Source organism: Hymenobacter glacialis, from assembly GCF_001816165.1.
Taxonomy (GTDB): domain Bacteria; phylum Bacteroidota; class Bacteroidia; order Cytophagales; family Hymenobacteraceae; genus Hymenobacter; species Hymenobacter glacialis.
The window spans coordinates 1-57,671 of the sequence record NZ_MDZC01000021.1; the positions used below are offsets into that span (position 1 = coordinate 1).

Consider the following 57,671-nt stretch of genomic DNA (forward strand, 5'->3'; position numbering starts at 1 on the left):
GCCTGGCCACCCGCTACGAAAAAACCGTTGTGTCTTTCTTAGCCTTCTGGCACGTGGCCGCCGCACTCGATTGGTTGCGCTGATTGTCCTCACGCTCTAATGTCCCATAGTTCTTAATGCTTTCTTCAGTCGGCCATTTTGGCTGGTCATCAGCGCGCCTCTATTTGTTCAACTCTGCTGAAATGAGTATCTTATCCCGCGCTTAATTAGCTAGAAGGTTGCAAAAAGGAAGAATACTTTTGTAAAATAACTTCGAGTACTTTTTTTATAAAAATAAGTACTATTCTATTTATTAATCCTTGCTGTCGAGCTTGCTTTGTTGATTATAAGGTGTCATATTTGAATTACTAACCTTTAAAATCGATGTGCCATGGTTGACAACGATTCGCTCCTAACCACCGAATGCGGACGCCGCCGCATGGTTGAGGTTATCCTAAGGGTTACGAAAGGCACCCGCATCGAGCCCAAGCCCTATGAAAAGATGCTCCTGGACCAGTTCGTGCGCGGCGAACTGACAGATGACCACGTCCTCACCTTACTCAACGCCGTCAACTTCCGTTGACGCGGGACGATAATAGCTTATCCAGACAGGCCACCGCAGCATCACAGGGCTTGTTTGGACAAGCCATTGGCAGATTCTTTTGACAATTCCGTTCCTGCCGCACCGACCCACATAAAAGTGCCGGGAATAAGCAACACAATAAAGCCCGTTTTCAACAAAGAGATGGGCTTTTATGTGAGTACGAAATACTGACCATTGATTTAGCTCACTCAGTCGCCGGCGGCTTCGGACTGGCGCAAAATGGCCTCCATCTAGTAGTCTGAAACGCCTTCGGCTTATAAGTAGGCGGCCACTACAACCACCAGATACACGGCTGCGATCAGCAAGTCGGTAGATTGCCGCACGCTCAGGAAGGTTGTCATGAGTAGGGGGGCACGCCGTTCCGCAGTTGCTCAATCGGGCTGTGAAGGACTGACCCCAGTGTTAAAAGGAGATGAGAAGCGTAGGAGAAATGACGCAAGGAATCCGGCGCCCGAATGGCTACCTACTGCCAGCCGCCGCCCAGGGCCCGGTACAGGCCCACGCTTTGCTGCAGCTGCGCCTGGCGCGACTCGGCCAGGCTCAGTTCGGCTTCCAGCACGCTCCGCTGCGCTGTGATTACTTCGAGGTACGTAGCGTAACCGGCCAAAAACAGCTTGTTGGACGTGGCCACGGCCTTGGTTAGCAGCTCTACTTCCTGCTGGCGGGCGGCGGCGGCGGCGCGGTAGTTTTCCAGCCCCTGCAGGCCGTTCACCACTTCGCGGAAGCCGGTTTGCAGCGACTGCTGGTAGCGGTAGTAAGCCTCGCAGCTACTGGCAGTGGCCAGACGGAAGTCGGCTTTGAACTGGGCGCGGTTGAGCAGCGGCCCGGCCAGGCCGGCCAGCGCCCCGTAGGCCAGCGAAGCCGGGTCGAAGAGGGTGCTGGTGCGGTAGGAGTTGAAGCCCACGTAGGGCGTAAGGGTGAGCGCGGGCAGGAAGGCGGCGCGGGCGGCGGCCACGTCGGCGCGGGTGGCCTGCAGCTCCAGCTCGGCCTGGCGCACATCAGGCCGGCGCAGCAGGGCCGTGGCCGGCACCCCGGCGTGGAGGCGCTCGGGCAGCACCTGCCCGGGCAGCGGCTTCCCCCGGGTAATGGGCTGCGCGTAGCGCCCCAGCAACTGGTTGAGGCCCGTTTCGGCTTCCGTCACGCGCTGCCGGGCCTCGTGGGCCAGGCTTTCGGTGCGCGCCACTTGGGCGGCAAACTGCTGCACGGCCAGCTCGGTGGCCCGGCCGGCCTGCTTCTGCACGCGCATCAGGCCCAGGGCCTCGCGCTGCAGGGCAGAGTTGCGCTCCAGCACGGCCAGCTGGCTGTCGGCCGTCAGCAGCTCATAGTAGAGGCGGGCTGCTTCGGCCACCACGTTGGTCGTGACGAGGTGGCGACCCTGCTCCGAGGCCAGCACGCGTAGGTAGGCGGCCTGGCGGCGATTGCGCAGCTTGCCCCACAGGTCAACTTCCCAGGAGCTGCGCAGCCCCATATAGAAATCCGGTGTCACCGGGCCGGGAATGCGCTGCTGGCCCTCCACGTTGGGCGACAGATTGGTGTCGTAGTTGCCCACGCCGTTGAGGGTGTAGCGGCCGTAGCGGTCGGCGCTGGCCGAGGCGGCGGCCGACACGGTGGGCAGCAGCGCCCCGCGGCGGGCCAGGTACTGGGCCCGGGCGCTTTCCACGCGCTGCAGGGCCAGCTGCAGGTCCAGGTTCTGGCGCAGCGCCGTGTCGATGAGGGCTGCCAGGGCCGGGTCCTGGAAAAACTGCCGCCACGGCTGGCGGCCGGCATTGAGCGTGTCGGTGGCAGCCCCTGTCCCGGTGAATGCAGCCGGCATGGCCGGGCCGCTGGTGGGCTCGACGGGCGCGGCCACCCGGCAGCCGGTGGCTAGTAGGAGGGTAGCAAAGACAAGAAGGGGAAAGCGCATTGGGTTTGGTGGTTTTGGGGTTTGGGCGGGGAGCAGCGGGTTGGCCCGACCGTGCGCCTCACCCCTAGCCCCTCTCAAAGGAGAGGAGAACTAGTTTTTAAATGCTAAAAATTTAGCAACCAGCACAGTGAAATGCTAGAAGCTAGTCCCCCTATCCTTTTCGGAGAGGGGTTAGGGGTGAGGCGCACGGCCGAGGCTAGCATCACGCTACCAGCTCCCGTTCCCGCACTTCCTCTACTTCGGCTTCTTCCGCGGCTGCATCCAGGCTTTTTACCTTTTCAAATGAAGCAAACAACACGTACAGCCCCGGAATGAGTACCATGCCGAACAGTGTGCCGATAAGCATGCCGCCCGCCGCGGCCGTGCCAATAGAGCGGCTACCCAGCGCCCCGGCTCCGGTAGCAATAACCAGCGGCACCAGGCCGGCAATGAAGGCGAAGGAGGTCATCAGGATAGGCCGCAGGCGCGACACGGCCCCTTCCACGGCGGCGGCCAACACGGTGGCCCCGGCCCGGCGCCGCTGCTCCGCGAATTCAATGATGAGAATGGCGTTTTTACCCAGCAAGCCCACCAGCATCACCAGGGCTACTTGGGCGTAAATGTTGTTTTCGAGCCCCAATAGCTTGAGGCTGAGGAAGGCGCCGAAGATGCCGGTGGGCAAACTCAGCAGCACGGGCAGGGGCAGCAGCAGGCTTTCGTACTGCGCGGCCAGCAGCAGGTACACGAATATGAGTACCACGCCGAATACGTACAGGGCCTGGTCGCCGCTCAGGATTTGCTCCCGCGTCATACCGCTCCACTCGTAGTCGTAGCCGCGGGGCAGGGCCGTGGCGGCCGCTTTCTCAATGGCCGCAATGGCATCGCCCGACGAGAAGCCGGGGGCGGCGTCGCCGTTGAGCATGGCCGAAGTGTACATGTTGTAGCGCGTGAGCTGGTCGGGGCCGAACACGCGCTCCAGCCGCACGAAGGTGGAGAAGGGCACCATCTCGCCCCGGTCGTTTTTCACGTGCAGGGCCAGCAGGTCGTTGGGGCGGCTGCGGTACTCGGGGCCGGCCTGCACCATCACCTTATACATCTGCCCGAAGCGGATGAAGTTGGAGGCGTAGTAGCTGCCCATCAGGGTTTGCAGGGTGCTCATGGCCGCGTCCACGATCACGCCTTTCTTGGCGGCCATGTCCTGGTCTACGTGAATGAGGTACTGCGGGAAGTTGGGGTCGAAGCTGGTGAAGGCGCCGCTGATGGCCGGTTCCTGGCGCAGCGCCGTGAGGAAAGTCTGCGACACGGCGGCGGTTTTCTGCAGGTCGCCGGCGCCCGACTTGTCCAGTAGGCGCAGCTCAAACCCGCTGCTGTTGCCGAAGCCCGGCACCGTGGGCGGCGGCAGAAACTGAATGTCGGCGTCGCTGATGCCCTTTGTTTTCTCTTCCAGCTCGGCAATAAACTGGGCCACCGACTGCTTGCGCTGGTCCCAGGGCTTGAGGTTAATCATGCCCATGCCGTAGCTGGAGCCGGCCACCTCGTTCACCAGGCTATAGCCGGCCAGCGTGGACACCGATTCCACCGGGCCCAGCTGGCTGGCAATGCGCTGCACTTCGTCCAGCACGGCCTCGGTGCGCTCCACGGTGGCGCCGGCGGGCGTGGTCACGTTCACGTACACCATGCCCTGGTCCTCAGTGGGGATAAAGCCTGACGGCAGCACCGCATTCACGCCCCAGGTGGCCACGCAGAACCCCACCAGCACGGCCAGCGTCAGCACGCGGCGCCCGGCCACGGCTTGCAGCAAGCCCTGGTAGCGGCCCGCCAGCGCATCGTACCGTTTATTGAAACCGGCAAAAAACCGGCCCATCAGCCCCTTGGGCTTGGCCCCGGCCTCGGCCGGCGTGTGCTTGAGCATGAGCGCGCACAGGGCGGGCGTCAGGGTCACGGCATTAATGCCCGAAATGACAATGGCAATGGCCAGCGTAAGCGAAAACTGCTGGTAGAACACGCCCACCGGCCCATCCATGAAGGAAACCGGGATAAATACGGCCGACATCACCAGCGTAATGGCAATGAGCGAGGAGCTGATTTCGCCCATCGCCTCGAAGGTGGCGGCGCGGGCCGGCAGGTGCTTTTCCTGCATCTTGGCGTGCACGGCTTCCACCACCACAATGGCGTTATCCACCACAATGCCAATGGCCAGCACCAGCGCAAACAGCGTGAGCAGGTTGATGCTGAAACCCAGCATCTGCATAAAGGCCAGCGTGCCAATGAGGGCCACCGGCACGGCCAGTGCCGGAATAAGCGTGGAGCGCCAGTCCTGCAGAAACAGGTACACAATCACAAATACCAGTAAAAAGGCCTCCAGCAGCGTCACCATCACTTCGTGAATACTCGCGTCGAGAAAGCGCGACACGTCGTAGGCAATGCTGTACTTCATGCCGGGCGGGAAGCTCGTGCCCTGCAGCTCGGCCATGCGGGTTTTCACGTTGGCAATCACATCGGAGGCGTTGGAGCCGGGGCGCTGCTTGAGCATGATGGCCGCCGAGGCTTTGCCGTCGGTCTTCGATGACATGCCGTAGGTGAGCGAGCCAAACTCCACGTCGGCCACCTCGCGCAGGCGCAGCACCGAGCCGTCGGCGTTGGCCCGCACCACAATGTTGCGGTACTGGTCGGGCTCGAAGAGCTTGCCGGTGTAGCGCAGCACGTACTGCATGGACTGGGCCTTGTTGGCGCCCGAGCTTTCGCCCGACTTGCCAGGGGCCGCCTCCACGTTCTGGGCCCGAATGGCGGCCACTACTTCATCGGTGCCCACGTCGTAAGCCGCCATGCGGTCGGGCTTCAGCCACACGCGCATGGAGTACTCGCGCGAGCCCATGATTTCGGCAAAACCCACGCCGTCAATGCGCTTGAGCTCCTGCAATACGTTGATGTCGGCGAAGTTGTAGATGAACTTCTCGCCCGCCGCCTCGTCGTCGCTCGTGATGTTGAGGTAGAGCAACATGGAGTTTACCTCCTTCTCCGTGGTCACGCCGGCCTTGATTACCTCCTCAGGCAGCTCGTCGAGAATGGTCGTCACACGGTTCTGCACGCCCACGGCGGCCAGGTCGGGGTCGGTGCCCACCTTAAAGAACACCGTAATCAGCGTCACGCCGTTGTTGGAACTCACCGAGTTCATGTAGGTCATGCCCGGCACGCCGTTGATGGCACGCTCCAGCGGCGTCGCCACGGCCTTGGCGCACACCTCGGCGTTGGCGCCCGTGTACTTGGCCGTCACCGTCACCGAAGGCGGCACAATGTCGGGAAACTGCGTGATGGGCAGCGTCACCAAAGCCAGCCCGCCCAGCAGCACCAAAAACACCGAAATTACCAGCGACAGAATAGGCCGGCGAATGAATATATTGAACATGGAATTGGGTTATGGCAAAAGGGCCGTCATGCTGAGCGAAGCAGCGCGCAGCCGAAGCATCTCTACCGCTTCGTTGGGTCGATTTGATTACTCCTGCGGTAGAACTGCTTCGACTGCGGCTGCGCCTTGCTCAGCATGACCTTCTATATAATCAGGTCAAAAGCTAGTAGCCAGCAGCTATTGGCTGATAGCTATCAAGGAGTCCAGCGCCACGGTGCGCGGGCTGATTTTCTGGCCGTCTTTGAGGCCAGCCGCGCCCTCGTACACCACCCGGTCGCCGGCTTTAAGGCCATCTTTCACCACGTAGAAGTCGCCGGTGCGGGTCTGGGGCACGAAGTTGCGCATGTGCACCACGCCCTGCCGGTCCATCACATACACGTAGTTTTTGTCCTGAATCTCGAACACCGCCTTCTGCGGCAGCAGCAGGGCCGCCGGTAGCGTAGTAGTCAGCCGGATGCGGCCCGAGGCCCCGTGCTTGAGCATGCGCTGGGGGTTGTTGAACCGCGCCCGAAACGCCAGCGAGCCGGTATTGGGGTTGAACTCGCTTTCCGTGGTTTCGATGTGGCCCATCTGCGGGTAAGTCGAGCCGTCGGCCAGCGTAAGGCGCACCGAGTCGGAGTGGCGGTCGGGGTGCTGCTGCCGGGCCTTCACGTACTGCAGGTACTCGCCCTCGCCCACGTTGAAGTAGGCATGCACCTCGTGCAGGTCCGACACCGTAGTCAGCAGCGTACCCTCCTCCACAATGCTGCCGCGCTTGAGCGGAATCCGGTCAATAATCCCGTCAAACGGCGCACGCACCAGCGTGTAGCCCAGGCTGAGGCGAGCGGCCGCTTCCCCGGACCGGGCCTCGGCTACGCGGGCTTCAGCGTCTTTTACTTTGTTGGTAGCCAGGGCCAGTTCGGTTTTGGCAATGATGTTCTCAGCCACCAGCAGGCGCACCCTCTCGCGCTCCAGCCGGGCGGCGCTGGCCTGGGCCTGAGCGCCGGCCAGGGCCGCCTGGGCCTGGCTCAGCCGGTTCTTGTGAGCGCTGGCGTTCAGCTGAAAAAGGGGCTGGCCTTATTTCACGGGCCGCCCCTCGTCCACAAATATCTGCTCCAGAAAGCCCGGCACCTGGGCCCGTACTTCCACGTTCCGCACGGCCTGCACATCGGCCACGTAGTTATGAAAAAGCTGCTGGTCAGCTGGCTTGAGGACCACCACGGGCAATACGTCGGGAGCGGCAGCTTCGCCCGGCGTCTTGCCATCCACGGAGCAGCCGCTGAGGCCGGCTACCAGCGCGGCCAGCAGCGCGCCACCCCAGAGCCGTTGGCGCAGTGCGGCCGACGGGTTGGTCCATAAAGTGTGCATGCGGGCTGTAAAAGAAGAATGGTACATTGAATTGGTGCGTGGCAATTATTGGGAGGTCAGAACCAGGCCGGCGGCCGGGTTGCGGGAAATGGCAAGCAGGCTGTCCTGCCGCTGCTGGTGCAGCTGGCAGCTGGTGAGCTGGCGCTGCGTTTGGTGCAGGTCGGCGGTGGTAGCGGCCAGCTCGGCGCTCACGTCATCGGGCCAGTCTTCAATCCGCGCGGCCAGCAGCAGCCCGTTCAGGCCCAACGACAGCGCCAGGGCCCCGCCCAGCAGCAGCGCCATAAAATTGAGAGAGCGAGATTCTAAGCGGGTCATCGCAGTCGGGCAGCCGAAAACAGGTGAAACGTGCCACAAAGGACCCTTTCCGACATGAAAATGAGATGAGAAACAGATGAGAAAACATGAGAGTCCGCCCCGGTGGCACCTGCCGCCCGGGGTTTTAGCTTTCCCTCAAATTGTGTTTCTGGCTTCGGCTTGCCTGCTTAAGGAAGCGCGCCCGGCTACAGGGGCGTGGCTGGCAGCCACACCGTGGCCGTGGTGCCCTGCCCAGGAACCGAGGTAATTTCGAGTCGCCCGCCGTGGCGCTGCACCACCCGCTGCGTGAGGGGCAGGCCCAGGCCGTAGCCGGGGCGGCCCAGGGCGCCCGTGGCGCGGTACAGGGGCTCGTAAATCAGCTGCAGCTCCTCCGCCGAAAGGCCGGGGCCGACGTCCGTCACGCGTACCCGCAGCGTGTGCGGGTCGCTGTAGGCCAGCTCCGTGCGCACCGGCCCGGGCGAGTATTTGCCGGCATTGTCAAGCAGGTTGAGGATGGCCGTGGTCAGCAGCTCGGCGTTGCCGGGCAGCATAAACAGGTCGCCCTCGGTATCGGCCGGGAAATCACCGATGGACAGCCGCCACTCCCGGCCGGGGTAGTGGGCGCGGGCAAATTCCAGGGCCTGGTTCAGGCACTCGTCCAGCCGCACCGGCGCAAAGGCCGGCAGGGCACCATCGGCCCGGGCCAGGTTGAGCAGGCCGTTGGTGAGGGCGCTCAAGTGGCGGGCCGCCTGCAGGCCCTGGGCCATGCTTTTTTGGGCTTCGGGCAGGGTTTTATCGTATTCCAGGGCCGTTTCCAGCGTGCCGGTGAGCGTGGTGAGCGGCGTGCGCAACTCGTGCGAGGCGTGCGAGAGAAAGCTCCGCTGCACTTCAAACGCTTGCTCCAGCCCGGCCAGCATGGCGTTAATCACCCGGCTGAGCTGGGCCAGCTCGTCGCGGCCGTTGCCTTCGGACAGGCGCCGCCCCAGGTTGGTGGCCGAAATCCGCCGGCCTTGCCGGATGATGCGGGCAATGGGCCTCAGGGCCGAGCCGGCAAAAAACCAGCCGGCCACAATGGCAATGGCCAGTGCCCCAATGTTGCCCACCAGCAGCAGCAGCCCCAGCTGCCGCTGCTGCGTCCAGCCCACCCGGTCCTCGGCCGAAACGAAGATGCGGTAGTGGCCGTGGGGCGCGTGGGCAAAGGACAGGCCCACGGTTTCGCGGCGGTCCTGGCGGGGGTAGGTGGTTTGCTGGCCGGGCGCCAGCGCGGCCAGGCGGGCGCGGTTTTCCCCCTGGTCAATGTGGTCGTCGCTGCTGTAACGCAGGGTATTGTCAGGGCCGTAAATGCTGATTTGCTCGCGGGGCAGGATGAGCAGGTCGCTGCGGCGCAGCGAGCCCAACAGGCCCTTTTCTACCTTGTGGGTGCGCACCAGCAGGCGTCCGGCCAGCGTGGCGCTGTTGGCTAGCCGGTGCTCAAAGCGGTGGCTGCGGGCGTTGGCGTGGAAGAAGTAGACGAAGGTGGAAAAGCTGAGCTGGATGGCGAGCACCAGCAGTGTAAAGCGCAGCATCAGCTTGTTGCGAATCAGCATAGGGCTTCGGCGTTACTGGTCCCGCATCACATAGCCCATGCCCACCACCGTGTAAATGAGCTTGGGCTCAAAACCCCGGTCCACCTTCTTGCGCAGGTAGCCGATGTACACGTCGATGATGTTGGTGGTGGTGTCGAAGTCCACTTCCCACACCCGCTCGGCAATGTCCACGCGCGACACAATTCGGCCCTGGTTGAGCAGCAGGTGCTCCAGCAGCGAGTACTCGCGGGTGGTAAGGTCGATGCGCTGCCCGGCGCGGGTCACTATTTTGGAATCCAGGTTCAGCTCCAGGTCGGCCAGCTGCAGCAGCTGCGGCGCGCCGGTTTCGGCGTAGCGCTTGGTCAGGGCCCGGGCGCGCAGCAGCAGCTCCCGAAAGGCAAAGGGCTTGGCCAGGTAGTCGTCGGCCCCGGCTTCAAAGCCCGCTTCCTTGTCGGCCAGGCTGTCGAGGGCCGTGAGCATGAGCACCGGCACCCGGTGCCGGCCCGCCCGAATGTGCCGGCACAGCTCCACCCCGTTGAGGTACGGCAGGTTCACATCCAGAATAACCAGGTCGTAGGGCTGCTGCTGGTACAGGGACCAGCCCGCGCGCCCGTCGTAGCCCACGGTCAGTTCGTAGCCTTCGTGCTCAAACCCTTTTTTGACAAAAGAAGCCAATTGGGGCTCGTCTTCAACCAACAGAACCTTCATGCGTGGAGAGAATGTGCGTGAGCCCGAAGGCGGAGCAAAAGTACGCAACGGCCGCAACGAGCCCAGTCCACGGGTCCGGGCGCCTGGCAAACGACCCCGTGAGCAGGCCTCCAGGCCTGGTTTTACAGGCCGAGTAGTCGCTCAAAAGCAATCGGGGCGTCAGGTATTTGCGGGTGGTTATAGGTCAGGCAATTATATTTTTCTGACAACTGACTACAGGTACCTAATTACCGAACCCCAGCTTTCTCCTTTATTTTCGCTATCTAGCTAATAACCGGTTTCACCTAGCTTTTGCACCATGAACATCCTGTCTCGGATTCATAACAAAGCCAAGCCCTTATTGCTGTTTTTGGTAGTCATGGTAGCCATTCTGGGCAGCAGCGTGCTCGAAAAAAATATGATGCGCGACCTGAAGGTCTCCGTGTCCTCCCTGTACCAGGACCGGCTGATGCCGGCTACGGGCCTGTTCCAGCTCAACGACCTGATGTATACCAAGCAACAGCTGATGCGCGGCTACCTCGCCGACTCCGGCGGGGTCCGGCTCCCGGGTACGCAGGCGCAGCTGGCGCGCCACAACCAGGAGGTGGTCGCGCTGGTGGCTGGTTATCAGGCTACTTACATGGTGGCCGATGAAGGCCGGGTGTTCCAGGACTTCAAAGCTCACCTGCGGCACTACAATGCCCTGGAGGCCCAGCTGCTGGCCACGCCGGCCGCCAGCCCAGCGGCGCAGACCCGCGCCCTGGAGCAGGAGTTCAACCGCATCCACAGCGACCTGAGAAGCCTCAACCTGATTCAGCAGCGGGTAGGACAGGAGCTTTCCCAGAGCTCAGTAGTGACCGAAGGCAACGCCACAACCCTGAGCAACCTGAAAATTGCCCTGCTCATCATATTTACGCTGGTTATCCAGCACGCCCTGCTCACTTCCCGCCACCCGTTGGTACCCAAAAGCATGCAGAATTTCAACCTGAACTAAACGGGACTACATTGGGGTGCGGGCCGGCTACAGCGGTTCCCAAGTTGGGGTACAAGTTTCGTTCAAACGTGCGCCTCACCCCCTGACCCCTGCCGGGCCGGTGTCCCCTCTCCTCTTCGGAGAGGGGGCTGGGGGGTGAGGCGGGCCGTTGAACGAGCATGTACAACTATCCTGAAATCTGCTCTAGTATAACAAGTGCCAGGTTACAGCAATGCAGTGAATGCGTCTCGTTGCAGACATTATCCCACAAGCGGAATATCACTGAAGTTATTTAAAAACACCATGATATGGGGGGGGCAAAGCGCCCATGCCCGCTGCCGCGGCAGTCTGCTACTGTTGCCCCGCAGTGCGCTGCTGCTGTATTTGGTAGGCGAGGTGCCATTCTTTTATTGCCTGCACCAACTCCCCACTGCCAAGACCTGCCACCTTGCGTCGCGGATATTGCCTTTCATTCGGTATAACCCGTAGCCAATTGGTGAGGGAAATGGCGGCTCTCTGCACCAGCTTAAGGCAGTGGCGCTGGCCATGTTTGTAAAACAAAAAGGCCTTCCTAGTGTCAGGAAGGCCTTTTTTTGTAGTCCGTAGGGGAATCGAACCCCTGTTGGTAGAATGAAAATCTACTGTCCTAACCCCTAGACGAACGGACCGTTTTTTGTTTTGGTGATGCAAAGGTACGGCGGCTGGCTTTCCCTGCAAGTGCTGGGACGAAAAAAAGAGCATTCTGAAGCAAAGTGCATTGTTTTTCAGGCGGAAAGATTTTTTCGTCCCCGTGCAGGGCGAGCTCGTCGCCTGCCCAAAGTGCCGTATGGTGGTGATTTCGGTGATAGTAACGGGCAACATGAAAGCGTTTTGGGGCCTGCAGGCGTAGGTTGCTGGCGAAGCCGGGTTAGCCTGCTATCTTCGCACCGCGTTTTAACTGGGTGCCACATTGGCCACTCGTCACTACTTTTTCCTGTTTTAACAATGGCAAAAATTAAAGTCGCCATCAACGGTTTCGGCCGCATTGGCCGCCTCACTTTCAAGTCGCTGCTGGGCCGCGACAACGTGGAGATTGTCGCTATCAACGACTTGACCGACAATAAGACGTTGGCCCACTTGCTGAAATACGATTCCGTACACGGCCGTTTCGATGGCACCGTGAGCTACGACGAGGAAAGCCTCACCGTGAACGGTGTGAAAATCGCTGCCCTTGCCGAGCGCGACCCCAAGCTGCTCCCCTGGGGCAAAATGGGCGTGGACGTGGTGCTTGAGTCGACCGGTCGCTTCGTGGACGAAGCCGGTGCCGGCCAGCACCTCACGGCTGGTGCCAAAAAAGTGGTGATTTCGGCCCCCGCTACGGGCAACATCCCCACCGTGGTGCTGGGCGTAAACGAAGACATCCTCACCGGTTCCGAAACCATCCTCAGCAACGCCAGCTGCACCACCAACTGCCTGGCCCCCATGGCCAAGGTGTTGGACGATGTGTTCGGCATTGAGAAAGGCTACATCACCACGGTGCACGCCTACACCTCGGACCAGAACCTGCAGGATGCGCCCCACAAGGACCTGCGCCGCGCCCGCGCCGCTGCCTACAGCATCATCCCCACCAGCACCGGCGCCGCCAAGGCAGTGGGCCTGGTGTTGCCCCAGCTGAAAGGCAAGCTCGACGGCCTGGCCATGCGCGTGCCCATTCCAAACGGCTCGATGACCGACCTGACCGTGGTCCTGAAAAAGGAAGCCACCAAAGAGCAAATCAACGCGGCGCTGAAGGCTGCGGCCGAAGGCCCCATGAAGGGCATCATTGAGTACACCACCGACCCGATTGTGAGCATCGACATCGTGGGCAACCCCCACAGCTGCATCTTCGATTCGGAGCTGACCTCCGCCAACGGTACGCTGGTTAAGGTTATCGGCTGGTACGACAACGAAACCGGCTATTCCACCCGCACGGCTGATTTGATTCAGAAGCTCGGCGAGCAGATGAACGGTTAACTGTTGCGTTCGTAAACTACGCCGCCTGCTTTGCCTCCCGGGGCCGAGCGGGCGGCGTTTTTTGTTGCCTTCCCGCGCTATATCAGCATCGGGAGGCCCTTCTTTCCTCATTCGCCTGGCACCCACCGGGCGTTGCCCATGCCCAAAACCTGCTTCATCCTCAACCCCACGGCTGGCCCGAGCCAGCGGCACGACATGCCCGCGCTCATTGCCCAGCACTTTGGCACGCTGGAGCCCGAGTACGAAATCCGGCTGACGGAACACGCGGGCCACGCCGTAGAGCTGGCCAGAACGGCCGCGGCCGAAGGGTTCCAAGTAGTGGCGGCCATTGGCGGCGATGGCACCGTGAACGAAGTGGGCCGGGGCCTGCTGGGCACCGCCACGGCGCTGGGCATTGTGCCCCAGGGCTCGGGCAACGGCCTGGCGCGCCACCTCAAGGTGCCGCTGGGGCTGCCCGCGGCCCTGCAGCGCCTCGCCACTCCCGACTTCAGCCGCATGGACGTGGGGGTGATAAACGGGCACCCGTTCTTCTGCACGGCCGGGCTGGGGTTTGATGCGCACGTGAGCCAGCATTTTGCCCAGGCCGGCTCGCGCGGCCTGAGCACCTACCTCCGCGTCACGCTGCGTGAGTACGGCAGCTACCGCGCCGTGCCCATCCGGGCCGACTTAGACGGCCGCGTGGAGGAAACCGATTGCTACGTGCTGGCTTTCGCCAACGCCTCGCAGTACGGCAACAACGCCTACATCGCGCCCCTGGCCGACCTGCGCGACGGCCTACTCGATGTGTGCCTGATTGACGCCCTGCCCGTGGCCCGGGCCCTGAAGGTGAGCCTGGGCATGGTTCTCGGCACCCTGCCCCAATCCAAGGCCGCCGAGTATTTTCGGGTGCCGCGGGCCCGGGTTACCGCGCAGGACCCCATCGGCTTCCACGTCGACGGCGATTACCTTGGGCACACCACCGAGTTTGAAGTTGACCTCATGCCCCTGGCACTGCACGTGGCCGTGTAATCAGACGAGCTGTTAGCCATTAGCTGTCAGCGTAACTTAATTTACTTTCAGCACTAGTTTTTGCTTTATGAAAGCCGACAAAAACCAACGGCAAGGCGTGGTGTATTCCACCAATCCCGATTTTGCCTACCAGTCTGATGAGCCGGCGGCGGCCACCACGCTGCCGCCCCAGCAGCAGCAGCTGCGCGTGCAGCTGGACAAAAAACAGCGCGGCGGCAAGCAAGTCACCCTCATCACCGGCTTCGTGGGCACCGATGCCGACCTGCAGGCGCTGGGCAAGCTGCTCAAAACCAAGTGCGGCGTGGGCGGCAGCGCCAAAGAAGGGGAGGTGGTGGTGCAAGGCGACTTCCGCGACAAGGTGCTGGAAGTGCTGTTGAAAGAAGGTTATAAGGCCAAAAAAGCCGGCGGCTAACTATTAAGGCTGGCAGCGCAGCCATTCATTCTTTTTGTTACACCCTTTGGGCGCCCCAATGCTTCAACTCTTAGCTCTGCCGGAAACGGCTCCCCATATCTCAGGCTTGCACGGCCAGGCCGAAAGCGGCGTTATCAGCGCGGTGTTGTGGCTGAAGCTGGGAATTGAAACAGTGGGGGCACTCATCATTGCACTGGGCATTCTTAGCGCGGGCTGGTTGTTGCTCAAGGCGTTGGCCAGACGGCAAACGGCGGATTTTACCGCCATCCGGCTGACGCTGGCGCGGTATCTGGCGTTGGCCCTGGAATTTCAGCTGGGGGCCGATATCCTGTCCACGGCCATTGCGCCCAGCTGGGAACAAATTGGCAAGCTCGGGGCCATTGCCGTTATCCGGACGGCGCTCAACTACTTTCTCTCGCGGGAAATGCGGGAGGAGCGGCCGCGGGTGAGCCACGAAGACAAAATAGTGGCGCGGGCTGAAAACTAGCCTTTCAGCCGCGCCCGGGCTTTTTCTACGTCTTCCGGGGTATCTATGCCGAACGTGTCCAGCTCCGTCTCGGCGCACCGGATGCGGAAGCCGGCCTCCAGCCAGCGCAGCTGCTCCAGGCTCTCGGCGGCTTCGAGGGGCGATACCGGGAGCTGCGTGAGCTGCTGGAGCACCGCCGGCTGGTAGGCGTACAGGCCCAGGTGGCGCAGGTAGCGGTGGTGGGCCAGCCAGGCGGCCGGCGGGTACTGGCGCTGAAAGGGCAGGGGGTGGCGGCTGAAATACAGCGCCTCGCCCTGTTGGTTGAGCACCACTTTGGGCAGGTGCGGGCTGAATAATTCCTCTTCGGAAACCACGGGTTTCACCAGCGTGGCAATGGCTGGTGCAGTGGCCGCATCGGCAAATAAATCGACCAATGCGTTGATTTGCGCGGGGTGAATGAAGGGTTCATCGCCCTGAATGTTGACGATGCAGTGCACCTCGGCCGGGTCGTACCCGGTAGGGCCGGTCCCGGCAGGGCTGCCCAGCTGCTGAAACGCTTCCCACAGCCGGTCGGTGCCGCTGGGGTGGTCGGGGCGGGTGAGTACTGCTTCGCCCCCGAAATCCTGCACGTGGCGCAAAATGCGTTCGTCGTCGGTGGCCACCACCACCCGCGCCAGGTTGGCCAGCCGGGCCTGCGCCACCACCCGCTGAATCATGCTTAGCCCACCCAGGTCAACCAGGGGTTTGCCCGGCAGGCGGGTAGAAGCGAAGCGCGCGGGAATGAGACCGATGACCATAGCAAGCACATAGTAACAGCACCAGAATCCCAATGCCGGCCCAAATAACGCAACAAGGGCGTGTTACGGCCGCGGCCTTCCTGCAGTGCGAACACACCGCGACTCCCATCAGGAGCTGAATTTTGTTTCCCTGATGGAATGTTTTTATTCGGCTGGAAGCGGCGCTACTACGGCCCCCGGCTGCTCCTGAGTCGGCAAAATCCACTGCCCCTGTTCAACTGCAATCCCCGGCTCGCCTCGATTTTAAACGACCAGACGCCAATAGCCCGGCGGTTTTTGCGTTATTTTGTCTTTGCTGGCCATTAGGCAGCGTCCCCGGGCGGGGATGGTATGGATTTCGCAAGGTTGATTTTATGACTATAATTCTTTCGCTTCTAACCCTATTAACAGTTGGCGGACTGGGTCCGGAAAACGGCAGCCGGCGCAGCTGGGCTCCTACCGATTCTATTGGGATAGAAATACGGGGCGGCCAGCGCTTCGTGAAGCACCGCGTAGGGCCGGGCGAAACGCTGTCGGCGCTTTCGCGCCGCTACCGCGTCACGCTCAGCCAGCTGCTGGCGGCCAACCCGCAGGTGAATTCCGGGCTGGCTGTGGGCCAGGTGGTGCTGGTGCCCCGGCCTGTGGTGGCAAAGGCGGCGACTTCTTCCCCAGCGGCGGCTAAAGCGCCGGCAGTAGCAGCAGCTCCCGCAGATGCCGTGCCCGCCCGCTACACCGTAGCCAAGGGTGAAACCCTTTTCGGCATCGCCCGACGCTATCAATTGACGCCCGAAGAGCTGATTCTCCTCAACAAGCTGCCCAGCAACGGTTCGGTACGAGTAGGGCAGCAGCTGATTCTGACGGCCGCCACTGGCGCTGCTGCGGCGGCCACAGCTGAGGAAGCCGCCCCCGCGCCTAAAGTCTCCGTCGCGCCCGACAAGCCCGCTCAGATTGCAACCGTGACGCCTGCCGCGCCCGCCGAAGAAAAGGAAGAAGCCGCCCGCGAGGAGCGCACCCCCACCCGAGCCAGCGAGGTACTGGCGCGGGTGGTGGAAAACGGCCTGGGTGCGCCCATCGACAAAAGCGTGACCGACAAGTACCTGGCCCTGCACAAAACGGCGGCCGTGGGCACCATCATGCAGGTTAAAAACAACATGAATGGCCTGTCGGTGTACGTGCGGGTAATTGGCAAGCTGCCCGACACCGGCGAGAACAACAATATTCTGGTGCGCCTCTCGCCCCGCGCCATGCAAAAGCTGGGCACAGGTGATTCCCGCTTCCGGGTAGAGACGAACTACATTCCGCAGTAGCCGGCCAGCGGAATCACCAGGTAAACCGAACGTCATGCTGAGCGAAGTCGAAGCATCTCGCGTGTGGTAGTAATCCAATCGTAAGAAAAGAATTACTGCCCCGAGCGAGATGCTTCGACTTCGCTCAGCATGACGATTTTATTCGTGGCATAGCTTATAAAGAATTCCCTCACGTTGAACATTGCCCAGCTCCGCCGCCAGCTAGACGCCCAGTACGAGCGCTACAACCGTCCGGAATTTATCAAAAACGACCCCATCCAGATTCCGCACCGCTTCACGCAGCGGCAGGATATTGAAATCAGCGCGCTGTTTGCGGCGCTGCTGGCCTGGGGGCAGCGGCCCACCATCATCAACAAATGCAACGAGCTGCTGCGCCGCATGGACGATGCCCCGTATCAGTTCATTATCCAGCACCGGGACGAGGATTTGAAGCGGCTACTGGGCTTTTGCCACCGCACCTTCTGCGATACCGACCTGCTGTATTTCGTGCATTTCCTGCGCCACTGGTACGGGCAGCACGAGTCCCTGGAAACCGCGTTTCTGGTGGGGACCACACAGCGCGAGCGGCTGGAGAACTTCCACAATACCTTCTTCAGCCTGCCCGATGCGCCCGGCCGCACCCGCAAGCACGTGGCCACCCCGGCCCGCAAATCGGCCTGCAAGCGCGTGAACATGTACCTGCGCTGGCTGGTGCGCCGCGACAGCCACGGCGTCGATTTCGGCCTCTGGACCCGCCTTTCCATGGCCAACCTCATCATGCCTATCGACCTGCACGTGGAGCGTCAGGCCCGCCCGCTGGGCCTGCTCACCCGCAAGCTGGTGGACTGGCAAGCCGCCGAGGAACTGACGGCTAATCTGCGTCTGCTGGATGCGGACGACCCCGTGAAGTACGACTTCGCGCTGTTTGGGGCGGGGGTGGATAAGGGATAATAACACCCTGTTTGTCAGTAAATTATGGATAATATTTTTGAACTAGAACTGACAAATCAACGCAAGGTAGGGTGGCTGGCACTTGGCTTCACCCTAATTTTAACTGCCGTTATGGTAGGTGGTATTGCTGCTCTTTTGGATTACGGTGCCACCTTGACCTATGCGGTGTTGCTAAGTTTAGGCGCGAGTTTTCTGTATGGGTTTGTTTGGCTCATGAAAATATTTGCCATCGAGCCGTCGCTGATAACTATTGCAACTGATTGTATAACGGTTTTAAACAAAACTTCAGGCGAGGAGAACCGGCTTTTGTTCAATAAAATTGCCAGCTACCAGTATTCTGTTTATCGTGGAGGAAAGCAATTGCGCCTAAAGCTTAGGGACTCCACTGTTGTGAACCTTTCAGATAAAAGCCAAAGATTTGCTACTATGGTTGGAGAGTTTGAAACGGCCTTGGCTCTTCACCAACAACCGCTAACCACGTCCTTGCTATCATCGGAAAAAGCAGGGGATGATATCATGGGAATTCCCAGTTACGCTGAAAGTCCACATACTACAATTCGGGAAAAGACCTTCTTCGAAAAGCGAATTTCCACAGTCCTAATGGCAATACTGTCAGTGGTGATGGTGTTGCTGACCTGTTCCGTATTGCTGAGTTCCAGGCCCGTAAAAGGAAGCTTGTTTTTGGCCTATAGTGGGTACATTTCTTACGCCACAACTTGGTGGATTGCTCGCAAGCAACGTTGGGGATGAGTAATGGCTACGCCGCCGCAGAAAATTAAACAAGCCGTAATTCCCGCGAATCTTTCCCGGCCCGCCTGCTGTTTACCTTCGCATCCTAACCTGACTATCGAAAGACTACTTTCTTGCTGTTACCCCAACACTTCGAACAAAAAATCGGCTTCACCACCCTGCGCGAGCAGCTCGAAGCCAACTGCCTGAGCGCCCTGGGCCGCCACTACGTGGCCCGCATGGAGTTCCAGACCAAGCACGAGCCGCTGCTGAAGCTGCTGCAGCAGGCCGACGAATTCACCTTCCTGCTGCGCTCCGGCGCCGATTTCCCGGCCTCGCACTACTACGACCCCAAAGCCCACCTCAAGCGCGCCGCCCTGCCGGGGGCGTACCTCGACGTGGCCGCGTTTTTTGAGGTAAAGATGAGCCTGCGCACCATTCGCCAGGCCCTCACTTTCTTCAGCGAGGCCGATGCCACCCTGTACCCCACGCTGCGCCTGCTGGGCATTGGCGTACAGGTAGACCGCAACTTGCTGGCCGCCATGGACAAGGTGGTGGACGACGAGGGCGCCGTGCGCGACGACGCCAGCCCGCTGCTCCGCCAGATTCGGCAGGAGCTGATTGCGCGCCAGGGCCAGCTGCGCAAGCAGATTGCCGGCATCCTGCGCCACGCCAAAACCGAGGGCTGGATTCCCGGCGACGCTGAGCCCACCATTCGCGGCGGGCGGCTGGTGCTGCCGGTTGTTGCCGAGCACAAGCGCAAAGTGAAGGGCCTGATTCACGACGAATCGGCCTCGGGCCAGACGGTGTACATCGAACCGGAAGCTGTTTTTGAGCTCAACAACGACATCAAGGACCTCGACAACGCCTACCACCGCGAGCTGATTCGCATCCTCACGGCCCTCACCGACCAGCTGCGCCCGCACTTGCCGGACCTGCGCCGCGCCTATTCTTATCTGGGCCTGATTGACTTTATCCGGGCCAAAGCGCGGCTGGCCGTCTCGCTCGACTGCCAGCTGCCCGTGCTGCACAACAAGCCGTTGCTGAAGTGGCACGGCGTGCGCCACCCGCTGCTGCAGCTGGCCTTTGCCCAGCACAAGCGCGAAAACGGTGACCCCCGCGAAGTGGTGCCGCTCGACTTGGAACTGAACCACGAGCAGCGGATTCTGGTGATTTCGGGGCCCAACGCGGGCGGCAAGTCCGTGAGCCTGAAAACCGTGGGCCTCGTGCAGTTCATGCTGCAGATGGGCCTGCTCATCCCGTGCGCCGACAACTCCGAAGCCGGCGTATTTGAAGATATTTTCCTGGACATCGGCGACGAGCAGAGCCTGGAAAACGACCTGAGTACCTACTCCTCGCACCTGCTGGCCATGAAGCAGTTTCTGCTGCTGGCCGGCAAGAAAAGTCTGGTGCTGATTGACGAGTTTGGCACCGGCACCGAGCCCAGCCTGGGCGGCGCCATTGCCGAAGCCGTGCTCGACCAGCTGAATAAAGCGCGGGTGTATGGCGTGATTACCACGCACTACACCAACCTCAAAAACTTCGCTGAGCGCACCCCGCACCTCGTGAACGGCGCTATGCGCTACGACCCCGACAAATTGCAGCCCCTGTATCGCCTCGAAGTGGGCAAGCCGGGCTCGTCGTTCGCCATCGAAATTGCCCGCAAAATCGGCTTGCCGAAGGAAGTGGTGGAGCGTGCCACCCAGCTGGTAGGCAAGGACAAAATCCGCTACGACCGCCTGCTCGAAGGACTCGAAAAGGACAAGCTGGAACTGGAAACCCGCACCGCCGAAGCCGCCAAAGCCGAAAAGCGCCTCAAACGCGCCGCCCAGGAATACACCGACCTCAAGCAGCACCTCGAAGACACCAAGCTCGAAACCCTGCGCACCGCCAAGCAGCAGGCCAAAGCCCTGCTGGTGAACACCAACCAGCAAATTGAAGCCACCATCGGCGAAATCCGGCGCGGCAACGCTGAGAAGGAATCCAACAAAGCCGCCCGCGAAAAGCTCGAAACCTTCGTGCGCCAGGAGCTGCAGATTGAGCCGCCCAAGCCCAAAGCCACCCGCGAGCGCGCCGAAGCCGGCGACCTTCGCCCCGGCGATAAGGTGGCCCTGTTCGGCCAGGACGGGCACGGCGAGGTGGTGAGCGTGAAGGGCCAGACCGCCGAAGTCATGTTTGGCGGCATGAAAACCCTCACCAAGCTCAGCCAGCTCGAAAAGTTGGGCCGGGCCGAAATCCGCGAGCGGGAGCTGGCTGCTAAGGCCAAAAGCGGCCGGCTCGGCGGCGGCAGCTCCGGCGGCGGCGGCAACGGCGTGAACATCACCGACCGCATGGCCGGCTTCAGTCCCACACTCGACCTGCGCGGCGAGCGCGCCGAAGACGCCCTCACCAAAACCATGAGCTTCGTGGACGACGCCGTGATGCTGGGAATGCCTGAAATCAAGTTCCTACACGGTCGCGGCAACGGTGTGCTTCGGCAAGTGGTGCGCGACTACCTGCGCTCGCAGCGCGCCGTGGCCAGCGTGGCCGACGAGCACGCCGACCGCGGCGGCGACGGCGTGACCATTGCGGTGCTGAAGTAGTAATGCCAGTGGGGTTAAGCCCTGTCATGCTGAGCGCAGCGAAGCATCTTATCAGGGTAGAACCAGTTGTGCAGCGGTGATAGGATGCTTCGCTGCGCTCAGCATGACAGGAACTATCCGGATGGCTAATCAAAAACAAAAAAGGCGGCTCCTGAATCAGGAGCGCCTTTTTTGTGCCAGGTGGAAAGGACTATTCCACCACTACGCGGCTTACCTGCGTGGCTTCGGGCGTGGTTACCTGCACTAGGTACAGGCCCGCCTTCAGGGCTGTGGCGTCGATGGTGAGGTCGGTGCCGGTCAGGGGCTGGGTTTGGGTAAGGACTACGCGGCCGGTGGCGTCGCGCAGCACCACGGTGGCGGTGCGGGCGGCCGTGCTGGCCAGGTGCAGCCGGAAGCTGCCCCGGGTGGGGTTGGGGTAGCCTGCATGGTGCTGGCCTGCACGGTGCCGGCGCGGGTGGCCAGGGCCAGGCGGCACAACGCGAAGCCGGTGTTGGGTTGGGCCGCAATGCGGGCGGCGTATTCCTGGTAATACTGGTTGGTGATGAGGTTGTCGTGGATAACCAGCGTGTTCTCGTCGTTCTCTATGTCGGCCGAGGCCGTCCAGTTGTGCGAGCCCACGAATACGGTGGGGTCCGACTGCGGCGCGCCGGCATCCACAATCAGGGTTTTGTGGTGCATGATGCCCGGCAGCTTGTCGAGCAGGTAGCGGGTGCCCATGCCCGCCCGAATGGTGCGGAACACAAAGCCGGCCACGCCGCTGGTGTCGTTGGTGAGGCCATCGGAGCACGCGGCAATGTTGCGCTGGGACACCTGCTCGGCCAGGGCGCGGCCAATATCGGTGCGGGTCACCAGCATGGAAAGTACGTGCAGGTCGTTGTCGGCCGTGCGAATGGTTTCGATGAGGCGGGCGTTCACGTTGTCGGTGGGCGAGAACCACGACTCCACCTTCTTGCCGCCAATGACGAGGTAGTGGGGCGTGTTGTCGGTCTTGCGCGAGCCAAACAGCGAAGTGCCGGGCGTGGTAGTGGAGCTGCCCCACATTTCATCAAACTCGATGGTGTACACGAGGGCCAGGCTCTGGTCCTGCACCGCAATGGAGTTGTTGCGGTCGGAATTAAGCTGGTTAGCCGTCCAGTTGGTCGAGCCCGTCCACACCACCGGCACGTTGGGGTTGGTGCTGTTGGCATCAATCACCACAAACTTGTTGTGCATGATGCTGGTGGTGTTCGCCGTGCCGCCGGCGGGGCGAAACACGCGGGCAATGGCGGGCGTGAGGCCGGCAATGCTAAAGTTGGAGTTGTCGTCTTCGTAGATGACGCGCACCTTCACGCCGCGGGCGTGGGCCGCGTTCACAGCATTCAGAATGGTGGCGCTGTTCCAGTTGTAGATGGTGATGTCCAGCGTTTGCTGGGCGCGGCCAATGTACTTGGCCAGGGTGTCGGCAATGCTGCCGTTGGGCGTGTGCGTGGCTTTGTTGTTGGGCAGCGCCAGCGAGTTATCGACGGGCTGGGTGAAGTAGGTTTTCATGCGTCCCGACGAGAGCGACGCCGTAATCATGGGCGTCACGCGCGATTCGGAGCGGCCGGTGGCGTTCACCGAAACCGCCTGCACGTAGTACACCGTGGCGGGCTGCAGGCCGGTGAGCACCACGCTGTGCTGGGTACCGGTGCCGGTGGCGTTCACCAGAAACGGCTGGCCGGCGGGCGGCGTGCTGCCAATGGGCACGGGCACGGTGGTGTAGCTAATCTGGGCGCTGCCGGGGTTTTGGGTAGTGAAATTCACCGTGAAGCCCGTGGTGCTGATGTTGGTGGGGGTGGGGGCCGACGTCAGGTTGGGGGTGTTGCCCTGTATAAAGTCGCCGTAGGTGCGGTTCAGCATCTGGTAGCCGCCCGTGGTGGAGGTAGTGGTGGAAGCGTACTGGCTGATGATGCCCACCGCGTCGAAGGTGCCGGTGGGGCTGGGCTTGCCCACCAGGCCGTTGGGGCCGGTGGAGTTGGCGTTGACGTAGGTCACGAGCGCCGAGTTGTTGTTCAGCCGGTAAGTGGTGTTGGCCGAGAAAGCCGTGACCAGCGCGCCGCCGGTGGTGTTCACCGACGTCAGGCCATTGAGCCGCACCAGCTGGCCTTCGTACTGCTCGGCGTAGGCGGCTGTAAAGTTGGCGGCGTTGAATACCACGGGCGCGGGCAGGGGGCGGTTGCCGGCCAGCACCGTCAACGAATTGACGGGGTCGATTTCGAGCAGGCCGCGAAACATTTTCAGCCCTCCGGTTACCAGAATGCTGTCGCCGGGCACCAGGCTGTTCACTGTAGCGGCCAGGGCCCCGGTGGTGGTGGTGTACACGCCAATGCCGGCCGTGCCGTCCTGAATGTACCGGATGATGCTCACGCCGGAGCCCAGCTCCACGCCGTTGGTCACGATGCCGCGCACCGTCACGATGGGGCCCTGCACGTTGTTGGCGGTAGGGGCCTGAGCCCGCGCCGCCGCAATGGAAATGGAAGTTTGGGCCTTGGCGGCCTGCCACGACGTAGCACAGGCCAACAATGCCAGAAGAGTAAATTTCTTCATAAACGCAATAAAAGGATGAGTGGAACAATCCACGGGTAAGCAGGACTACAAAGATGCCAAATTATGCCCGAACTAACTGGGCATGACCAGCTGCCGCCATCTTAAGTGCTACGCCATCACAGCAGCTCTTTAGAAAGTCAATAGTGCTGTCCTGAGCATGGCAGATGCATAGAGAAGCGAATTGCTGAGCTGATCTACAAAATATTAACCTCGGGATGCAGCTCGATGCCAAACTGCTGGCTCACGGAGGAGATTATTTCCTGGGCCAACTGGCGCAGGTCGTTGCCGGTGGCGCCGCCGTGGTGCACCAGCACCAGGGCCTGGCGGTCGTGCACGCCGTGGGTGCCTTCGCCGGGGCCGCGGCGCAGCCCCTTCCAGCCGGCCCGCTCAATGAGCCAGCCCGCGGGCACCTTCACGCCCCCGGGCACGGGGTAGCCGGGCAGGTCGGGGTGCGCGGCTTTGAGCTGGTCGAACTTGGCCTGCGACACTTCCGGGTTTTTGAAAAACGAGCCGGCGTTGCCCACCTGCGCGGGGTCGGGCAGCTTGGAGCGGCGGATGTGCACCACGGCGCGGCTCACTTCCTGCGGCGTGGGCTCGCCCTCAATGCCCAGCTCGGCCAGCGTCTCGGCAATGGCGCCGTAGCGCACGTTGGGGGCGTAGCCGGCGGGCTGGCCCAGGCGGTGCAGGCGCAGCGCCACGGCCGTCACCACGTACTGGTTTTTGAGCACGTTTTTGAACACGCTCTCGCGGTAGCCGAAGCCACACTCGGCTGCGCTGAACACCCGCCCCTCGCCCGTGGCCAGTTCCAGCGCTTCGAGGTGGTCGAAGGTATCGCGCAGCTCGGCCCCGTAGGCGCCGATGTTCTGGAGCGGGGCCGCGCCCACCGTGCCGGGAATGAGCGAGAGGTTTTCGATACCGCTCAGGCCCTGGTCGAGGGCGTATTCCACGAGGCCGTGCCAGCTTTCGCCGGCGCCGGCCCGCACCAAAGCCGTGTTGTCAGTAGCATCTTCGCTGAGAATCTGCAGGCCGCAAATCTCGTTTTTGAGCACCACACCGTCGAAGTCCTGGGTGAAGAGCAGGTTGGAGCCGCCGCCCAGAATGAGCTTCTCCCGGCGCTGCACCTCCGGTAGCCGCAGGAGCTGGCGCAGCTCATCGGCCGAGGCGAAGCGGGCAAAGTAGCGGGCCCGCACGTCGAGGCCAAAGGTATTGTAGGAGCGGAGGGAGACGTTTTTTTCGAGGAGCGGCATCATGGCCGCAAAGGTAACGCTACGTCCGACGCTGGGCCTTTACCGCACCCGGTAGCCGCTCACGGCGTAGTGCAGCAAGTAGGCGTAGCAGGCTACCGGCACCAGAAACGCCACGCGCAATCCGCCGCCGTGGGTGGCCAGCCAGCCCATCAGCAGCGGTATCAGCGCGCCCCCCACAATGGCCATGATGAGGTAGGAAGAGCCTTTTTTGGTGAAGGGGCCGAGTCCCTTAATGGCCAGCGGAAAAATGACCGGCCACATTATGGAGTTGCACAAGCCGCAGAGCACAATAAGCCAGAGCGAGGCCTCGCCGCGCAGCAAAATGGAACCCAGCACCAGCAGCATGCCCGCGCCACACACCCCCACCAGCATGCGGCGGTCGCTGAGACGGCGCAGCAGCGGAATGCCCACAATGCGCCCCACCATCAGCCCAAACCAATAGGACGCCACCAACACCGCGCCCACGGCCGCCGTGAAGCCGTGCGTGGTATCAATGGGCAGCGGAGCTTGCCCGATGACGAGCAGGCCGTAGTTAGTTACTGCGTTCAGGGACTGCACCAGCGTTTGAGTAAAGGGGCTCAGCTGGGAAATCTGAAGCGACTGGCCGTAGCGAATGAGAAAATCCCCCAGCCCTACTTCGACGCCCACGTAGAAAAAAATGGCCCCCACGCCCAATACCAAGTGCCGGAAGTCGAGGGCCGAAGTCCGGCCTTGCAGCAGAGCGGCGTCGGCCTGCACGGTTTCTTCATCGGCCGGAATGCTTTCGAGCTTGGGCAGGCGCACGATAAAGAAAAGCAGTGCCAGCGCCGCCAAAAAACAAGCCAACCCCAGGTAAGGCGTTTTTACCAAAGCCGCTTCCTGGGTTAGCCGCTCGCCCAGGGGCAGGGCCGCGAGTTGTTTCTTCAGCAGCTCGGCGCTTCCAAAGAGCAGCAGACCGCCCACTAGCGGCGAGAGGGTGCCGCCCAGGCCGTTGGCCACACCCACGATGCTGATGCGGCTGGCGGCCTGCCGGGCCGGCCCCAGCACCGAAACGTACGGATTGGCTGCCACCTGCAGCAGCGTGATGCCGGCGCCCAGCAAGCTGAGGCCGGCCAGAAATAGGCCGTAAGCCCGGGCTTCGGCCGCCGGCACAAACAGTAGGGCGCCGCCGGCCATAATCATCAGCCCCAGCACAATGCCGCGCTGGTAGCCGATGCGTTCCAATACGTAGCCCGCGGGCAGCGACATCAGGAAATAGGCAATGAAAAAGGCGAACGGTATCAGCGACGACTGCAAATCCGTGAGTTGGCACACGTCTTTGAGGTAGGGCATGAGTACGCCGTTGAAGTTGGTGACGGCGCCGAAGAGGAAAAACAGCGTCGTCATCAGCACCATGGGGCCGACGTAGGAGCGAGCGGGCGCGGCGGTGGCAACAGGAGATGTGGAGGAAGGAGCGAGGGCCATAGGAGCAATTTTAGGCGTTAAAGGTACACAACTGTCATCCTGAGCATGCGAAGGATGACAGGTTTTTTCGCCCGACCTTTGCCGGACTATGCACCTTACCGCCACCACCCAGTTTGGCCTGGAAGAACTGCTCGCCGACGAGCTCCACGCCCTCGGGGCCGACATTACGCACATCGGCAGCCGCGCCGTGGAGTTCATCGGCGACCACCGCCTGCTCTACGAAGTGGCCCTGTGGAGCCGCCTCTCCATGCGCCTGCTGCGGCCCTTCGCCGCGTTTTATGCCCCCGACGAGAAGGCGCTGTACCGTGAAGTAAGCCGCATCGACTGGCAGGATTTCATCGGCCCCGGCCAAACCTTCGCCATCACGCCCGTGGTGAACCGCTCCACCTTCGAGCACTCGCTCTTTGTGGCCCAGCTCACCAAAGACGCCATCGTGGACCAGTTTCGCGAGCGCACCGGCGAGCGGCCCAGCATCGACACCCGCACCCCCGACGTCCGCCTGCACCTGCGCATGACGGAAAACGAAGTCATCCTGAGCCTCGACGCGGCCGGCGACTCGCTGCACCGCCGCGGCTACCGCCAGCACACCAACGACGCCCCCCTGAACGAGGTGCTGGCCGCCGGCCTGGTGCTGCTCTCCGGCTGGGACGGCAAACAGCCCCTCATCGACCTGCTTTGCGGCTCGGCTACCATCCTCACCGAGGCGGGCCTCATCAGCCAGCGCATCGCGCCCGGCCTGTTCCACCAGGGCAAGTTTGGCTTCGAAAACTGGTACGATTTCGACCCTGAGCTCTGGAACCAGGTGCGCGAAGAAGCCAAGGCCCAGCGCCTCGAAGAGCCCCAGGCCTATCTTGCCGGCTCCGACGTCGACCCCAAAGTCATCGACATGGCCGCAGCCAACATCACAGCCGCCGGGCTGGAGGACTGCATCCGCCTCTCGGTGCGCGACGTGAAAGACGCCGTGGCCCCAGCCCAGCAGGAGCCCGGCATCGTGCTCACCAACCCGCCCTATGGCGAGCGGATAGGAGAGGAAGCCGAAATGGACGCCCTGTATAAGACGATTGGCGATACACTGAAAACGGGTTTTCAGGGCTACAACGCTTTCGTGTTTACCGGCAACCTGGAGGCGGCGAAGCGCATTGGGCTCAAGCCGGCGCGGCGTACGCCGCTGTTTAATGGGCCGATTGACTGTAGGTTGCTGAAGTATGAGCTGTATGGGGGGAGCCGGCGCATTACGGCCCCCGACGTCAACCTCACCCCCTGACCCCCTCTCCAAAAAAGAGGGGGCACCGGTATTGCTCCTTTATCTGGTCGTTTTATCCTTTTTTTAAGAATAAAAACCAGCTTCTGCTTCTTCGTATAAATAACCCTGTCTGAAGAGCCCCGTCCCTGCACAGAGCCGGTGCCCCCTCTTTTTTGGAGAGGGGGTCAGGGGGTGAGGTTGACGTCCGGCGGAGCTACCTTACCCGCATGGAATTCCCGCCCAAACTCAGCGGCCCGCAGGAGCACATCTACACCACCAACCCCCGCGCTTGGAATCAGACGCTGAAAACCTACGCCCGTGAAAACCGCAAAGCCCCTACACCTGCCGAAAACCTGCTCTGGCAGCACTTGCGTAGCAAAAGGCAGGGTGTGAAATTTCGCCGCCAGCACGCAATCGAATTTTTTATTGTCGATTTTATGTGTCTTGAGACCAGATTGATTATCGAGCTCGACGGCGAAATTCACCTCACCCCCGACCAAGCCGAATACGACACCGGTCGTACCTTCACGCTAACGGAATTAGGTTACCACGAACTGCGTTTCACCAACCAGCAAGTGCTAAATAGCTTAGATGAAGTCTTAGCCACAATAGCCCAGTTCCTGAAAGAAAACCACTTAGAACAGCCGTCTGGCTCCCCCTCTCCGCAGGAGAGAGGGTCGGGGGGTGAGGTGACCCGCCCAACCAACATGCCCGAACTAGCCACCGCCCCGCCCATCATGCAAGCCGCCCGCCAGGCCCTGAAACGGTACTACGGCTACGACAACTTCCGCCCCATGCAGGGCGACATCATCCAGCACATCCTGGCCGGCAAAGACACCGTGGTGCTCATGCCCACCGGCGGCGGTAAGTCGGTCTGCTTCCAGATTCCAGCCGTGGTATCGGAGGGCACGTGCATCGTGGTCTCGCCGCTCATTGCCCTGATGAAGGACCAGGTGGAAGCGCTGAAAGCCAACGGCATTGCGGCAGCCTACATCAACAGCAGCGTGGGCCAGAGCGAGGCCAACGACATCGCCCGCGCCGCCACCGGCGGCTACCTCAAGCTGCTCTACGTATCGCCTGAAAAGCTGCTGAGCGACGGCTTCCTGCAGTTTTTGACGCGGGTAAATATCAGCCTGTTTGCCATTGATGAGGCGCACTGTATTTCGAGCTGGGGCCACGATTTCCGGCCCGAATACACCCAGCTGGGCCAGCTGCGCACGCACTTTCCCAGCACGCCTATCATCGCCCTCACGGCCACGGCCGACCGCCTGACGCAGCGCGACATCAAAACCCAGCTCAACCTGCACGAGCCCCAGGTTTTCCTCTCCAGCTTCGACCGGCCCAACATCAACCTGTTGGTGCGCCCCGGCCAGGACCGCATCAATTCGGTGCTCGACTACATTGCCCGCCACCCGCAGGACCCCGGCATCATCTACTGCCTCTCGCGCAAAACCTGCGAGACCGTGTCCCAGAAGCTCATCGCCAAGGGCATCAAGGCCGGGCACTACCACGCCGGCATGACTCCCCTGCAGCGCGGCAAAGCCCAGGAAGCCTTCCTGCAGGACGATTTGCAGGTGATTGTGGCCACCATCGCCTTCGGCATGGGCATCGATAAGAGCAATGTGCGCTGGGTGATGCACTATAATTTGCCCAAAAACATCGAAGGTTATTACCAGGAAATCGGTCGCGCCGGCCGCGATGGGGCCCCCAGCACCGCCATCCTGTTCTACAGCTTCGCCGATGTGATGCAGATGCGCGAGATGGTGACCAAGGACGTGCCCGCGCGCCAGGCCCAGCTCAATACCGCTAAGCTGGAGCGCATGCAGCAGTTTGCGGAAGCCGCCAGCTGCCGCCGCAAAATCCTGCTCAACTACTTCTCCGAAACCCTGCCGCAGGACTGCGGCAACTGCGACATCTGCCGCAACCCGCCCACGACATTTGACGGGACGCTAATCGCCCAGAAAGCCCTGTCGGCCGTGTTCCGCAGCCGTGAGAAAGTCGCTATCAACCTGCTGATTGACATCCTGCGCGGCATGCGCAACCAAGCCGTGCTGCAGGGCGGCTACGACCAGATAAAAACCTACGGCGCGGGCTCCGATTTGCCCTACCTCGACTGGTACAGCTACGTGCATCAGATGCTGAACGACGGCCTGTTCTACATTGCCTACGAGGAAGGCTACGCCCTGAAAATCACCGAGCGCGGCCACGAAGTATTGAAAGGCCAGCTCAACCTGCCGCTCAAGAAATTCCAGCCTGCCGAGAAAGCCGAAAAGCCCACCCGCGCCGGCAAAAAAGCGGCCAACGCCGCCAGTGCCACCTTCGGCACCCCCGAGGCGCAGCTGTTCGACAAGCTGCGCAAGCTCCGCAAATCCATTGCCGACGAGCAGGGCGTGCCGCCTTATGTGGTGTTCAGCGACGCCACGCTGCAGGAAATGGCCACCGAGCGGCCCGTGAACCGCGTGGGCATGCTGGGCATTTCGGGCGTGGGCATGAAGAAGTTCGAGACCTACGGCGAGAGCTTCATTCGCCTCATTCTGGAAGATGGTGGCGGGGCCGTGCCCTCCGATTCGGACAACATGTTCAGCGAGCCGCGCCCCCGCATGGCCGTAGCCGAAAAGCCCGTGAGCGACTCCGAGGATGCCACCATTCAGTTCCACCAGATGGGTCTTACGCCGGAGGACATTTCCGAGCGCCGCGGCCTGGCCCTGAGCACCGTGAAAACGCACCTCTACAACGCCTACGCCAAGGGCCGCGAACTGCGCATCCACGACTTTGCTTCTGACGCGGAGCTGGCCGAAATCTTCACCGCCCGCGCCCAGCTCGGCGGCGACCCCACCCTGCGCGACCTGTTCGACCACCTACGCGAGAAGTACGACTACTTCCAGCTGCGCATGGCCGCGCTGTACCACAAGCGCCTGCGCGGGCAATAGCCGTGATTACTGCGTGCCGCAGGGCGTTGCGTCTGGGCTAATAGCTACCGCTGCATCCCCCAAGTTGGGTGGTTTGAGCGGGTTCGGCGCGCTGTGCCACAGAAAACAATTTTAAATAGCTCGGCGCTAAAGTGGTGGGCAGAAAATTATTAGCTAAGTGAATTAGTAACTTCGCACTTGCGTTGCTAACTTCACCAGCCGAATCTGCGTTGAACCAAACGCTATTCCCGGCTGCTGCCTCCCCGATGATTAATACCAACCTCAAGTTTTGCCGGCGCGAACTGGCCCTCACGCAGGCCCAGATGGCCGACAAGCTCGGCATCAAACGCTCTCTGGTGGGCGCCTACGAAGAAGGCCGCGCCGAGCCCCGCCTCGCTACCCTCGTCAACATGTCCCGCCTGTTCGGCATCACGCTCGACCAGTTGGTAACCACCGACTTTAGCAAGCGCAAGAACGCTAAAGCCATTGGGGCCATGCGCGCCCAGGAGCCCGTGGTCGCCGATACCGACGACGACACCGACCCGCCTACCGCCCCCGCTGGCGGCAAGCTCCGCGTGCTGGCCATCACCGTAGACAAGGACCAGAACGAAAACATCGAGCTGGTGCCCCAAAAAGCCGCTGCCGGCTACCTCAATGGCTACGCCGACCGCGAGTACCTGGAAGTGCTGCCCAAGTTCCGGCTGCCCATGCTCTCCCAAACGGGCACCTACCGGGCCTTCGAAATAGCTGGCGACTCCATGCTGCCCATCGCCAGCGGCACCGTTATCGTGGGCCGCTACGTTGAAGATTGGGCTACCGTGAAGGACGGCACGCCGTGCGTGGTGGTGAGCAGCCGAGACGGCATCGTGTTCAAGCGGGTGTTCAACAAGCTGCGCTCCGGTGCCATGTTTGTGCTGCACTCCGACAATCCCAACTTCTCGCCCTACGACATCAACGTGGACGATGTGCTCGAAATCTGGGAAGCCAAAAGTTACATCAGCAGCACCTTCCCCATTGCGGAACTTTCCCTGGAGCGCGTAGCCAGCCTCGTGCTCGACCTACAGCAGCAGGTAGCGCTGCTCAAAAAAGCCTGATTGCTAACCTGTAGCCTTCAACAAGCAAGCCCTTTCGTGCAAACGGGAGGGCTTGCTTGTGGACTGGGTTTCACCAGCCATCTTCATGACGGATTGCTGCCCCAGTACCCGGTCAACCAGGATTGTGAGGCACAATAGTTAACAAAGGAGGGCGCTTGCCCGTATGCGGTGCACGCCACCTCTTACCGTTTTCGCTCCATGTTCAAGTACATTTCCGCCGCCGACCGCCATCATGCTGCCCCTGCCGCCTGGCTCAGCAGCTATTTCCTGTTTTCATTCGCCGATTATTTCGACCGTGACAACATGCATTTTGGCCCGCTGCGGGTGTTCAACGACGACAACGTAGCGGCGCAGTCGGGTTTTCCGCAGCATCCGCACTCGGAAATGGAAATTGTGACGCTGGTTCTGGAAGGTGAAATCACGCACCAGGACACCATGGGCAACAAAACGACCATCAAGGCCGGGGAAGTGCAGCGCATGACTGCCGGCACCGGCCTGGCCCATTCCGAGTTCAACCGCCAGGACAAGCCGCTGCATTTGTACCAGCTGTGGTTTATCCCGGGCCAGAAAGGCCTGGCCCCCAGCTACGAACAGAAAGACCTCGGCTTTATGGGTGCCAACAAAAACGAGCTGGTGCCGCTTGTGACGGGCCAAAAAGTGCTGGAAGATGTGGTGTACATGAATTCCAATAGCACAGTGTACTGGTCTAATCTTGACGAGGGGAATGAGTTGGAATTCAAAACCTTCCCCATCCGCATGACCATGATTTACGTTAAGGAAGGCACTATTTTTGTGAATGGCACCGAGCTGGGCCCCAACGACCAGGCCCGCATGACCAACGACGACGTGGTGCACGTACGCGCCACCAAAGACGCCCAATTCATCCTCATCGACCTGCCCGCCAACGAGGCCAATTACTAGGACTCATCCACGGAGCTGTTCAACCAAAAAAGGCCGGAGACTATCCGGCCTTTTTGTTGTACTAGGGGTGTTATAGAAGTGCAAACCAACTCAATGCTGGTAGATTAACCGGGTTTAAAAGTTGTAGGAGAGACCTGCCGAATAGCCGGTCGACTTGCCAATGTTGCGGCCCGCTACGTAGGTGCTGGCGCCCAGTACCACGCCCACACCCTTGGCCAGGGGACGGTAGAAGCTGGCGCCCAGCCGGAGGAAATTGACGCGGGTGGAGGGGAAAAAGCCGTTGAAGCCCTCCTGCGAAATGTCGGTGCCGCCGTTCGATTCCTGAAACGAAGCGAAGCCTTCGATGTAGGTTTTGGGGCCGGCGTAGCCCACTTTGGCTTCGCCTACCAGGGCGTTGGGCACCAGGCCAGTGCGCAGGCTGTAGCCTACCTGGCCCGTGGCAAACACCCCGGAGCTGGTTTTGAGGTGGGCAACGCCCGAGGCCGTGTACTTGGTGGCCCGGTTGCCAATGGCGATGATGTAGCCATAGCCGGTGTTTGTCTGGTAGTTGCTCATGGGGGTGCTAAAGCTCACCACGCCCAGTAAGTCGAGGATGCTACCGCCAATTTCGCGGCTGTACGACTTAAACTTGAGCAGGCCCGTGATGTCCTGCAGGCCCTGCCGCACGTTGGCGTAGCCCGCATCGGGGTAGAGCGCGTTCAGGTCGTTGATGACGGTGCCCCTGGCTTTGCCCTTGGACTGAATGTAGGGCAGACTCACAATGGCGTCAATCTTGTCGCTGAGGCCATAGGTAGCGTAAAGGTTAACGGAATTGACGCGCACCTCCTGGAAAATGGGCACGCCGTCAATCTTCTCGGGAGCCAGGTATACGGTTTCGTAGCGCTCCGTGGTGCCCGATACTACCACCGAGCCGTGGCCCTTGCCCGACATGAACCCGCTCACCAGGCTTTGGGCCTGCACCGATGAAGCCGTGCCTGCTAATAAAAATGTACCAAAAAGCAGTGCGGAAAATTTTTGCATATAAGGAAATGGATAAACGAAAAGTGACAATTGGAGGCATTCGAATCGAATGCGTAACGCACCACCAGCGGGCGTTTTGTGGGGCGATTTACGGTTGAGATTGGCACCCCGGATTTACCATGGCGCAATCCAGGGGCATTATAAACACGTTTGTATTCAGGAGTTTGAGGCGAATGGATGAAATGCCTCGACAAACACAACTTTTTACCGGATGAAAAAATATTACCAATTATCTGCTGCATTAGCGCTGAGCTTATTTGTATTGGGAGGCTGCGCAAAAAATGAAGATGTTGACGCATCCATTACAAACATTGCGGTCAGCAATCCCGATTTTCAGACCTTGGAAGACGCTGCTTTGCGTGGTGACGTAGCCGTGCTGCTCGGCAATAAAAACCCGAACGACGCGCAGGGCAACTACACGGTATTTGCGCCCACCAACGGGGCGTTTGCACGCCTGGGCCTGAACACGGCCCAGGACCTGACCGCGTTGCAGCAGCCGTTTCTGCGCAACACCTTGTTGTACCATGTCTTCAGTGGTTCGCTGCCTGGTAGTGGGCTCACGGCCGGTACGTCCTCGCCCTCCGCGTTGGGCCCGCAACGGCGCATCATTCGCCGGGCCGATGGCACCATGTACGTCAACGGCTCCAAGATTCTGGCTACCGACGTGCGCGCCGCCAACGGCCTCATTCACCCCATCGACAAGGTGCTGCTCGCTACCGGCGCCGATGTGCTGAATTCGGCCCTGGCCCTGCAAAGCGCCAAGGTATTCGTGAAGCCTGAGCTGACCTTCCTGGTAGAAGCGGTGATATACGCCAACCTGACGGGCGCCCTCACGGGCTCGCCGGGCAGCGCGCCCCTCACCGTATTTGCGCCCACCGACCAGGCCTTTAAGGACCTGGGCGTGCTGCTGGGCGTACCCCTCAACCAGCCCAGCGACATTCGCAAGCTGCCCGTGGCCACGGTTACCAAAGTACTGCTCAACCACGTGGTGGGCGGCGCGCAGGGCGGCAAGTTTACTTCGGAGCTTCCCAATGGGACTACGGTAGCCTCGGCCGGCGGCGACCCTGTGGCCTTTGGGGCTTTCATCAACGGCGTGCTCACCGTGAAAGGTGCCGGCAACGGGACGGCCGTGGCCAACATGGTAATTCCCGACGTGCAGTGCACCAACGGCGTGGTGCACGTTATCGACCGCGTGCTGCTGCCCTAACCCTAACTGCCTGGGCTGCTGGTGTGGTGTAGTAGTTAAACAAAAGCCCGCCCGATAGGTGCGGCGGTTCGTTATTATCAAATATTATGCTGCAGCGTGGCTTTGGTATTCTGGGGGTGTGGGCTGTGAGTGGCTGGTTGCTGGCCGCCGAGGCCGTGGGGCAAACCGCTCCGGCAAATGGCCCGGAGCTGGCTGGCGTCTGGAAAGGTCCGTTGGCCATTCCCGGTGGCAGCCTGCCCATTCAGCTTATTATCACGCAGCCGGGGGCTAATAAGCTGCTGGCTACCCTGGACTTGTCGGCCAAGCGCCTCAACCGCATCCCGGCTTCGGTCACGTTCAGGGGCGACAGCGTGGTGTTTTTTTCGGCCGCGTCCGATTGTCGGTTTGTGTGCCAGCCCAGCCCCGACGGGCAGGAGCTGCGCGGTACCTGGGCGCAACCCGGCCTGCGGGTGCCACTGCGGCTGAGCCGGGTGGTGGGCGAGGCTCCGGCCACGCTTGCTGCCAGCGGGCTGGTCCCGGCCGCCGCCACTTACCACACCGAGCAGGTGAAAATAACCAGCCAGCCGGGTGATGTGCAGCTGGCGGGCATACTCAGTATTCCGGATGGTGCAGGGCCATTTCCGGCGGTGCTGCTGCTCTCCGACATGGGCCCGCACGACCGCGACTCCCGCGTGGGGAAGTACCGGTTCTTTGGCGATATGGCGCAGAGTCTGGCACGCCAGGGCATTGCCGTGCTGCGCCTCGACGACCGGGGCGTGGGCCAATCCGGCGGTGATGCCAGCCTGGCTACCTCCGCCGACCTGCTGCGCGATGCCCGGGCCGCTCTTACTTACTTGCGGGTGCGCCCCAGCATCGACCCGGCCCGCACGGGCCTGATTGGGCACGGCGAAGGCGGCAACATTGCCTTGCTGGCCGCTGCGCAGCCCGTGCCACCCAGCTACGTGATAGCCCTGGCCGCATCGGGACTGCCGGGCATGGACCTGCTGGCCAACCAGCCCGAGCCCGAAGCCAGCCCCGCCGATACCGCTCAGGCCGGAATAATGCGGCGCCAGGCCTGGGCCGAGGTACTCGATAAAGCCGCCAAGCTTCGCACCAGCGGCTCCAACGCGGCGCAGGTAGAAACCTACATCACCCAGCAGCGCCTCAAGCTCCGGAACGAGGAGCGCAAGCAGCAGGCCGCCACGCTCAAATTCCGGCGTAACATGCTGGAGATAGTGCGCCAAACGACCAGCAACGACCAGGCGCAGGCCATTGTGGTGAACATGCTGCGCCAGCGCTACCCCAACCAGGACCCCGCCATTGCCCGCAACCGCGCCGCCGAGCTCACCACGCCGTGGTCGCGCGACTACCTCCGGTTTGACCCCCAGGCTGCTCTGGCCGGGGTGCAGTGCCCCGTGCTACTCCTCAACGGAGCCGACGACCCGGAGGTGAACGCCGTAGCCAACCTGAGCGCCCTCGAAAAAGGTTTGAAAACCAACCGGCAGGTAGTGGCCCGCCGCTTGCCCGGTGTCAACCACTGGTTTCAAAAGCCAGCGGCGGAAATGCTGGCAAACGCCGACGGCAGCGTAGACCCCGTCATTTCCACCGTCATGCTGGAAGCAGTGCGCGACTGGGTGCTGCAATAGAAAGAATATTGCAGGGACTATCGAGCATATTCACACCACAGAAAAGGGCGTCTCACTGAGTGGGACGCCCTTTTCTGTGGCCTACTACCGGTTTTTACATCGTGTACTTGCGGCCTTTATTCTGGGCTTTCAAATACGTCATCAGGGGTTGGAAGTAGTCGACCATGGCGCGGGCCGACAGGTCCTCGCCGGTTTTCTCTTTCAGCACCACGCGCCAGTCGCGGCTGGAGCCGGGGCGCATGATGTCGCGCAGGAAGTCGCCTACCTCTTTGTTGCCGTAATAGTTGGTGGCGTGCGGGTCCTGCTTCAGAATGTTTTTGGCAATGTGGTCGTGCAGCTGGAACAGGATGACGTAGCTCAGGGCGTAGTCGTAGTACTGCGCGGGGTCGTCGTTGATGTGGGTTTTGGTGGCGGCGTCCAGGTAGTTTTCGCCGCGGGCCGTGGGCGGCTCTATGCCCTGGTACTGCTTGCTCAGGGCCCACCACTTGGCATTGAGCTGGTCGGCGGGCAGCTGGTCGCCATAAAAGCTGTTTTCCCATTCGCTCATCACGCCGGAGGCGAAGGGGATGAACACCACGTAGCTCAGCGCCTCCTTGAGCAGCTGCTGGGTTTCGTCGGTTTTTACCTTAGGGTCAATCAACCCCAGGCCCGCCAGAAACGGCTTTTGCTTAGCCGCCAGGCCCATCATCGAGCCAATGGCTTCGTGGTAGGCGCGGTTGGCGCCCTGGCGCAGCAGCGGCGGCACGTCGGGATTGGTGTAGGTTTGGTAGTAGAAAATGTGGCCTAGCTCGTGGTGCGAGGTTTCGTACCATTCGGTGTTGGCCTCCACGCTCATCAGGCTGCGCAGGTCGTTGTTCAGGTCGAGGTGCCAGGCCGAGGCGTGGTTGTTCTTCTTGTACGCCGCGTCTTTGGGCAGCGGATACAGACTGCTTTTCTCGTAAAATGAGGCCGGCAGCGCCGGAAAGCCCAGGCTCTGGTAGAACCGCTCGCCCTGCTTCACCTGCCATTCAGCCCCTTTTTTGGCCAGCACCGCGTCCAGGTTCAGGCCCTTCACGTCCACCATCGAGCCCCAATCCTGGCCCCAGCGGTTGGGCAGCCAGTGGGCGGGCAGGTAGTCGGGCACCTGCTTCACCTTGTATTTCTTGGCCAGCTCGTAGCGCGCATAGGTGTGCAGCTCGCGGTAGAGCGGGCGCAGCTCGGTGTTGATTTGCCGCACCAGGGCCATCATTTCATCCCGGCTCAGGCCGTAGTCGGAGGCCTGGTAGGTGAAGTAGTCGGGGTAGCCCAGGGCCTGCACGGTCTGGTTGCGCAGGTCGCGCAGGTTCAGCAGGCCATCTTTCAGGGTGGGGCCAATGGCCTTGCTGGCCTCCCACACGGCCTGGCGCTTCCGGGGGTTGTTCTCGTTGCGCAGCAGCTCGTCGAGGTCGTTGGTGGTCACGGACTTGCCGGCGTACTTGTAGTCGAAGCCGTAGAGCTTTTCCGTCTGGGCCGCTTCGGCGCCGATGCGGCGCTTCACCACGTCGGCCACCGTTTGGGGGTTGTTGGCGGCGTTGTAGAGCGCCGTTTGCAGCTGCTTCACCTGAATCTCGGACAGGTCGGCTTGGTGCTCGAGCAGTTCCCGCAGCTTCCGGATGTTGTCGGTGCTGCCCGTGAAGGCGGCCATGCGCTGGTTGGCGCGGGTGGTGGCACCGGCGTTGGCCGTGTCGCCGGGCACAATGTGGGTGTTCGAGCGCCATTCCGCTTCGCTGGAAGCCGTGTACAGCCGCACGTATTCGGCGTTGTAGGCGGTCAGGAACTGGTCGGCCTGGGCGCGGTAGTCGGGTGGGGCCGGGGCCGTGGTGGCTGCCGGGGCGGTGGCCACGGGCGTGTTTGCGGTGGGGGCGCAGGCCGCGAGCGAGGCTGCGGCGAGGATGGAAAGCAAGGGCGTTTTCATAGGGCAAAGAAATGCATTTTGCCGATGAAAACGGAACGTCATGCTCACTGGCGTCCGTGCAGCCGAAGCAGCTCTACCGCGCTTCAACGTCATGCTGAGCGCAGTCCAAGCATCTCTACCGCGCAAGTAATTAGTTACTATAGCAGTAGAGATGCTTCGACTGCGCTCAGCATGACGTGCTTTTGCCTTCAAAAGTCCCTAGGACGCTTGAGCTTGGTCCAAATGGCACTCCTTGTACTTCTTGCCGCTGCCGCAGGGGCAAGGGTCATTACGGCCGAACTTGCGGCGGCTGCGCAACGTCTTTATCCACTCGCGTGGGTCGGTGGCGAAGCGCAGGAAGCGCTTTTTGGGGTTCTGGCGGAAGGCCCGGCCCAGCAGCTCATACAGCTCGGGGTGGTTTTCCTGCAGCTTTTCGGGCTTCTCAAAGAAGTACTCCGTAACCACCGCAAAGAACTCGGCTTCGTTGGTAGCAGCGTAGGGGTTGATTTCGGATTTGCCGGCTTCGATGGCCTCAATTTCGCGCTGCATCACGGCCGCCCAGGGCTGCAGCAATTCGGGTGGCAGGGCGGCCCTGGGCACGCCGTCGATTACGCCATCGGCCTCGTCCAGCATGTGCGCAAACTCGTGAATGCCCACGTTCTGGCTATCCATCCCGTCGCGAAAGCCCTGTTCCAGTGATTCCTTCGAGAGCCGCATGTAGTGGTGGTTCTGGAAGTTCTGCACCGAGCCCAGCAGCGTGCCTTCCAGCGGCTTTACCTCCTTATCCGGATTGCCTTCCAGCTTCCAGGCATCAGGCAAAATGAGTACCTCGCCCAAATTCCGGTACTCCCAATCAGGAAACCCAAACACCGGAATCAGGGCCGACGCCGCCACCAGCAGGCGGGTGGTGTCGTCTACCTCGGTTTGCACGCCAGTGATGCGCGTACTGGCCAGAAACACCTGCGTCTGCTTCTCAAACCGGGTTTTCTCGGTCTCGGTCAGTGCGAGGTAAAACGCGACTCGTTCGGATAGTATCTGCCGCCAGGCCGCCGGAAAATCCTCGGCCAAAGCGGCTGTGCGCTGCCGCGAATCGGCGGTGGCGTAACGGTAAAAAAGGTACAGAACAGCGGCCAGCACGGCCAGGGAAAGGATGTAGGGCATGGGCCGGTTAAACGGTCATGGGGGGCAGAAGTTGGCTTGTCGCTATTTGGTTTTGGCCAGTCCGTAGGCATCAGGGTTGCCGCCCAGCCGGTAGCTCAGGCCGGTGCGCAAGGCATAATTACTACCGATGAAAACAGCACTAAAATTGTTTATGTCGCTGCTCCAATACATCTGCACGTCTGCACTTACCGTGAAGGGCCCGGCACGCCACCCCAGCCCGAGAGCGGGCAATATTGTAGTCTTCGCGAAGCCCAGCCCATCATCAAACAGCATAGTAACTGATGGTGCATTGCTGATGGCAGCAGTACGGCTTACCACTTTGTTGAGCTCGAAAATGAAGCCCACTAGCCACTGGTGCTCGTTGCGAACCGGAAAGAAGTAGCGCACTCCCATTCGCGCTGTTGCCAGTAGCGCCCGGTAGTCGTAAGTGCTGTAAACGGGGCTGCCAGTTGAATTAAATCCTGTAAATGCCTGCTCTTGGCTGCGAAACGGGCTCATGCTCAGTTCACCATAGACGGCAACTGTGCGGCTGGGCTGAAACAGTTCGGCGTACAGGCCGGCCGAAGGGTGGGGCCGGCAATCGACACAGTCCCCATTTGCCGTATAGAAATTGCTTTCGATACGATTGTAGCGCACTCCGGCCAGCAAACCCGCCTGAAGGGCTATTTTACGGCGTGGCGTGGCTTGGAGTAACCAACTTTTGGTGGGTTGTCGCTCGGGTCCACAGGCTGAGTTATACGCTTGTATGACAGCGGTGATGCCCTCTGCCGTGAAAGGCGCCGAGAGTGCGGCGGCGCTAGCAGCCGGGCAGTCGTTGAAATAGAGCATCAGATGACTGCGGTAATTATTACCGTCGGTTACTTCCCAGGTGCCGGTGGGAGTCAGGCGCAAATACCGCCGCGCACTCAAGTCGAGAATGGGCCGATTGGGGCGCCGGAGCAGATAATGCGCAACACCGTTCCAAACGACGCGCCTCAGTGGAACCGGGCCTTCCAGCAGCACCTCGGCCAAAAGGCTCTCCACTTTCACGTCGTAAAAGTTGCTGTGGGGCAAGCTTTCCAACCGAGTCTGGGCGGCGTGGTCGAAGGGCAACGCTTCGTAGCTGAAATAGCGGCCGTTCGTGAAATTTACTGCCCGCAATTGATGGGGCTCAAATAGCTCACTGGGAGAATCTGATTTCGCTCGGTAACGAATAAATTCGGGCGACTCCTCCCAGAAACCATTTTCGATTTCGCCCCGCAGGGCATCGCCGTTGGCACGTACCAGCAGACCGGGCTCGAAAGCCTGGGCGCGGGTGTCGAAAGAGCATGCAAAAAGGAGTGGTAGAAGGAGCAGTAAGCGTGGCAGCATGTAAGAACGGGCTTGTGGAACTACGAAAGTAGCGCCAAATGCGCCAGCAGTTTCTGCCGCAGCAAGGCCACCAAGTGGCTGTCGCCAAACCGGTACTTATCCGGAATGCGCAGCACCACCACGGGTGTGCCCTTCAGCTCATCGCCAAACTTCTCCCGGATTCTATCGGCGTGGCGGCGCTCCATCACGAAGACGATTTCGGCCCAGCCGATGTGGCCCGTCGTGACCCGCACCCGCGCGCCCGGCTCCGTGCCGGCCGAGCGCGCTTCGTAGTACGAATGGTCATCAAACAGGCGCTCGGCCGTGAGGCTACGCCACTTGTTTTGGCTGCAAATGAACAGCAGCTTCTGCGGCTCCGAGTCGGCTCCGGTCACTAGCGCACCAGGGCCACTTTTACCTTTTTGCCCTTCACTTTCGCGCCTTGCATCTTCTCCAGTATTTCTTCGGCCATTGTCTCGGGCACGGCCACAAAGCTGTAGTGGTCGAATACTTCGATGCGGCCCACGGCGTCGCGCTCCAGGCCTCCCACGCTCACAAAGGCACCTACCAGGTCGCCGGCGCTGATTTTCTCGCGCTTGCCCGCCGAAATATGCAGCGTCACCGTGCTGGGGCGCGGCGGCTTGGGCAGGGCAGTGGGCAAAGCAGGAGGCCGAATGCCGGCCCACTGTACCGAGGCGGCCGAGGGCCAGTTCTGGATTTTCTGCTGCTCGTAGGGCGTCACCAGCAGGTGGGCCGTGCCCACGGCGCCCGCCCGGGCCGTACGGCCGGCGCGGTGCTGGAAGGTTTCGGCCTCGTGGGGCGGGTCGAACTGCACCACGGTGTCAAGCTCGTTCACGTCGAGGCCACGGGCGGCCACGTCGGTGGCCACCAGTACGGTAGCTGAGCCGTTGCGCAGCTTCATCATGGATTTGTCGCGCTCGGGCTGCAGCATTTTGCCGTGCAGCGCTTCGGCGGCCAGACCCCGGCCTTTCAGGAAGCGGGTCAGCTCCTCCACCCGGTCGCGGGTATTGGCAAACACCAGCGAGCGGCCCGCGTCGGGCCGGGTAATGAGGTGGTACAGGGCGGCTGGCTTCTGGTCGGCGGCGTTCACCACATGGCCGCGCAGCACCAGGCTCTCGGGCAGGGTGGTGGCGTTGGAGCCGCCCACGTTCATCACGCGGGGCTTGGTGAGGTACTCGCGCACCAGCGTGAGCACCTTGTCGGGCATGGTGGCCGAGAACAGCAGCGTTTGCCGGCGCACCGGCAGGCGGCTGACAATAGTGGCCATCTCCTCCTGAAAACCCAGGTCCAGCAGCTTGTCGGCTTCGTCCAGCACCAGCACTTTCAGGCGGTTGGGGATGATGGTGCGGCGCTCCAGGTGGTCGAGCATGCGGCCGGGCGTGGCCACCACCACGTGCGGCATCTGCTGCAGGCCTTTCACTTCTTCGCGCATGGCGTGGCCGCCGTAGTAGCCGGCCACGCGCAGGTTGGGCATGTGTTTACCCAGGCTTTTGAGGGCGTCGCGCACTTGCAGCACCAGCTCGCGGGCGGGCACCAGCACCACGGCCTGCACCGTGGCCGAGGTTGGGTCTACCTGTTGCAGCACCGCAAGGCCGTAGGCGGCGGTTTTGCCCGAGCCCGTGGGCGCCTGGCCAGCCACGTCCTGCCCGTCGAGGGCCGGAGCCAGCACCAGCTGCTGCACGGCGGTGGGCTGGGTAAAATTCAACTCGGCTATGCCCGCCAACAAAGCGGGGGAGAGAGCGAAATCAGAAAATTGGAGGTCAGGCTTGGCGGCCGGGGCACCGGAAGCGGCACCAGCGGCGGGAGAATCGGGAGTTTGCACCGCGCAAAGGTAACTATCCGCCCGCGCCAACCTCACCCCCGGCCCCTCTCCAAAAGAGAGGGGAGCCATTTCCGAAAAGTGGCGTCAGGCTCCCCTCTCTTTTGGAGAGGGGCCGGGGGTGAGGTCGGCGGGCCCGCGCCAGCTGCACGTCTACTTCTAGTTGACTCCTCAGTAGCCTTCTTCGCCCTCGGCCACGTTCACCAGGCGGTAGCGCACGGCAGACTTTTTGGGCATAATATCCAGCCCGATGCGGTGGGCGTAGGCTTTGGTAAATGCCGCCCCGAAATAGAATATCATGGCCGAGTAAAACACAAAGAGCAGCACCAGCACCAGGCTCGACGCCGGGCCGTACACCGGCCCCAAATCCCGCGCCACCAGCAGCTGGCCCAGCACCACCTCGCCCAGGCTGATGAGTAGCGCCGTGAGGGCCGCCCCGCGCGTGACGGCCCGCCACGGCACCTTGGCCAGACTCAGCGTGCGAAACGTGACGCCAAACCACACCGCCAGAATGGCCCAGCCAACGATGGCGTTGATAACCCGAACCAGGTAATACACAAACGTGGCGTCGAAGTCCTGCACGGCGGTGGCAAACAGCCCCAGGGCCGCATCGGCGGCAAAGGCGAAGAGGGAGAGCAGTGCCGTAGCCACCAGAATGCCGCCCGAGCGCAGCCGCTCTGCCAGCGCCTGCGATACCTTGCCGCTGCCGCGCCGCGGCCGGATTTGCCAGAGCTGGTTGAGGGAGTGCTGAATGACGGTGAACAGCGTGGTAGATACAAAAAGCAGAAACGCAAACCCCACCCATGTCACCAGGCGGCTGCGCTGCGGGTCGGCCACGTTCTGCACTATCTGGGCTACCAGCCCGGCTGCCGAGGCCCCCAGTAAATTCCCGAGTTTATCCAGCAGCATCACGCGCACCAACGACGCTGGGTAGAGCGAGCTAAGCACCTGGATGAGGATGATGAGGATGGGCGGCAGTGCAAACGACGTGAAAAACGCGGTGGCTGCACCCAGCCGGAGCGGGTCATTGGCGCCCAGCTCGCGGCTGGCGCGGTGCAGCAAAATGGGCAGCTCGCGCCACCAGGGTCCGGGCAACTCAGCGGGCGGGGTTACTTTTGTCATCAGCAAGAAAAGCCGGAGCGGCTGCCAGTAGCGTTGTGCTGCAGGCGGGCCGCGTCCGGCGAAGATAGGGGCCCCGGCTCCGGCCCCCCAATGCCCAGTTCCGCCATCCCACCCGTTTCAGAAAATCCGGAAGGAGCAGCACCCGCGCCGCCCGCCAGCTGGTGGCGCCGGCGCGTAGTGGCCCCGCTGCTGAATGTGCTGCGCCAAGGCCTCTCGCCCGAGCAGCTGGCCCTGACCGTGGCGCTGGGCGTGGTCATCGGGGCCATTCCGCTGATGGGGGCCATCACCACGGTGGCCACACTGGCCGCCCTGCGCCTGCGCCTCAACGTGGCCGCCCTGCAGCTCATCAGCCACCTCATGACGCCCCTGCAGCTGCTCATCATTATTCCGCTGCTGCGCCAGGGCGCCCGGCTAATGGGCAACACCCAGGAAAATGAGCTGACCCTGGAGCGCATCAGGTACCTTTTTGCCAACGACTGGCGCGGGGCCCTGCAGCTGCTGTGGCGCGCCGAAGTAGGGGCCATGGTTATCTGGCTGCTCGGCTCAATTCCAGTGGTGGCCCTGCTGTATTTCGCGCTGCGCCCGGTATTTCGACGGATGGCCAAACGCAGGGCTTTGCGCCAGCAAAGCCAATAGCCAAAAATGTGGAACGGCTGGCCGAAGAAAATACGGCGGCTTAAAGCGCCAGCAGCGCCTCCGCCTGCTCGCGCAGCAACAGCTGCGAAAGGTCGTGGTTGAGCCCGTCTTCTGCATTCAAGTCATGGTCGATGAAGGGCAGGCGCACGCGCTGGGGCAGCACAGTGGTACCCAGGTACATCAGAATATCAGTGAGGTGCGTCATAGCGAGCAGGCCACCCTGGCTGCCGCTGCTCAGGCCTATCAGGGCCGCTTTTTTGCCCCTGATTCCGCCGGGATACGGCAGGCCGTCAATAAACGACTTAAGCACACCGGGGAAGGACGCGTTGTATTCGGGGGTGATGATAACCAGTTTGTCGCTGGCATCAAGCAGGCTTGCTAGTTTATTGAACACCGGGTTGGTGCCGGCGTTATCGTAAAGGGCCGACGAAGTAAAGTCAGCCGGCAACTCGGCCAGGTCTACAATCTGGCTTTCGGCGCCCAGGGTGGTTAGCAGGCTGGTGTAATAAGTGGCAACGCGCCGGGCGCGGGAATTGGGCCGGTTAGTGCCAACGAGGAGGGTTATCAAAACAGAGCAATAATTGTAAGAAGCAAGCAGACAACAGCCAACAACGGGTGAGGTTTACGGGCCAGCCGCCAAAAGGGCTATTTCATGGCCACCTCGGCGAACTCAAGGCGGGCCGCCACCCCCGCCACATTGAGCAAAATGATGGCGTGGAGTAGCGGCAAGCATGTGGGAAGGGGAGGCCCAGGGGAACGTACGGTACCCAAACCCGGCACCACACCGGCCTTGCCAACGTCACCCGTTTCGGAGCGTCGCGCAACAAGCCCAGCCTGGCCCTGGGTATTGGCCAACGCCGGTACGATGGAACAAAAAAAGCGCGACGGAGAACCGTCGCGCTTTCTGGTAGCCGAATGCCGGGGTTTTACGCCAGGTTATTCGATGTAGCCTTGGCCGAAATGTACTCCCGGTTCAGGATGGCAATGTTTTCCAGCGAAATGCCCACGGGGCATTCGGCAGCGCAGGAGCCAATGTTGGAGCAGGCGCCAAAGCCTTCCTTGTCCATCTGCTCAATCATGTTCTCTACCCGGGTTTTGCGCTCGGGCTTGCCCTGCGGCAACAGCGCCAGCTGCGACACCTTGGCCGAAACGAAGAGCATGGCCGATGCATTCTTGCAGGCTGCCACGCAGGCCCCGCAGCCAATGCAGGTAGCGGCTTCGAAAGCGCGGTCTGCAATGTCTTTGGGAATGGCAATTTCGTTGCCGTCGGGCACACCGCCGGTGTTCACGCTCACGTAGCCACCGGCCTGAATGATGCGGTCAAACGCCGAGCGGTCCACGCTCAGGTCCTTGTTTACCGGGAAAGCATTGGCACGCCAAGGCTCGATGGTGATGGTGTCGCCATCCGAGAACTTGCGCATGTGCAGCTGGCAGGTGGTGGTGCCCTTCTCAGGACCATGGCTGCGCCCGTTAATGAACAAGTCGCACGAGCCACAGATGCCCTCGCGGCAGTCGTGGTCGAAAGCCACCGGGTCTGTACCAGCGTGCAGCAGGTCTTCGTTCAGCACGTCGAGCATTTCCAGGAAGGACATTTCGGGCGAAATGTCCTTCACCTTATACTCCACCATTTTTCCTTCGGTGGAGCGGTTAGGCTGCCGCCACACGTTCAGGGTCAGGTTCATCGGTTTGGCGTTGGGATTGGAGCCGGCCATATTTTTATTTCTCGTTTGTCATCCTGAGCGCAGCGAAGGACCTTATCACGCTAGGGCTCGGTGGGTTTAAAACTAACTGGCGCGAGCGTGATAAGATGCTTCGCTGCACTCAGCATGACAGGTGATTCTTACTTGTAGCTGCGCTGGGTCAGCTTTACGTTTTCGAATGTCAATTCTTCCTTGTTGAGCTTCTCGGGCTGGTTCTCACCCTGATACTCCCAAGCCGCTACGTAGGCGTAGTTTTCGTCGTCGCGCAGGGCTTCGCCTTCCGGCGTCTGGTACTCCTCGCGGAAGTGACCGCCGCAGCTTTCGTTGCGGGCCAGGGCGTCGTCAACCATCAGCTCGCCCAGCTCGATGAAGTCGGCCACGCGGCCGGCTTTTTCCAGCGTCTGGTTGAGCTCTTCGCCGGTGCCGGCCACGCGCACATCGCTCCAGAACTCTTTGCGCAGGCGCTGAATTTCTTTTTTGGCAAATTGCAGGCCTTCGGCGTTGCGCGCCATGCCGCAGTATTCCCACATAATGTGGCCCAGGGCCTTGTGGAACTGGTCGGGGGTGCGGGTGCCTTTGATGGCCAGCAACTGCTCCGTGCGGGCTTCTACCCCCGCTTTGGCCTCGGCAAAGGCCGGGTGCTGGGTATCAACGGGCTTGGGAGCCGTGGCCGCCAGGTAGTCGCCAATGGTGTACGGAATCACGAAGTAGCCGTCGGCCAGGCCCTGCATGAGGGCCGAGGCACCGAGGCGGTTGGCGCCGTGGTCCGAGAAGTTGCACTCGCCGGTAGCGTACAGGCCGGGAATGGTGGTTTGCAGGTTGTAGTCAACCCAGAGGCCACCCATGGTGTAGTGCACCGCAGGGTAGATGCGCATGGGGCGCTCGTAGGGATTCTCGTCGGTGATTTTCTCGTACATGGCAAACAGGTTGCCGTACTTCTGGCTCACGCCTTCGGCGCCGATGCGCTGGATGATTTCGGCAAAGTCCAAGTACACGGCCAGGCCGGTAGAGCCCACGCCGCGGCCTTCGTCGCACATCTGCTTGGCGTTGCGGGAGGCCACGTCGCGCGGTACCAGGTTGCCAAAGGCAGGGTACTTGCGCTCAAGGAAATAATCCCGGTCGGTTTCGGCAATGTCCTGGGGCTTCACCTCGCCTTTGCGCACCCGCTCCGCCATCTCGGTGGTTTTGGGTACCCACACGCGGCCGTCGTTGCGGAGCGACTCCGACATCAGCGTGAGTTTCGACTGGTAGTCGCCGCTCACGGGAATGCAGGTAGGGTGAATCTGGGTGAAGCAGGGGTTGGCGAAGAACGCGCCCTTCTTGTGAGCGCGCCAGGCGGCCGTGGTGTTGCAGTACTTGGCGTTGGTGCTCAGGTAGAACACGTTGCCGTAGCCGCCGGTGGCCAGCACCACCGCGTGAGCAGCGTGTGTTTCGACCTCGCCGGTAATCAGGTGGCGCGTCACGATGCCGCGGGCCTGGCCGTCTACCATCACCAGGTCCAGCATTTCGGAACGGGTGTAGAGCTTCACCTTGCCGTAGGCTACCTGCCGGCTCAGGGCCGAGTAGGCACCGAGCAGCAGCTGCTGTCCGGTTTGGCCGCGGGCGTAGAACGTGCGGCTTACCTGGGCACCGCCAAAGGAGCGGTTGGCCAGCAGGCCGCCGTATTCGCGGGCAAAGGGCACGCCCTGGGCCACGCACTGGTCAATGATGCTGACCGATACTTGAGCGAGGCGGTACACGTTGGCTTCGCGGGCACGGTAGTCGCCACCTTTCACGGTGTCGTAGAACAGGCGGAATATGGAGTCGCCGTCGTTCTGGTAATTTTTGGCGGCGTTGATGCCACCCTGCGCGGCGATGGAGTGCGCGCGGCGGGGCGAATCGTGGTAGGTGAAGGCTTTTACGTTATAGCCCAACTCTGCCAGTGAAGCGGCGGCCGACGAGCCGGCCAGACCGGTGCCCACCACAATCACGTCGTATTTCCGCTTGTTGGCGGGGTTCACAAGCTTGACGTTGAACTTGTGCTTTTCCCATTTTTCGGCAAGGGGGCCTTCGGGGATTTTGGAATCCAACAGCATAAAGTAACGGAGTGATGGAGTGACTAGTGACCTATAGAACAACCGAGGGCCGCTGGTGTTGCCGCCCGGGCAATTATTCTACGGCGCGTAATCCAAACAATTTTAGAAGGCCGAAGCCACGGATTGGATGAACGCCGGAGCGTTCGAAACCACGTCGCCCCGCTCGTTGGTGAACAGGAAGAAGTACAGGGGCATGGAGGCGAAGCCCGCCGATACCACCACGGCGAAGACGTAGCCAGCGTACTTAATGAGCGGCATGTACTTGCGGTGGTTCAGGCCCAGGGTTTGGAAACCCGAGCGGAAGCCGTGCCACAGGTGGTAGCCCAGGCTGATTTGGGCAGCTACGTAGAGCAGCACGTACCACCAGATGTGGAACGACGACACCACGGCCAGGTACAGGTTGTCGTAGTCGGCCGTTTCCAGGTCGACCCCGCCCATCTTGGGAAGGTCGCCGGCAAAGCGGGCACGCCAGAAGAAGTTGTAGAGGTGGACAATCAGGAAAATCAGGATGATGGTGCCCAGGATGCCCATGTTGCGGGACGTCCACTCGCTGTTCTGCTCGGCTTTCCATTGCGCGTAGCCGTGGCCGCGGGCGGCCTTGTTGCGGCGCGTGAGAGCAAACGCCTCGTAAATGTGAAAGCCGAAGCCCAGTACCAGCACCCACTCAATGGTGCGGATAATGGGGTTGGTGCCCATGAAATGCGAGTACGCATTGAAGGCCGCGCCACCGTCGTGCTTGAATAACTGCAGGTTGCCGACCAGGTGAATTACCAGGAACGAGCACAGAAACAGGCCCGTAACGGACATTATTATCTTCCGGCCGATGCTGCTGGTTAAAGTTTTTGTTATCCAACTCATAAAGTAGCCAAACTGGGGAAGTGAAGAGGTATGTTTATAGAGCCCAAAGGTAGGCCCCACCCGCTAACGGAACAATGCACGGACCTTATTCATGCCCGTAAGCACTGCGGGGGAGGGCATTGGGCGGCAAGGTGAATCTATCCGCCGCGCGCATCGTTTACACGCAGGGCGACTTTGTACACAAAATAACCCTCCGGGGCAGCTCAATGTTAGCCTGTTAGCATTTTTTTTGGCTGGTGCCGACCGGTGCCCAACCGTCCATCCGTTCTCGTTATTGTTTCTGTATGGTACAGTCTACACTATTTCGGGTCAGTGGCATGGTGCGGGGGGCGCTGTTGCTGGTGCTGCTCGCGGCGGCTATGACAGTGGCCCCCACCTCGGCCTGGGCCACGCACATCCGGGCCGGCGACATTCGGGTGAAGCCCGACACGACGCTGCCGGTGAGTGGCCGCAACCCACGCCGGGTGTTTTTCAAGCTCACGCTTTATACCGACAACAGCTCGTCGGTGCTGGCTGATTTTGCCACCGTGTTTTTTGGCGATGGGGTGTCGAGCTGCAAGGACGGAGCACCGCGCCAGGGCGGACGCCGGCCCATTCCGGGCAACACCGACACCAGCGTCAACGTCTACTATTTCGAGCACACGTACCCCTCCGCCGGCCAGTTCACGGTAAGCTACATCGGTGAAAACCGCAACGATGCGCTGAACATGGACCGGCCACTGGCCCAGACGTTCTACATCAGCACCACCTTTACCCTGGACCCGTCGCTGGGCGGCAACAGCTCGCCCATTCTCACGGCGCCCGCAGTGGACAAGGCCGGCGTGCGGCAGGTGTTTTTGCACAACCCCGCTGCTTTTGATGCCGATGGCGACTCGCTGGCTTTCCGGCTGCGCACCAGCCAGCAGGTAGCGGCCGGCATCGACGGCTCGGTGGGCCCGCCCTGTGCCGGTGGCACCGGCAACAACCTGCCCGTGCCCCAGACGGTGACCAACTTTCGCTACCCCAACGACCCGCTGATTACGGGTAGCGCCAACCCGCCGGTGCAGGTGGCTTACGAGGGGCCGCCCCGCGGCATTCCCGATGCGCCGGCCATCTTCGAGCAGGACGTGCACACCGGGCAAATCACCTGGAACGCGCCGGTGGCTGTGGGCTTCTACAACGTGGCCATGGTGGTGGAGGAGTGGCGGCGCACGCCCGCTGGCCGCCGCAAAATAGGGGAGGTGATTCGCGACATGCAGATTATTGTCTCGGCCACCAACAACCTGCGCCCCACCATCACCATTCCGGAGGACATCTGCGTGATTGCGGGCGAAACCGTGACGGGACTGGTAACGGCCGTGGACGGCGTGTCGGCCACCAGCCCGCAGACGGCGGTTGACCTGTTTGCGTATTCCGGAATAATTCCGCCCGCCACGTTTACCCAAACGGCCAAGGGCCCGCCCACGGCGCGGGGCACGTTTGTGTGGCAAACGCAGTGCAACAACGTGGCCCGCCTGCCTTATCTGGTCGTGTTTAAGGCCCAGGATACTCCTTCGCCCATCACGGCGGCCAACCCGCCACTAATTGACGAGAAAACCTGGCGCATTACCGTCATAGGGCCTGCACCGCAGAACCTGCGTGCCACCAGCATCATCGGCACCTCCGCTACCGACCCTAACCGCGTGCGGCTGGATTGGAACCTGTACCAGTGCGCAAACGCGTCGCGCATTCTTATATACCGCAAGGTCAACCCGTCGGGCTTTGTGCCGGGGCCCTGCGAAACGGGTATTCCGGCTTCGGCGGGCTACACCTTTGTGGCTTCGGTGCCGGCTTCGGCTACCACGTTCACCGACAGCAACACCAGCGCCGGCGGCCAGAACCTGGGCCTAGAGCGCGGCCAGAACTACTGCTACCGCATTTACGCTGATTTTCCGGGGCCCGCGTTCGGGGCCAGCATTGCCTCGGCGGAGGCGTGCGCAGCTTTCCCCGGCGCGCCTACCCGCCTGGTGAAAGTGGACGTGGAAAATACCGGCACGACCACCGGCCAGATTGAGGTGTGCTGGACGCGCCCCAAAGCCATTGGCGGCGACGGCGTGCCCAGCTACGTGCTGTCGCGCGGGGTGGGCCTGGCGCCCATTGCCTTCACCACCATTGCCACCATCACCACGCTGGCCGACACCTGCTTCACCGACACGGGCATCAACACCCAGGACCTGCAGTACACTTATAGGATAGAGTTTGTGCGCACCTTTCCCGCTGGCAGCAACCAGCCGCCCGTGCGTGAAACGGCTCCCACGGCCAGTAGCATCCGGACCACGGCCGTGCCCGCCAATGCTGCTGCCACCGCCGTAACCGTGCGCTGGACCTACAACGTGCCCTGGGACAACACAACCCGGCCGGCCGTAATATTCCGCCGCACCGGCAACACGGGGCCCTACGTGCGCCTCAACACGGCCCCCACCGGCGCCACCGGCGGCACCTACCTCGACAACGACCCCGCCCTGGTGAAGGGCCAGACCTACTGCTACTACGTGCAGACCGATGGCCTCTACCCCGGCGTGCCGTACCTCAATTCGCTGCTGAACCGCAGCCAGGAGCAGTGCCTAGTGCTCACCAGCCCGCCCTGCATTCCGGTGCTGAGCCTAGCGCCCACCAACTGCGACAGCCTGGCGGCGCTGCCCGAGTTCCCGGGCCTAAACCAGCGCTACGCCAACCGTTTGAGCTGGCGGGTGGGCGCCCTGCCTGCGGGTTGCGATGCAAATATTGCCAGCTACCGCGTGTACTACCGGCCCACGGCCACCGGCGCCTTTGCCCTTATCGGCACCACGCCGCTCACTTCGTTTACCCACAACGACCTGGAGTTTTCGGGCGGGTGCTACGCCGTGCAGGCCGTGGCCCCGAGTGGGGCGGTGAGCGATACGAGCAACGTGGCGTGCCAGGACAACTGCGTATTCTTCGTGCTGCCCAACATCTTCACGCCCACCGGCGACGGGGTCAACGACGTGTTCCGGCCCAAGAACAGCAGCCCGGTGCGGCGCATCCGCTTCCAGGCCTTCAACCGCTGGGGCGTGAAGGTTTTCGAGAACGTGACCACCTCCGCCGACCGCGTCCTCATCAACTGGAGCGGGGGCGGGCCGGTGGCCGAAGCCAGCAGCGGCAACAAGGTGGTTGATGGCATTTACTATTACCTGGCCGAGGTGGAGTTTGCCGACTTTGCCAACACCAAGCGCACTTACAAGGGCTGGGTAGAAATTGTGCGCTAACGCCCCGTCTTTTGTTAGCTATTGGCAAGGGTGCTCCGTATAGGGAGCACCCTTTTATTTTAATCTGTTGACTGGTAAGGCGAAGAAATTCAGGACGAATACTGGTGCAATCTTTCGGGTGGCGCGTGGGGTTGTGCGGTACAGGCACGCATTCTCGTTTACCTTCAAACTTTCTTGGGGCTGCGGCTGCCTTTTCGCCGCCCAGCCGGTTATCAGCTGGCGAGGTGAGGCCGCTGGTTTTGGTGCTTAATTTTCTACGCTACCCCTTTAGTATGCAGCATTTCTTTTCACTACACCGCAAGGTTAGGGCCCGGCTTGGGCTGCTGGCGGCCGTTCTGCTTGTGGGGCTGGGCCTGATGCCGGAAACGGCGTCGGCCTCGCACATCCGCGCCGGCGACATCCAGGCCAAATCCGATACCACGCTGCCCGTTGCGAACCGCAACCGCCGCCGGGTTTTCTTTAAAATGGTGCTTTACACCGACATCGTCGGCATTGGCGGGCAAACGCCGGCCAAGCAGCCCACGGCTACCATCTTCTTCGGCGACGGTACCTCGTCGTGCCTGGATGCCGTACCGCGGGCCGGCGGCGAGCGGTCTATTCCGGGCAATACGGACTCCGCGCTCAACATCTATTTCTTCGAGCATACCTATCCCTCGTCGGGGGAATTTACGGTTAGCTTCATTGGGGAAAACCGCAACGGTGGTGTGCTGAACATGGATAATTCGATAAACCAATCGTTTTACATCAGCACTACGATTACCCTGGACCCGGCCCTGAACTTCAACAACTCACCCGTTCTCACCACACCGGCTATTGATAAAGGCGCAACGGGGCAGGTGTTTTTGCACAACCCCGGTGGGTTCGACGCCGATGGTGACTCGCTTGCCTTTAAGCTACAGGACAGCCGCAAGGTAGCCCTGGGAGTGGAAGGCACCCTGGGCGCCCCCTGCACGCTCGGTAACGGAGGCGTGGCCACGGGCAACAACCGCCCCCTGCCGGTGACGGTGCCCAACTACCGGTTTCCGGCCGACCCCATTCTCACGGGCGGGGCCGCGGTGCAGGTGCCCTACGCCGGCGTGCCGGCCGGGCGGCCGGGCGAGGCGGCCATTTTTGTGCAGGACGTGAACACCGGGCAAATCACCTGGAATGCGCCCAGCCGGGCGGGCATTTACAACGTGGCCATGGTGGTGGAGGAGTGGCGGCGCACGCCCGCCGGCCGCCGCAAAATAGGGGAGGTGATTCGCGATATCCAGATTATCATAACCAACACCCCCAACCTGCGGCCCACCATCACCATTCCGGAGGACATTTGTGTGATTGCGGGCGAAACCGTGACGAGGCAGGTGACGGCCGTGGACGGCGTGTCGCCCACCAGCCCGCAGACGCCGGTTACGCTGTTTGCTTTTTCGGGCATCATTCCGCCCGCCACGTTCACCCAAACGGCTACCGGCCCGCCCACGGCGCGGGGCACGTTTGTGTGGCAAACACAGTGCAACAACGTGGCCCGGCTGCCCTACCTGGTGGTGTTCAAGGCCCAGGACAATCCCTCGCCCGTGACGGCAGCCAACCCGCCGCTGATTGACGAGAAAACCTGGCGCATCACCGTAGTCGGCCCGCCGCCTCAGAACCTGCGCGCCGTCCCCGATGCCAGCACCGGCCTCAACCGCTCCCTGCTCACCTGGAACACCTACACGTGCGCCAACGCCCAGTTTATTCACATCTACCGCAAGGAAAACCCCTCGGGCTTTGTGCCCGGCCCGTGCGAAACCGGCATTCCAGCCTCGTCGGGGTATGTGCGCATTGCCACCGTGCCGGCCAGTGCCACTTCCTTCACTGATAACAACACCAACGCCGGCGGCCAGAACCTGGGCCTGGAGCGGGGCAAAACGTACTGCTACCGCATCTATGCCGATTTCCCCGGGCCTGCGTTCGGGGCCAGCATTGCCTCGGCCGAAGCCTGTGCCAGCTTCGTGGGCCGCGCCGCCCAGCTCAAGAACGTGGACGTGGAAGTGACCAGCGCCACCCAGGGCCAGATAGCGGTGCGCTGGACGCAGCCCCGCCCCGCGGCGGGTACCGTGTTCGACGGCACGCCTTCGTTTGTGCTCTCGCGGGCCGAGGGCTTGGCGCCTACTGCTTTTGTGCCGGTGCGTACTTTCAACTCCCTCAACGACACGTCGTTTGTTGATACCGGCCTGAACACCTTGGACCGGCAGTACACTTACCAGCTGGAGTTCATCCGCACCTTCGGCAACGGCAGCCTACCGGTGAGGGAAGTGGCCGCGCCCGCCAGCAGCGTGCGCGTAACGGTGGTGCCCAACAACCCGCCCACCTCCTTCACCGTGAGCTGGACCTACCGCGTGCCGTGGGACAACTCGCTCAAGCCGGTGGTGATATACCGCCGCACGGGCACCACGGGGGCATTCGTGCAGATTGCCACGGCCCCCACCACCGCCACCGGCGGCACCTACCAGGACCGGGACGCCGCCCTGGTGAAGGGCCAGACTTACTGCTACTACGTGCGGACCGAGGGCCAGTACGCGCCCACCGGCTACCTCAGTTCCCTGCTCAACAAAAGCCAGGAGCAGTGCGCTGCCCTGATTGCCGCGCCGTGTACGCCGGTGCTGAGCTTAGCGCCCATCAACTGCGACAGCCTGGCAGCGCTGCCCGAATTCCCGGGCCTAAACCAGCGCTACGCCAACCGGCTCAGCTGGCGGGTGGGCGACTTGCCCGCCGGCTGCGACGCAAATATTGCCAGCTACCGCGTGTACTACCGGCCCACGGCCACGGGCGCCTTTGCCCTTATCGGCACCACGCCGCTCACTTCGTTTACCCACAACGACCTGGAGTTTTCGGGCGGGTGCTACGCCGTGCAGGCCGTGGCGGCTTCGGGCCTGGTGAGCGACACGAGCAACGTGGCGTGCCAGGACAACTGCGTGTTTTTTGTGCTGCCCAACATCTTCACGCCCACCGGCGACGGGGTCAACGACGTGTTCCGGCCCAAGAACAGCAGCCCGGTGCGGCGCATCCGCTTCCAGGCCTTCAACCGCTGGGGCGTGAAGGTTTTCGAGAACGTGACCACCTCCGCCGACCGCGTCCTCATCAACTGGACGGGTAACAACCAAAGCGGCGAATCGGGCGCCAGCACCAGCACGCGGGTGTCAGGCGGCATTTACTACTACCTGGCCGAGGTGGAGTTTGCGGACTTTGCCAACACCAAGCGCACCTATAAGGGCTGGGTGGAAGTGGTGCGCTAGCACCGGGCCACGCTCACAGCCCGCACCCTGAAAAAGGCCACTCCGCAAGGGTGGCCTTTTTCGTGTTGATTTGTGCGAATGGCCGCTTTTGTGCAGCTTGCAGCCCCAACCGCTGCGGTGGTTGGCAGCCCGGCGGCCTGCTCAGTGGCCCGTTCCAATTCCTAACAACCTTCGACGTGAACCCGATTTCCGCTTCTGATTCTGTGAAAACCGCCATCGTATTTCCTGGCCAGGGCAGCCAGTTTCCGGGCATGGCCCGCGAGCTGTTCGACCAAAACCTGGAAGCCCGGGCCCTGCTCACGCAGGCCAACGACATTCTGGGCTTTAGCCTGACCACCATCATGTTTACGGGTTCCGACGAGGACCTGCGCCGTACCGACGTAACCCAGCCCGCCATCTTCGTGCATTCGGTGGCTCAGTTTGTGGCCCGCCCGGAGCTGCGGCCCGCCATGACGGCCGGCCACTCCCTGGGCGAGTTCTCGGCGCTGGTGGCCGCGGGCGTGCTGCGCTTTGAGGACGCGCTGCCGCTGGTGGCCCGCCGCGCCCAGGCCATGCAGGCCGCCTGCGAGGAGCAGCCCGGCACCATGGCTGCCATTCTGGGCTTGGACGATGCCACCGTGGAACGCATTTGCCAGGAGATTTCGAGCGCGGGCCACGTGGTGGTGGCCGCCAACTACAACTGCCCCGGCCAGCTCGTTATTTCGGGTTCGGCCGAGGGCGTGGCCGCCGCCTGCGAGGCCCTGAAAGCCGCCGGCGCCAAGCGCGCTTTGCCGCTGCCCGTGGGAGGAGCTTTCCACTCGCCCCTGATGCAGAGCGCCGCCGCCGCCCTGGCCGAGGCCATCGAGAAAACCACCTTCAACGAGGCCCGCTGCCCCGTGTACCAGAACGTGGACGCGCTGCCCCACTCGTCGCCGGCCGAAATCAAGGCCAACCTGCTGCGCCAGCTCACCGCGCCCGTGCGCTGGACCCAGGCCGTGCAGCACATGGCCGCCGATGGCGCCACCGAGTTTGTGGAATGCGGGCCTGGCAAGGTGCTGCAGGGGCTGGTGAAAAAGATTGTGCCCACGGCCGTAATCGGGTAAGTGGGGCCGCGCGTGGGGGAGAAGGGGCAGTGGTTTGGCTGGTTGGTGGCATGGGCGCTGCTGGTGCAGCTTGGCCTGTATGCCTGGGCCACGGCCCCCGGCCTGGCCGGCACCGCCGATTCGGGCTTTTACCTGCACGCCGCCGATACGCTGCGGGCCAGCGGCCACCTGCTCAACCCCGATGGTACGGCCTACCGCTACTGGCCGCCGCTGTACCCCGTGCTGCTGGCGTTGGGCGGCAGCTTGGGGGCGTTGCGAATATTGCATGGTGTGGCTCTGGCAATGAGCCTGTTGGCCTGGAGCCAGCTGGGGCGGCAGCTGTTGCCCCGAGCTGCCGCGTTGGTGTTGCCCTGGGCGCTGGCCCTGAGCACGCCTTGGCTGGTGGTGAGCAAGTTTGTGTGGGGCGAAACCGTGTTTCTGGCCCTGGTGGCGGGCTACGTGCTGGCTCTGTTCCGGGGGCTGCAAACGTGGCGCGGCCAGTGGTGGGCAGCCGCTACGGCCGTGGGATTTCTGCTGCCGTTGCAGCGCACGGCGGGGCTTTTCCTGCTGGCCGGCCTGGCCCTGGGATTGGTGGTGCAGCACAAGCAGCTGGCGCCAAAGCAGCGGCTGCTGGTGGCCGGCCATTTTGTGCTCACGGGCCTGGGCGGTCTGGCCTGGCACTTCTACGCCCTGCTGCTGGCCGCGCCCACCGTGTACAAGCTGAACCAAGGCTGGGCGCAGTTCTTCAGCTCTGCCGCCGATTACGGCTTTGTGTTGAGCCGGTGGCTGGTGCCGGTGCGCGCCGCCTGGCGGCCCGAGCTGACAGCGGTTTGGGCGCTGGCACTGGCGGGCCTGCTGGCCTGGCTATGGCCCCGGAATGCGGGCCTGAAAGAACGCCGGCTGGCCCCGCCTGCTATTGCGCCGTGGGTCCGGCATTTTCCCGCTGTGCTGTGGGTGGCTGTCGCCTTTTTCCTGTTGTTGCTGCTCGTTGCCACCACGTTTACCCGCAGCGCCGCCGGCCTCTACGATGCCGAGCGGTACGCCAGTGTGCTCTTCGGGCCGGTGGTGGTGTTGGGTCTGCTGGGAGTGGGGCGCTGGTTTACATCGCCGCTAGGTAGTAAAAAGTGGCTTTCCTGGCTGGTGATGGGGATAGTGGGATTATGGCTGGCTTACTCTGCTGGCCGCGCTGGCAGCAATGCCGCTGCGTTGCGCCAGTTGGCTCCTCTGAAGTTGCATGAGGGCAAGTAATAAAAATCCCTGTCATGCTG

General features: G+C 61.9%; 43 protein-coding genes, 1 tRNA gene and 1 pseudogene. 21 read left to right on the plus strand and 24 right to left on the minus strand.

Going from position 1 to position 57,671, the window contains the following annotated elements; all coding sequences use genetic code 11:
- Nucleotides 1-370 precede the first annotated feature (370 nt).
- The gene (locus tag BEN48_RS02350) at nt 371-562 is read left to right on the plus strand and encodes a hypothetical protein (RefSeq protein ID WP_070732566.1); all 192 of its coding nucleotides are present in this window, start codon (nt 371-373) and stop codon (nt 560-562) included.
- Nucleotides 563-1,046: 484 nt separating this feature from the next.
- Here BEN48_RS02350 and BEN48_RS02355 read toward each other — a convergent pair whose 3' ends face one another.
- The 7 genes and pseudogenes from BEN48_RS02355 to BEN48_RS02380 all read right to left on the minus strand — a co-directional run bounded on the left by BEN48_RS02355 (nt 1,047) and on the right by BEN48_RS02380 (nt 9,785).
- Complete coding sequence (locus BEN48_RS02355; RefSeq protein ID WP_070732568.1) at nt 1,047-2,486, minus strand: efflux transporter outer membrane subunit; 1,440 nt, start codon at nt 2,484-2,486, stop codon at nt 1,047-1,049.
- Nucleotides 2,487-2,688: 202 nt separating this feature from the next.
- Entirely contained in the window at nt 2,689-5,871 is a 3,183-nt protein-coding gene (locus BEN48_RS02360) for an efflux RND transporter permease subunit (protein WP_070732570.1), read from the minus strand.
- A gap of 177 nt (nt 5,872-6,048) precedes the next feature.
- Nucleotides 6,049-6,915 (minus strand): annotated as a pseudogene (locus BEN48_RS02365) (efflux RND transporter periplasmic adaptor subunit); the annotation flags it as partial.
- Between the two features lie 12 nt (nt 6,916-6,927).
- Entirely contained in the window at nt 6,928-7,218 is a 291-nt protein-coding gene (locus tag BEN48_RS19535; RefSeq protein ID WP_241502144.1) for a hypothetical protein, read from the minus strand.
- A gap of 45 nt (nt 7,219-7,263) precedes the next feature.
- Complete coding sequence (locus BEN48_RS02370; RefSeq protein ID WP_070732572.1) at nt 7,264-7,500, minus strand: hypothetical protein; 237 nt, start codon at nt 7,498-7,500, stop codon at nt 7,264-7,266.
- Between the two features lie 218 nt (nt 7,501-7,718).
- Nucleotides 7,719-9,098 carry a sensor histidine kinase gene (locus BEN48_RS02375; RefSeq protein WP_070732574.1) on the minus strand — a complete coding sequence of 460 codons (1,380 nt, stop codon included), beginning with the start codon at nt 9,096-9,098 and terminating at the stop codon, nt 7,719-7,721.
- 12 nt (nt 9,099-9,110) lie between these two features.
- The gene (locus tag BEN48_RS02380) at nt 9,111-9,785 is read right to left on the minus strand and encodes a response regulator transcription factor (RefSeq protein ID WP_070732576.1); all 675 of its coding nucleotides are present in this window, start codon (nt 9,783-9,785) and stop codon (nt 9,111-9,113) included.
- A gap of 298 nt (nt 9,786-10,083) precedes the next feature.
- Here BEN48_RS02380 and BEN48_RS02385 point away from each other — a divergent pair, with 298 nt between their 5' ends.
- Nucleotides 10,084-10,758: an MCP four helix bundle domain-containing protein gene (locus BEN48_RS02385; RefSeq protein ID WP_070732579.1), complete on the plus strand. Its 675-nt coding sequence runs from the start codon at nt 10,084-10,086 to the stop codon at nt 10,756-10,758.
- Nucleotides 10,759-11,333: 575 nt separating this feature from the next.
- Here BEN48_RS02385 and BEN48_RS02390 read toward each other — a convergent pair.
- A tRNA-Glu gene (locus BEN48_RS02390) sits at nt 11,334-11,405 on the minus strand.
- A 316-nt stretch (nt 11,406-11,721) separates the two neighbouring features.
- Between BEN48_RS02390 and gap the strand changes: the two genes are divergently transcribed.
- The 4 genes from gap (at nt 11,722) to BEN48_RS02410 (ending at nt 14,636) form a co-directional block, all read left to right on the plus strand.
- A complete protein-coding gene (gene gap / locus BEN48_RS02395; RefSeq protein WP_070732581.1) occupies nt 11,722-12,729 on the plus strand; it encodes a type I glyceraldehyde-3-phosphate dehydrogenase in 1,008 nt (335 codons plus the stop codon).
- A 30-nt stretch (nt 12,730-12,759) separates the two neighbouring features.
- Nucleotides 12,760-13,737: a diacylglycerol/lipid kinase family protein gene (locus BEN48_RS02400; RefSeq protein ID WP_241502145.1), complete on the plus strand. Its 978-nt coding sequence runs from the start codon at nt 12,760-12,762 to the stop codon at nt 13,735-13,737.
- Nucleotides 13,738-13,804: 67 nt separating this feature from the next.
- Nucleotides 13,805-14,149 (plus strand): translation initiation factor, encoded by a 345-nt coding sequence (locus BEN48_RS02405; protein ID WP_070732585.1) that lies wholly within the window; start codon nt 13,805-13,807, stop codon nt 14,147-14,149.
- A gap of 58 nt (nt 14,150-14,207) precedes the next feature.
- Nucleotides 14,208-14,636, plus strand: a complete 429-nt coding sequence (locus BEN48_RS02410) for a DUF1622 domain-containing protein (RefSeq protein ID WP_083320681.1) — start codon at nt 14,208-14,210, stop codon at nt 14,634-14,636.
- Here the strand turns inward: BEN48_RS02410 and kdsB are convergent.
- The gene (gene kdsB / locus BEN48_RS02415; protein WP_070732586.1) at nt 14,633-15,412 is read right to left on the minus strand and encodes a 3-deoxy-manno-octulosonate cytidylyltransferase; all 780 of its coding nucleotides are present in this window, start codon (nt 15,410-15,412) and stop codon (nt 14,633-14,635) included. The genes BEN48_RS02410 and kdsB overlap by 4 nt on opposite strands.
- Nucleotides 15,413-15,765: 353 nt before the next feature.
- Here kdsB and BEN48_RS02420 point away from each other — a divergent pair, with 353 nt between their 5' ends.
- From BEN48_RS02420 to BEN48_RS02435, 4 genes are all read left to right on the plus strand, one after another.
- Entirely contained in the window at nt 15,766-16,698 is a 933-nt protein-coding gene (locus tag BEN48_RS02420; protein ID WP_083320682.1) for a LysM peptidoglycan-binding domain-containing protein, read from the plus strand.
- Nucleotides 16,699-16,872: 174 nt separating this feature from the next.
- Nucleotides 16,873-17,628, plus strand: a complete 756-nt coding sequence (locus BEN48_RS02425; RefSeq protein WP_070732588.1) for a TIGR02757 family protein — start codon at nt 16,873-16,875, stop codon at nt 17,626-17,628.
- Between the two features lie 24 nt (nt 17,629-17,652).
- On the plus strand, nt 17,653-18,378 hold the full coding sequence (locus BEN48_RS02430; protein ID WP_125932441.1) for a hypothetical protein: 726 nt from the start codon (nt 17,653-17,655) through the stop codon (nt 18,376-18,378).
- 113 nt (nt 18,379-18,491) lie between these two features.
- The gene (locus BEN48_RS02435) at nt 18,492-20,939 is read left to right on the plus strand and encodes an endonuclease MutS2 (RefSeq protein ID WP_070732592.1); all 2,448 of its coding nucleotides are present in this window, start codon (nt 18,492-18,494) and stop codon (nt 20,937-20,939) included.
- A gap of 190 nt (nt 20,940-21,129) precedes the next feature.
- Here BEN48_RS02435 and BEN48_RS19275 read toward each other — a convergent pair whose 3' ends face one another.
- The 4 genes from BEN48_RS19275 to BEN48_RS02450 form a co-directional block, all read right to left on the minus strand.
- Entirely contained in the window at nt 21,130-21,327 is a 198-nt protein-coding gene (locus BEN48_RS19275; RefSeq protein WP_241502148.1) for a T9SS type A sorting domain-containing protein, read from the minus strand.
- Entirely contained in the window at nt 21,261-23,504 is a 2,244-nt protein-coding gene (locus BEN48_RS02440) for a phospholipase D-like domain-containing protein (RefSeq protein WP_070732595.1), read from the minus strand. Before BEN48_RS02440 ends, BEN48_RS19275 begins: the two co-directional genes overlap by 67 nt.
- A 194-nt stretch (nt 23,505-23,698) precedes the next feature.
- Entirely contained in the window at nt 23,699-24,754 is a 1,056-nt protein-coding gene (gene murB / locus BEN48_RS02445; RefSeq protein ID WP_317043664.1) for a UDP-N-acetylmuramate dehydrogenase, read from the minus strand.
- A gap of 36 nt (nt 24,755-24,790) precedes the next feature.
- Nucleotides 24,791-26,194, minus strand: coding sequence for a sugar MFS transporter (locus tag BEN48_RS02450; RefSeq protein ID WP_070732597.1), 1,404 nt, complete (start codon nt 26,192-26,194; stop codon nt 24,791-24,793).
- 88 nt (nt 26,195-26,282) lie between these two features.
- Between BEN48_RS02450 and BEN48_RS02455 the strand changes: the two genes are divergently transcribed.
- The 4 genes from BEN48_RS02455 (at nt 26,283) to BEN48_RS02470 (ending at nt 32,361) form a co-directional block, all read left to right on the plus strand.
- Nucleotides 26,283-27,458, plus strand: a complete 1,176-nt coding sequence (locus tag BEN48_RS02455) for a THUMP domain-containing class I SAM-dependent RNA methyltransferase (protein WP_070732600.1) — start codon at nt 26,283-26,285, stop codon at nt 27,456-27,458.
- A 206-nt stretch (nt 27,459-27,664) separates the two neighbouring features.
- Nucleotides 27,665-30,367: a DNA helicase RecQ gene (gene recQ / locus BEN48_RS02460; protein ID WP_083320684.1), complete on the plus strand. Its 2,703-nt coding sequence runs from the start codon at nt 27,665-27,667 to the stop codon at nt 30,365-30,367.
- A 245-nt stretch (nt 30,368-30,612) separates the two neighbouring features.
- Nucleotides 30,613-31,440, plus strand: coding sequence for a LexA family transcriptional regulator (locus BEN48_RS02465; protein ID WP_070732602.1), 828 nt, complete (start codon nt 30,613-30,615; stop codon nt 31,438-31,440).
- Nucleotides 31,441-31,638: 198 nt separating this feature from the next.
- A complete protein-coding gene (locus BEN48_RS02470) occupies nt 31,639-32,361 on the plus strand; it encodes a pirin family protein (protein WP_070732603.1) in 723 nt (240 codons plus the stop codon).
- A gap of 114 nt (nt 32,362-32,475) precedes the next feature.
- Here BEN48_RS02470 and BEN48_RS02475 read toward each other — a convergent pair whose 3' ends face one another.
- The gene (locus BEN48_RS02475; RefSeq protein WP_070732605.1) at nt 32,476-33,381 is read right to left on the minus strand and encodes a hypothetical protein; all 906 of its coding nucleotides are present in this window, start codon (nt 33,379-33,381) and stop codon (nt 32,476-32,478) included.
- 340 nt (nt 33,382-33,721) lie between these two features.
- On the opposite strand from BEN48_RS02475, the gene BEN48_RS02480 reads away from it, so the two are divergent.
- Together BEN48_RS02480 and BEN48_RS02485 are read left to right on the plus strand one after the other, a co-directional pair.
- Nucleotides 33,722-34,588: a fasciclin domain-containing protein gene (locus BEN48_RS02480; protein WP_241502146.1), complete on the plus strand. Its 867-nt coding sequence runs from the start codon at nt 33,722-33,724 to the stop codon at nt 34,586-34,588.
- Between the two features lie 86 nt (nt 34,589-34,674).
- Nucleotides 34,675-36,213 (plus strand): alpha/beta hydrolase, encoded by a 1,539-nt coding sequence (locus BEN48_RS02485; RefSeq protein WP_070732609.1) that lies wholly within the window; start codon nt 34,675-34,677, stop codon nt 36,211-36,213.
- 94 nt (nt 36,214-36,307) lie between these two features.
- On the opposite strand, the gene BEN48_RS02490 is transcribed toward BEN48_RS02485, so the two are convergent.
- From BEN48_RS02490 to BEN48_RS02515, 6 genes are all read right to left on the minus strand, one after another.
- Nucleotides 36,308-38,146 carry a M2 family metallopeptidase gene (locus BEN48_RS02490; protein ID WP_070732611.1) on the minus strand — a complete coding sequence of 613 codons (1,839 nt, stop codon included), beginning with the start codon at nt 38,144-38,146 and terminating at the stop codon, nt 36,308-36,310.
- Between the two features lie 198 nt (nt 38,147-38,344).
- Entirely contained in the window at nt 38,345-39,286 is a 942-nt protein-coding gene (locus BEN48_RS02495) for a M90 family metallopeptidase (protein WP_070732614.1), read from the minus strand.
- Between the two features lie 42 nt (nt 39,287-39,328).
- Nucleotides 39,329-40,339 carry a hypothetical protein gene (locus BEN48_RS02500; RefSeq protein ID WP_158010080.1) on the minus strand — a complete coding sequence of 337 codons (1,011 nt, stop codon included), beginning with the start codon at nt 40,337-40,339 and terminating at the stop codon, nt 39,329-39,331.
- Nucleotides 40,340-40,656: 317 nt separating this feature from the next.
- Nucleotides 40,657-41,010, minus strand: a complete 354-nt coding sequence (locus BEN48_RS02505) for a low molecular weight protein tyrosine phosphatase family protein (RefSeq protein WP_070732618.1) — start codon at nt 41,008-41,010, stop codon at nt 40,657-40,659.
- The gene (locus BEN48_RS02510) at nt 41,010-42,458 is read right to left on the minus strand and encodes a DEAD/DEAH box helicase (RefSeq protein WP_158010081.1); all 1,449 of its coding nucleotides are present in this window, start codon (nt 42,456-42,458) and stop codon (nt 41,010-41,012) included. Before BEN48_RS02510 ends, BEN48_RS02505 begins: the two co-directional genes overlap by 1 nt.
- A gap of 168 nt (nt 42,459-42,626) precedes the next feature.
- On the minus strand, nt 42,627-43,577 hold the full coding sequence (locus tag BEN48_RS02515; protein ID WP_070732622.1) for a YihY/virulence factor BrkB family protein: 951 nt from the start codon (nt 43,575-43,577) through the stop codon (nt 42,627-42,629).
- Nucleotides 43,578-43,667: 90 nt separating this feature from the next.
- Here BEN48_RS02515 and BEN48_RS02520 point away from each other — a divergent pair, with 90 nt between their 5' ends.
- The gene (locus BEN48_RS02520) at nt 43,668-44,213 is read left to right on the plus strand and encodes a DUF2062 domain-containing protein (protein ID WP_070732624.1); all 546 of its coding nucleotides are present in this window, start codon (nt 43,668-43,670) and stop codon (nt 44,211-44,213) included.
- A gap of 40 nt (nt 44,214-44,253) precedes the next feature.
- On the opposite strand, the gene BEN48_RS02525 is transcribed toward BEN48_RS02520, so the two are convergent.
- From BEN48_RS02525 to BEN48_RS02540, 4 genes are all read right to left on the minus strand, one after another.
- Entirely contained in the window at nt 44,254-44,781 is a 528-nt protein-coding gene (locus tag BEN48_RS02525; protein ID WP_070732626.1) for an NADPH-dependent FMN reductase, read from the minus strand.
- Between the two features lie 358 nt (nt 44,782-45,139).
- Nucleotides 45,140-45,895 (minus strand): succinate dehydrogenase/fumarate reductase iron-sulfur subunit, encoded by a 756-nt coding sequence (locus BEN48_RS02530; RefSeq protein WP_070732710.1) that lies wholly within the window; start codon nt 45,893-45,895, stop codon nt 45,140-45,142.
- Nucleotides 45,896-46,053: 158 nt separating this feature from the next.
- The gene (locus BEN48_RS02535; RefSeq protein WP_070732628.1) at nt 46,054-47,988 is read right to left on the minus strand and encodes a fumarate reductase/succinate dehydrogenase flavoprotein subunit; all 1,935 of its coding nucleotides are present in this window, start codon (nt 47,986-47,988) and stop codon (nt 46,054-46,056) included.
- A 102-nt stretch (nt 47,989-48,090) separates the two neighbouring features.
- Nucleotides 48,091-48,846: a succinate dehydrogenase cytochrome b subunit gene (locus tag BEN48_RS02540; protein ID WP_083320686.1), complete on the minus strand. Its 756-nt coding sequence runs from the start codon at nt 48,844-48,846 to the stop codon at nt 48,091-48,093.
- A gap of 284 nt (nt 48,847-49,130) precedes the next feature.
- On the opposite strand from BEN48_RS02540, the gene BEN48_RS02545 reads away from it, so the two are divergent.
- The 4 genes from BEN48_RS02545 (at nt 49,131) to BEN48_RS02560 (ending at nt 57,651) form a co-directional block, all read left to right on the plus strand.
- Nucleotides 49,131-52,088 (plus strand): T9SS type B sorting domain-containing protein, encoded by a 2,958-nt coding sequence (locus BEN48_RS02545; protein ID WP_094122915.1) that lies wholly within the window; start codon nt 49,131-49,133, stop codon nt 52,086-52,088.
- A gap of 272 nt (nt 52,089-52,360) precedes the next feature.
- The gene (locus tag BEN48_RS02550) at nt 52,361-55,342 is read left to right on the plus strand and encodes a T9SS type B sorting domain-containing protein (protein WP_070732632.1); all 2,982 of its coding nucleotides are present in this window, start codon (nt 52,361-52,363) and stop codon (nt 55,340-55,342) included.
- A 203-nt stretch (nt 55,343-55,545) separates the two neighbouring features.
- Entirely contained in the window at nt 55,546-56,424 is an 879-nt protein-coding gene (fabD, locus tag BEN48_RS02555; RefSeq protein ID WP_083320688.1) for an ACP S-malonyltransferase, read from the plus strand.
- Complete coding sequence (locus tag BEN48_RS02560; protein ID WP_070732635.1) at nt 56,425-57,651, plus strand: hypothetical protein; 1,227 nt, start codon at nt 56,425-56,427, stop codon at nt 57,649-57,651.
- Nucleotides 57,652-57,671: the final 20 nt, after the last annotated feature.

Coding starts and splice junctions, on each gene's coding strand:
- BEN48_RS02350 (WP_070732566.1), top strand. CDS start 371: ATGGTTGACAACGATTCGCTCCTAACCACCGAATGCGGACGCCGCCGC.
- BEN48_RS02355 (WP_070732568.1), bottom strand. CDS start 2,486: ATGCGCTTTCCCCTTCTTGTCTTTGCTACCCTCCTACTAGCCACCGGC.
- BEN48_RS02360 (WP_070732570.1), bottom strand. CDS start 5,871: ATGTTCAATATATTCATTCGCCGGCCTATTCTGTCGCTGGTAATTTCG.
- BEN48_RS19535 (WP_241502144.1), bottom strand. CDS start 7,218: ATGCACACTTTATGGACCAACCCGTCGGCCGCACTGCGCCAACGGCTC.
- BEN48_RS02370 (WP_070732572.1), bottom strand. CDS start 7,500: ATGGCGCTGCTGCTGGGCGGGGCCCTGGCGCTGTCGTTGGGCCTGAAC.
- BEN48_RS02375 (WP_070732574.1), bottom strand. CDS start 9,098: ATGCTGATTCGCAACAAGCTGATGCTGCGCTTTACACTGCTGGTGCTC.
- BEN48_RS02380 (WP_070732576.1), bottom strand. CDS start 9,785: ATGAAGGTTCTGTTGGTTGAAGACGAGCCCCAATTGGCTTCTTTTGTC.
- BEN48_RS02385 (WP_070732579.1), top strand. CDS start 10,084: ATGAACATCCTGTCTCGGATTCATAACAAAGCCAAGCCCTTATTGCTG.
- gap (WP_070732581.1), top strand. CDS start 11,722: ATGGCAAAAATTAAAGTCGCCATCAACGGTTTCGGCCGCATTGGCCGC.
- BEN48_RS02405 (WP_070732585.1), top strand. CDS start 13,805: ATGAAAGCCGACAAAAACCAACGGCAAGGCGTGGTGTATTCCACCAAT.
- BEN48_RS02410 (WP_083320681.1), top strand. CDS start 14,208: ATGCTTCAACTCTTAGCTCTGCCGGAAACGGCTCCCCATATCTCAGGC.
- kdsB (WP_070732586.1), bottom strand. CDS start 15,412: ATGGTCATCGGTCTCATTCCCGCGCGCTTCGCTTCTACCCGCCTGCCG.
- BEN48_RS02420 (WP_083320682.1), top strand. CDS start 15,766: ATGACTATAATTCTTTCGCTTCTAACCCTATTAACAGTTGGCGGACTG.
- BEN48_RS02430 (WP_125932441.1), top strand. CDS start 17,653: ATGGATAATATTTTTGAACTAGAACTGACAAATCAACGCAAGGTAGGG.
- BEN48_RS02440 (WP_070732595.1), bottom strand. CDS start 23,504: ATGAAGAAATTTACTCTTCTGGCATTGTTGGCCTGTGCTACGTCGTGG.
- murB (WP_317043664.1), bottom strand. CDS start 24,754: ATGATGCCGCTCCTCGAAAAAAACGTCTCCCTCCGCTCCTACAATACC.
- BEN48_RS02450 (WP_070732597.1), bottom strand. CDS start 26,194: ATGGCCCTCGCTCCTTCCTCCACATCTCCTGTTGCCACCGCCGCGCCC.
- BEN48_RS02455 (WP_070732600.1), top strand. CDS start 26,283: ATGCACCTTACCGCCACCACCCAGTTTGGCCTGGAAGAACTGCTCGCC.
- recQ (WP_083320684.1), top strand. CDS start 27,665: ATGGAATTCCCGCCCAAACTCAGCGGCCCGCAGGAGCACATCTACACC.
- BEN48_RS02465 (WP_070732602.1), top strand. CDS start 30,613: ATGATTAATACCAACCTCAAGTTTTGCCGGCGCGAACTGGCCCTCACG.
- BEN48_RS02470 (WP_070732603.1), top strand. CDS start 31,639: ATGTTCAAGTACATTTCCGCCGCCGACCGCCATCATGCTGCCCCTGCC.
- BEN48_RS02475 (WP_070732605.1), bottom strand. CDS start 33,381: ATGCAAAAATTTTCCGCACTGCTTTTTGGTACATTTTTATTAGCAGGC.
- BEN48_RS02485 (WP_070732609.1), top strand. CDS start 34,675: ATGCTGCAGCGTGGCTTTGGTATTCTGGGGGTGTGGGCTGTGAGTGGC.
- BEN48_RS02490 (WP_070732611.1), bottom strand. CDS start 38,146: ATGAAAACGCCCTTGCTTTCCATCCTCGCCGCAGCCTCGCTCGCGGCC.
- BEN48_RS02495 (WP_070732614.1), bottom strand. CDS start 39,286: ATGCCCTACATCCTTTCCCTGGCCGTGCTGGCCGCTGTTCTGTACCTT.
- BEN48_RS02515 (WP_070732622.1), bottom strand. CDS start 43,577: ATGACAAAAGTAACCCCGCCCGCTGAGTTGCCCGGACCCTGGTGGCGC.
- BEN48_RS02520 (WP_070732624.1), top strand. CDS start 43,668: ATGCCCAGTTCCGCCATCCCACCCGTTTCAGAAAATCCGGAAGGAGCA.
- BEN48_RS02530 (WP_070732710.1), bottom strand. CDS start 45,895: ATGAACCTGACCCTGAACGTGTGGCGGCAGCCTAACCGCTCCACCGAA.
- BEN48_RS02535 (WP_070732628.1), bottom strand. CDS start 47,988: ATGCTGTTGGATTCCAAAATCCCCGAAGGCCCCCTTGCCGAAAAATGG.
- BEN48_RS02540 (WP_083320686.1), bottom strand. CDS start 48,846: ATGAGTTGGATAACAAAAACTTTAACCAGCAGCATCGGCCGGAAGATA.
- BEN48_RS02545 (WP_094122915.1), top strand. CDS start 49,131: ATGGTACAGTCTACACTATTTCGGGTCAGTGGCATGGTGCGGGGGGCG.
- BEN48_RS02550 (WP_070732632.1), top strand. CDS start 52,361: ATGCAGCATTTCTTTTCACTACACCGCAAGGTTAGGGCCCGGCTTGGG.